Here is a 57,290-nt window from a genome sequence, read left to right as displayed (position 1 = left end):
GCAGATGGTCGATCTGCTGCTGGTAGATGCGCTGCACCTGGGCCAGCGCCTCGGTCTCGGTCGCGTGGAAGGTGGGATCGGGAAGTGCGGGGATCTGAGCCATGGTGCCTATTGTCCACGCCGCCTATTGTCCGCGCCGCATGTGTCAGCGTGGGCACGGCGCCGGGCCGGGCCGGCTGCTCACTCGGCCTGGGCGCGCAGCCACTCGCGGGCGCGCTGCGCATCCATGGGCGGTGCGATGCCAAAGCCCTGCGCCAGTTCGCAGCCCAGGCGCTGCAGCAGCGCGAGCTGCTCCGCGGTCTCCACGCCTTCGGCCACGGGCTGCAGCTGCAGGCTGTGCGCGAGCTGGATGATGGCGGTGACGATGGCCACGTCTTCGCTGTCGGCAGGCGTGTCGGTGACGAAGGAGCGGTCCACCTTGATCTTGTCCAGCGGGTAGCGTTTGAGGTAGGCCAGCGACGAGTAGCCCGTGCCGAAGTCGTCCACCGTTACGGCAACGCCCAGGGCCTGCAGGGCCTGCAGGGTGGTGCGCGTGTGGTCGGCCTGCTGCATGAGGGCGGATTCGGTGATCTCCACCTCCAGGTACTGCGGTGCGAGCCCCGCGGACTGCAGCACCTGGGCGATCTCGCCCACCACGTCGCGCTGGCGGAACTCGATGGCCGAGAGGTTCACCGCCACGGGCACCCGGGGCAGCCCTTCGTCGTGCCATGCCTTGAGCTGGCGACAGGCTTCGTGCAGCACCCAGCGGCCAATGGGCGTGATGAGCCCGCGCGATTCGGCGAGCGGAATGAACTCATCCGGCCCCACGAGGCCGCGCACCGGGTGTCGCCAACGCACCAGCGCCTCAAAGCCCACCAGCCGGCCGTCGGCCACCCGCACCTGGGGCTGGTAGTGCAGTGCGAAGGCCCCCTGGAACACGGCCTCGCGCAGCAGGTGCTCTTGCTGCAGCAGCTCCGTGGGTTGGCCTTCCATGCCCGGTTCATAGAACATGCGCGTGCCCCGCCCGCTTTCCTTGGTGTGGTGCATGGCCGCGTCGGCGCGCCGCAGCAGCTCGTCGGGGCTGTAGCCGTCGTCCGGAAAGACGCTGATGCCGATGGAAGGCGACAGCGACAGCGGCGTGCCACCGATGGCGAACTCGGCGCGCACGCGCGCCAGCAGCGCATCGGCCACTTCGGCCGCTGCGGCGCGGTTGGCCAGGTCGGGCAGCAGCACGATGAATTGGTCGCCGCCCACGCGCGCGACGAAGTCGGTGGCCTTCACTCCGTCCTGCAGGCGCCGCGCAATCTCGATCAGCAGCTGGTCGCCGGCCTGGTTTCCCAGCGACTCGTTGACCGTCTTGAAGTGGTCCAGGTCGATGAACAGCACGGCGGCGCGGGTCTGCCGCTCCTGCGCGGCACTCGCCATGCGTGCCAGCTGCATCATGAGGTGGCGCCGGTTGGGCAGTTGGGTCAGCGTGTCATGCAGCACCAGGAAGCGCGCCTGCTCCTGCGCCTGCTTGCGCGCCGTGATGTCGCGCACCACCACCACGCGGTAGTCACCCTCCTGCTGGGGCATGGTCTTGCCCACCACCTCGATCGGGATCACGCGACCGTCCTTGTGGCGCATGGCGAGCTCGTAGGGCTTCTCGCTGCCGCGGCGCGTGTATTCCACGGCCAGCGCGCGGTACTCGGGCAGCGCGAAATCGAAGATGGATTGGCCTACGAGCTCGGCCAGCGAATAGCCGACCATGCGCTGCAGCGCTTCGTTGGCATCCAGAATGCGCCCGTCGCGGTGAAAGGCAAGTCCCTCCTCGGTAGCGATGGCGAACTTGCGCATGCGCTCCTCGCTCTGGCGCACGGCGCGCTCGGCCTCCCAGTGGTGGGTGATGTCGTTGATGAGCACGAATGCACCCACCATCGCGTTGCGTCCTTCGCGCACCCCGAAGTGCGGCTGCAGGCTGATCTCCAGCATATGCGCGCGCCCCTGCGGGCCGGCGTATTCGCGGGTGTACTGAACGCTCTCCCCAGCCAGCGCGCGCTGCACGTAGGGCAGGATCTCCTGCCAGGCCTTTTCGCCGATTGCCTCGCGCACCGTCTTGCCGATGATGCTCTGCACCGTTTGCCCGCTGAAAGCGGCATAGCGCTGGTTGGCGAACACGCAGCGCAGGCTGGTTGATTCGTAATAGGCCAGCATGACGGGCACCGAGTCGGCGATGAGCCGCAGCAGCGCATCACTGGCGCGGGGGCCCAGGTCGGGCAGGGAGGGGGAGGCAGCGGGGCGAGGGGAGGGCATATCCAGTGGGCGGTCGGTCCCGGAGCTTATATCTCAACGCCTGGCCTTTGGCGAGCAGGCGAGTCCGGCGGCGCGCCGGGCGCTTGTGTGCCAGCAGGGCGGCACGGCGGCGGGATAATCGCTGTATGCCTTCCGCACCCTCCGGCCCCTTGAGCGTTCCCGCGTGGATGACGCCCCACAACCTGCTGCGCGCCTCGGTGGGCGTAGCCCTGCTCACCATCGTGCTCAAGACGCTGGCCTGGTGGGTCAGCGGCTCAGTAGGCCTGCTGTCGGATGCGCTGGAGTCGTTCGTCAATCTGGCGGGCGCGATGTTCGCGCTGGCCATGGTGACCATTGCGCGCCGCCCGGCGGACGAGGACCACCCCTACGGACACCACAAGGCGGAATATTTCTCGTCCGGCTTCGAGGGCATTCTCATCGTGGGGGCCAGCATCGCCATCCTCTGGGCGGCCGTGCTGCGGCTGATGCACCCGCAACCGCTGGAGCAACTGGGCTGGGGCATGGGCCTGTCGCTGTTGAGCACGGCCTGCAACGGCCTGCTGGCCTGGGGCATGCTGCGCGCGGCGCAGGTGCACCGGTCGCTGGCGCTGGAAGGCGATGCGCGGCACCTGATGACCGATGTGTGGACCTCCATCGGCGTGGTGGGCGGGCTACTGGCCGCTGGCGCCACCGGTTGGCTGTGGCTGGACCCGCTGGTGGCGATCGCGGTGGCGTTGAACATCCTGCGCGAAGGGGGCGCACTGATCTGGCGCGCCTCGCAGGGCCTCATGGACGAGGCCATGGAGCCCAGCCTGCTGGCGCGCGTGTTCACGGTGTTGGGCGAGCACAACCACGCCAGCGCAGGGGTGGTGTATTTCGACAGCCTCACCTCGCGCCGCGCCGGCGCGCGCAACTACGTGGATCTGCACATGCATGTGCCCGCGCACTGGACGCTGGGGCACGCCGCCGAGCAGCGCACCGCCGTCGAGCAGGCCCTGATGCAGGCCGTGCCCGGCCTGCGCGCCACCATCGAACTGCTGCCCGAGGGGCAGGCTACGGTGTTCGAGACTGCCGAGGCGGCCGCGCCGGGAGGAGCCGGCACATGATCGGCCTGCTGCAGCGCGTGCGCGAGGCGCGCGTGGAAGTGGCCGGCGAGATCGTGGGCCGCATCGGCCCGGGGCTGCTGGCGCTGGTGTGCGCCGAGCAGGGCGACAGCGAGGCGCAGGCCGACAAGCTGCTGGCCAAAATGCTCAAGCTGCGCATCTTCAGCGACGAGGCCGGCAAGATGAACCGCAGCGTGCAGGACCTGGACGGGCAGGGCACCTGCGGCGGCCTGCTCATCGTCAGCCAGTTCACCCTGGCCGCCGACACGCGCGGCGGCAACCGGCCCAGCTTCACGCAGGCGGCACCGCCGGCGCAGGGGGAGCGGCTGTACGACTACTTCGTCGCCCAGGCGCGCGCCGTGCACCCCATGGTGGCCACGGGCCGCTTTGCCGCCGACATGCAGGTGCACCTGGTCAACGACGGGCCGGTGACCCTTCCGCTGCGGATAGCGCCGCCGGGATAATTGGCGACCATGACCATCTCTTCAGGCGCGTCGCCTGCCCCGTCCGCCACCGCCTTCTCATCGCTGCCTCTGTCCCCTGAAATGCTGGCCAACCTGCAGCAGCTGGGCTATGCGCAGATGACGCCCATCCAGGCCGCCAGCCTGCCCTTCAGCCTGCAGGGCCGGGATCTGATCGCCCAGGCCAGCACCGGCAGCGGCAAGACAGCGGCCTTTGGCTTGGCCATGGTCGATCGGCTGAACCCGCGCTGGTTCGCCGTCCAGGGCCTGGTGCTGTGCCCCACGCGCGAGCTGGCCGATCAGGTGGCCACCGAGATCCGCCGCTTGGCGCGTGCGCAAGACAACATCAAGGTCGTCACTGTGTACGGGGGCGTGCCATCGCGCGGCCAGATTGCTTCGCTGGAGAACGGTGCCCACATCGTGGTCGGCACGCCGGGCCGCGTGATGGACCTGATGGAGCGCGGCAAGCTCGACATCGCCAACCTCAAGACCTTGGTGCTTGACGAGGCCGACCGCATGCTGGACATGGGCTTCCTGGCCGATATTGAGACCGTGGTGCGCCAGTGTCCGGCCGAGCGCCAGACCCTGCTGTTCTCCGCCACCTATCCCGACGGCATTGCGGGACTGGCACAGCGTTTCATGCGCGCGCCCCAGATGGTGAAGGTGGCCGCGCAGCACGGTGCAGGCAAGATCGCGCAGCGCTGGTATGAAGTGGATGCACGCGAGAAGGTCGACGTGGTGGCGCGCATGCTCTCGCACTTTCGCCCTGCGTCGAGCATTGCCTTCTGCAATACCAAGCAGCATTGCCGTAACGTGGTGACTGCGCTGCAGAGCCAGGGATTCAGTGCCCTCGCCCTGTTTGGCGAGTTGGAGCAGCGCGAGCGTGACGAGGTGCTGGTGCAGTTTGCCAACAAGAGCTGCAGCGTGCTCGTGGCCACCGACGTGGCGGCGCGCGGCATCGATATTGCCGACCTCTCGGCCGTGATCAACGTCGATGTGACGCCCGATCCCGAGGTACACATCCACCGCATCGGCCGCACGGGCCGTGGCGATGCCGAGGGGCTGGCGCTGAACCTGGTCAGCATGGATGAGATGGGCAGCGTGGGCAGGATCGAATTGCTGCAAGGCCGTGCGTGCGAGTTCTTTCCGGTGGATGAACTCACCCCCACGGCAGGGGGCGAACTGCAGCCACCCATGTGCACCATCCAAATCATCGGCGGGCGCAGGGAGAAGATCCGCGCCGGCGACGTGATGGGCGCCATGTGCGCCGACTTCGGCTATGCGCGCGAGCAGATCGGCAAGATCAGCGTCAACGATTTTTCCACCTACGTGGCCGTGGACCGCGCCATCGCGGCCCAGGCCTGCGCCAAGCTGAATGCGGGCCGCGTCAAAGGCAAGATGGTGAAGGCGCGCTTGCTGTAGCGCGCCTGGGGCCTTGGGGGCGGGGTTCAGCCCTTCAGGAAGAACAGCCCCGCCATCACCAGCCCCGTGGCCACAATGCCCCAGCGCAGCACCGGCGCAGGCAGTTGGCGTGCCACGCGCGCGCCGCCATAGCCGCCCAACGTGGCGGCCACCATCATCACCAGGGCCTGCGGCCACAGCACGATGCCGCCCGCGGCATAGATGGCCACGGCAATCGCCGTGAGCAGGGCCGACACGAGGTTCTTCATGCCGTTCATGGCGTTGAGCTGCGTCTGCCCCAGCAGCCCGAACAGCGCCAGCAGCAGGATGCCCAGGCCGCCGTTGAAATAGCCCCCGTAGGCCGCCACCGCCAGCATGCCTGCGCCGGCTTTCAGAGCCGAGGGCGTGCCATGGCCGGCTTTGCCGGCCCATTGCCGCAGCTGCGGGCCAAAGGCGAAGAGTGCCGTGGCCGCCAGCAGCAGCCAGGGCACGACCTTGCGGAAGGTGGCGTCGGGCGTGAACAGCAGTAGCGCCGCACCGGCCGAGCCGCCGATGAGCGACAGCACGACCACGGCGCGCATCGACAGGCCCGGCGGCGGCTGCATGTCTTCCCGAAAGCCCCAGGCACCGGCCATGTAGCCGGGCAGCAAGGCCACAGTGCCGGTGGCGTTGGCGACCACGGGCGGCACGCCGGTGAACACCAGCGCGGGCAGGGTGAGGAAGCTGCCGCCGCCGGCTACCGCGTTGAGCGCACCGGCGATGAATGCGGCGGTGAGCAGAAGTGCCAAGTGGCCGATGGAGGTCGTCCAGCCCAGGATGTCCATGCGTGGGTTCTTCCCTTAAGAGATGGTCGCCGCGTGAGAGGCGGACCTGCAGGACGCAGGTCGCGCGGCATCTTAGGCCGCACCGGCGGGCGCGTTTGTGACCTGGGCGCAAAACAGCTTTCCGCACCCCGGCGCCCGCGGTGGTGAGCGCCTGCCAGTTATGCCGCGTAGGGGTCCGCGAAGCCCAACTCCTGCAGGATGGCGGTCTCGTACGCCTCCATTTCCTGCGCGTCCTGTTCGCTGGTTTCGTGGTCCCAGCCCTGGGCGTGCAGCGTGCCGTGCACCAGCAGGTGGGCGTAGTGCTCCTCTAGCGTCTTGTTCTGCTCGCGGGCCTCGCGCTCGACCACGGGGGCGCAGAGCACCAGATCGGCCACGGCCACGGGCTCTTGCTGGTAGTCGAAGGTGAGCACGTTGGTGGCGTAGTCCTTGTGGCGGAACTCGCGGTTCAAGCGCTGGCCTTCCTCGGCGCCCACGATGCGCACCGTGATCTCGGCATCCACGGCCAGGGCGTGGCGGATCCAGCGCGCAACCGCGTGGCGGGGCAGAGTGGCGCGGTGCGCGGTGGCCTCCGCGTCGCGTGCGAATTGGAGGGACAGGGACAATTGGTTCAGAGCCATATTGGCCTCCAGCGCTTATCAGTCAAGCGCGAGCAGCTATGAATTTGTGAGCTTTTGGCCGGCGACTACTCGCCTGCGCCGCGGCGGCTGCGCTGCGCGTCGTAGGCATCCACGATGCGCGCCACCAGCGGGTGGCGCACCACGTCGGCGCTGGTGAAGCGCGTGACGGCGATGCCCTTGACGCGCTTCAAAACCCGCTCGGCGTCGATCAGGCCGCTCATCGCGCCCTTGGGTAAGTCGATCTGGCTCACGTCGCCTGTGACCACCGCGCGCGCGCCGAAGCCGATGCGCGTGAGGAACATCTTCATCTGCTCGGGCGTGGTGTTCTGCGCCTCGTCGAGGATGACGAAGGCATTGTTCAGCGTGCGCCCGCGCATGAAGGCCAGCGGCGCGATCTCGAGCGCATTGCGCTCGAAGGCCTTCTGCACGCGGTCAAAGCCCATCAGGTCGTACAGCGCGTCATACAGTGGGCGCAGGTACGGGTCCACCTTCTGCGTCAGGTCGCCCGGCAGGAAGCCCAGGCGCTCGCCAGCTTCCACGGCCGGGCGGGTGAGCACGATGCGCTGCACGCTGCTGCGCTCCAGCGCATCCACCGCGCAGGCCACGGCCAGGTACGTCTTGCCGGTGCCCGCCGGGCCGATGCCGAAGGTGATGTCGTGCGTGGCGATGTTTTCCAGGTAGGTGGCCTGCGTGGGCGTGCGCGCGCGCAGGTCGGCGCGGCGCGTGGTGAGCTGGATGGCGCTGGCTTCGTCATCGCCCTGCATGCTGGCGTCGCCGGCCAGCATGAGCTGCAGGTGTTCTTCCTTGATGGGGCGATCCGCCATCTCGTACAGCGCCTGCAGCAACTCCATGGCTTGCGTGGCCTTGGCCTTGGGGCCGTCCACTTTGAACTGCTCGTGCCGGTGGGCGATGGAGACCTGCAGCGCCGCCTCGATGGTGCGCAGGTGCACATCGGCGGGGCCGCACAGATGGGTCAGGCGCGTGTTGTTATGGGGGGTGAAGGTGTGGCGCAGGATCACGCTGATAATTCCGGTCGAAGTTCCGCGGCGGGTGTCCGGCGCGGCAAAGGACATCCATGATAGGCAAATTGACCGGCACGCTGCTGGAAAAGAACCCCCCCGAGGTGCTGGTGGACTGCCACGGCGTGGGCTACGAGGTGCAGGTCAGCATGAGCACCTTCTACAACCTGCCCGCCGTGGGTGAGCGGGTGAGCCTGCTCACGCAGTTCATCGTGCGCGAGGATGCGCAGTTGCTGTACGGCTTTGGTACGGCGCAGGAGCGCCAGGCGTTTCGCGAACTCATCAAGATCAGCGGCGTGGGGCCACGCACAGCGCTGTCCATCCTCTCGGGCATGGGCGTGGCGGACCTGGCGCAGGCCGTTTCGCTGCAGGAAGCAGGGCGCCTGGTCAAAGTGCCGGGCATCGGCAAGAAAACCGCCGAGCGGCTGCTGCTGGAGCTGAAAGGCAAGCTGGGCGCGGACGTCGGCGTGCGTGCGCATGCGGCCAACGACAACCAGGCCGACATCCTGCAGGCGCTGCTGGCCCTGGGCTATAACGACAAGGAGGCCGCCGCGGCGCTCAAGGCGCTGCCGGCGGATGTGGGAGTGAGCGAGGGGATCAAGCTGGCGCTGAAGTCCCTGTCCAAGTAACCCCGCGGCCTGGTGGTCGCGCTCTGGAGATCTTCACCATGAATCCATCCCGACTCGGCTGGGCGACGCTGCCCCTCGTATTGGCACTGGCTGCCTGTGGCGGCGGCGGCAACGACACGCCCTCTCCTGCGCCTCCGGTGGCGGGCGACCGTATCGAGCCCTACGACCCCAGCGGCACGGCCAAGGTGGCCACCTCGCAGCAGCCGGTGAGCCCGGTCGTCAGTGCGCAGGCAACCCGCACCATCGCCCTCGGCGCGCTCACGGCCGTGAAGGGCGTGGTCTCCGCCACTCCCGGAACGCCCTTGCAGATCGGCGAGGCGCGCAGCGTGGCGGACACCGCTACCGTCGCGGCCACTGCGGCCCTGCTGCGCTGGCAACCGACGGCGCGGGGCACGCAGGCCGCTGCGCTGCGCTTCACGGCCGACGGAGCGTATGGCGTGCGTCTGGGCGTGCTCGTGCAGTCGCTGCCCGAGGGCGCGGTGCTGCGCTTCTACGGCGAGCAGGGAGCGGGGGCCATGGAGGTGCGCGCGTCCGAGCTGCGGGACATGGCCGCGCGCAATGCGCGTGGCGGTGCGGATGACACCACCGCGCGCACCTATTGGAGCCCGGACTTCAGCGGCCCGCAGACCACACTGGAAGTGGAGATTCCCGCTGCGGCCTCGCCAGCGGCCGTCCGGCTGTCCGTGCCGCGGCTGTCGCATTTCACGCTGGCGCCCGCACAGGCCGAGCAGGCCTTTGCCCAGAAGGTGGGCGAGTCGGGCAGTTGCAACGTGGACGCGACCTGCCGGCCGGAGTTCAACGACCAGAGCCGCTCGGTGGCGCTTATGTTCTATGTGAACGACGATGGCAAGAGCTACCTGTGCACCGGCACGCTGCTCAACGATGCCGCGTCCAGCGGTACGCCCTACTTCCTGAGCGCCAACCATTGCATTTCCACGCAGTCCGTGGCGTCCACGCTCACCACGGACTGGTTCTACCGTTCCAGCAGCTGCGGCACCACCACTGTGAACCCTGCCGCCATGCGCGTCACCGGCGGTGCGGCGCTGCTGTACGCGTCGGCCACCACGGACACGGCCTTCATGCAGCTCAACAGCCAGGCGCCTGCCGGCATCGTCTATGCAGGCTCGTACTTTGGCGGGGTGGGCGTTGGCACGGCGCTGGCGGGTGTGCACCACCCCCAGGGCGATCTGCAGAAGGTCAGCCTGGGCTCCGTGCAGCGCTACAGCACGTGCGTGGACAACAGTTGCCGTTCCAGTAATGTGGACGACGGCACCTTCCTTACGCTGGGCTGGCAGGAGGGCACAACGGAGCGCGGCAGCAGCGGCTCGGCCGCGTTCGTGACGTTTGGCGAGCGCCGCTATGTGGTGGGCCAGCTTCTGGGCGGAACCGCCAGCTGTACTGCGCGCGGCGGTGTGGACTATTACGGCCGTTTCGACACCAGCTACCGCACGGCGCTGTGGCGCTGGCTGAATCCCGCAGCGGGGCTCTGACCGTGGCTTGATTGCCGCAGCGGTGATGGCTTTGGGGCAGTTGCGTCTTTGGGGTAAGCGCCGCTGCCGACTCTAGAATGTGGCGCCACTACATTGGGAGAGGGTATGCCACTCAAAAAATTTCGAGGCGCCATCGCGGGGGCCGCTGTCGTCTGTCTTAGCGCGGCGTTGAGCTTCGGTGTCTACGCGCAATCAGTCCATCTCGATCCCTTGCGCGTGCAGGCTTATACCCAGCCTGGGGACACCCCCGAGGAATTCGTGCCCACCAAGCGCATGGCCGCTGCCGTGATTCCCGCCGCTCAAGTGAATTTGGGCGCCTGGGTCGCCGAGAAGGCTGCCGTACCGCTAGGGGGCGCTCTGCAAGTGGGCGCGCAGCGGACAAGCTCCACGACTGCGACACCCCAGGCACTGGGCGAAATGTTGCCCTGGCAGAGGTCTGCCAACGGTGGCTGGGTGGCTGCGGTGAGTGTGACGTCAGAAAACGCATATGGACTGCGCCTGGGCGTCGTGGTGGACCAGCTTCCGGGCAGCGCTTTGCTGCGCGTCTATACGCAGCGCAACCGCGATGCCGTATTTGAAATTGCAGGCCAGCGTGTCCTGCAGATCCTGCATGCCAACGCCGCGGCGGGGGATGTCAGCGCCGAGGGTCGTACCTGGTGGACACCTGACAGTGGCGGTGATGAGGTGACACTGGAGATCGAACTGCCGCCCGGCACCTCCACGGACACCCTGCGCTTGTCCATTCCCCAGGTGATGCATGTCTACGAAAACCTCTCGCTGCCGCTGGAGGATGAGCAGGCCATCACAGCCAAGATCAATGAATCCGGCTATTGCAACCTGGACGCCACCTGCTATGACAACTACAGCACACAGCGCAATGCGGTAGCGCGCATGCTGTTCGTCAAGGACGGATACGGCTACCTCTGCACGGGCACGCTGCTCAATGATCGCAACAGTACGGCGACGCCTTATTTCATTACCGCGAATCATTGCATCAGCAGCCAGACCGTGGCGTCCACATTGCAAACCTCGTGGTTCTATCGCTCGCCCAGCTGCGATGCGCGCACGCTTTCTGCGTCCTATCGTGTGCTACGCAACGGCGCGACGCTGCTGTATACGTCGGACAACCCGGACTCTACCCTGTTGCGCTTGAACGACACGCCGCCCGCAGGCGCCGTCTTTGCGGGATGGGACGCCGGCACACGCTCTGCAGGCCAGAGCGTGGTGGGGGTTCACCACCCGCGCGGCGATTTGCAAAAGATCAGCTTTGGTGCGGTACGTGGCCTGAACAACTGCATTCCCGCCGATGCAGGCTCGTACCTGTGCGGTGCTTCATCCAGCGGCTACTACTACAACGTGGGCTGGAGCCAGGGAACGACCGAGCCCGGCAGCAGCGGTTCGGGGCTCTTCTTCGACGGACGTTTGACGGGTACGCTCTCCAATGGCAGTGCCACCTGCTCCACCACCGCAGGCTCCGACAACTACGCACGCTTCGACATCGTGTATCCGGCCCTCAAGCAATGGCTGGAGGCAGGTTCCGCGGGGACGCCCGGAGGCGGTACGGGTGGCTCGCGCACAGCGGTCTACCGTTTTTACAATGTACAAACCGGCGCACATTTCTACACCAACAGCGCTGCAGAGCGTGATTACGTCATCGCCACACTGCCTGCATTCCAGTACGAGAACGTGGCGTTCTATGCTTACCCCGTGCAGCAAGCGGGCTTGAGCGCGGTGTACCGCTTCTACAACACGGGCACCGGCGCGCACTTCTACACGATCAGCACGGCCGAACGCGACTATGTGAATGTCACCCTGCCGGCGTTCCAGTACGAAGGCCCCACCTGGTATGCACAAAGTGCAGCGGGTGGCAGTGCCATGCCCGTCTACCGTTTCTATAACTCCCAGACGGGCGCGCATTTCTACACCGTGAGTGCAGCAGAGCGTGACTTCGTCATCTCAACCCTCCCGGCGTTCATGTACGAAAACGTCGCCTATTACGTCTGGACGTCGCAGTAATCAGCGTCTTTCGGGGTGGGCGTCTGCGAGGCCTCATCCCACCAGCACCAGCCCGGGCGGCAGGCTGTCGCCCAGGCTGCGCTGCTGGTCCTCGGCCTCCATGGCCGTGGGCTGTTCCACCAGCGCGATCCAGCGTGCGGGCGCGTGGGTGGCGCGCATCTTTACCAGCACTTCGGTGCGCAGAGCGTCGGGCAGGTCGCGGGCGCGGTCGCCGGTCATGCGGGCGATCTGCACGGCGGCGAAAAGGGCATGCTCGTTGTGGCGCCAGTCCTCGCGCAGCGTGGCATGCAGAAACTCGGCCGCGGCCTCGGGCGGCATCACGCGGTGGGCGTTGGCTGCCAGCGGCTGGCGCGCGGCCAGGCGGCCGATGGCCCACCAGGTCTGTGCGGACTCATCGGGCCGCAGCAGGCGCTGCAGCATCCACTGGCCCATTTCCTGGCGGTACTGCCAGGGCACGGCCTCCATGGCGGCGAACAGGCGCAGCATGTCGTCGTAGCTGCCCCACGCGGCCTTGCCCTGGCTGCGTTGCACGGTCTTTTGCATGCAGCCGGCCACCGCCTCCAGCACCTGCATCTGCTGCGCCTCGTCCAGACCCGCGGCCACACGGCGCCAGAACACCCACCATTCGGTCCAGTTGGCGGCGTCCTGGCCGTGGCCCAGGCCCTGGGGGTAGAGCTGCCAGACCTGCGCGATGCGCCACGCGTCCAGCTCGGCGCCCACCCCGGGGCGCAAGCACCAGCCTGCCAGGTTGAGCCACGTGCGTTCGTGCTCGGGCGTGCGCCGGCGGCGGCGCGCACGCGCCAGCAATGCATCGAACAGCGCGCGCAGCAAGGCCACGTCCCAGCCGGCGCGGGGGCCCAGGAGTTTTTCCAGCGACTGGCGCAGCTGGCGCACCTCCCTGGGCGCCACGTCCTGTGCCTGGGTGCCAAAGATGCGGTCGATCAGCGCCAGCGCCTGGGGCAGGCGTGAGGCTTTACCCTCCGAGCCTTTTTGGCCGTTGACGCTTTCCGATTCTGCGCTGGCAGCTATCGATTTTGAAGCGCCATCGGTGCCCGCCGCGCCGCGCACGGCAAAGGGCAGCAGCCAGGATTGGTCCGCCTCCTGCGTTGCCACGCAGCGCACCTCCAGCGTGCCCACCTCGGTCATGCAGGCCTGCAGCTGCACCTCCACCTGGGCGGTGGCGCGGCCTTCGGGTGCGGGCAGCGCCGAGGCCAGCGGCGGCAGTTCCGCCCAGCCATCACCCTCCAGCGGCGCAATCTGCCCGGCCTGCGCCTGGCCCTGGCTGCGCGCCACCAGCGCGAAGCGCACGGCCTGGCCCAGCCGCAGCGCGAAGCGCCGGCTCGTCAGGACCAGGCGCACGCCTTCTTCGGTGCCGCGGGGCAGCAGGCAGATGCCCTGCGGCGCAGTGCCCGCCTTGCCCGGCAGTACCAGCCAGTAACTGCGCGCCGAGCCGCCGCCGATGCGTGGGACTATGGTTTTAGGAGCTGCTGGCGCTTGTCCTGACTGGGCTGTGTGCGTATTTGATGATGAATGCTGCGCCAACCCGTACGCCGCGGCACCGCGTGCTACGGCCCAGTCGGGGTGCGGGTTGTGCAGCACGCGGGGCGGTGCGCCGCGCCAGTGCGCAAGCACCTCCGTGAGCCGCTGCACCAGCGCCGGTGCATGGAATACCCCGCCGTTGAGCAGCAGGGTGTCGGGCAAATCGCCCCCGGCGTGCTGCGCCAGGAACTGCGCCAGATGGCGCGTGATGGCTGCGTCGGCGGGGTAGGGCAGGCCCAGCCCGCGCAGCGCACCCTGGCGGCGCGCCGGGCGATCGCCGATCGGCACCTGCGGCAGAAAGCCTTCCACCACGCATTGCAGCACCTGCGCGCGTGTGAGCGCGGCCCTGTGCGTCTGCGCCAGCATGCGGCTGCCCGCGCCCAGCAGCGTGACTGCGGCGCTGTCGGGGGCGCCGTCGGCCAGCAGCAACTCCTTGGCCTGCCGGCAGCGCTGCACCAGTTGGGCGAAGCGCGCGGCGGGCAAACGCGCGGCGGGCAGGTGGCCACCGTCGCCGGCGAACTGCGGCTCCAGCAGGTGCGCCAGCGCCAGATCCATGTTGTCGCCGCCCAGCATCAGGTGCTCTCCCACGGCGATGCGCGTCAGCCGGGGCGTGCCGCCGGCCTGCGTGTCCACGCGGATCAGCGTGAGGTCCGTGGTGCCGCCGCCCACGTCCACCACCAGCACCAGGCGGCAGCCCGCCAATTGCGCGGCCAGTTGTTCGCCTTGCAGCGCCAGCCAGTCGTGGAATGCGGCCTTGGGCTCTTCCAAGAGCTGCAGCGCTGGCAAGCCGGCCAAGCGTGCGGCTTCCAGCGTGAGCGCGCGCGCGCCCTCGTCGAACGAAGCCGGCACGGTGAGCACCAGGTCTTGTGCATGCAGCGGTGCGTCGGGGTGGGCAGCGTCCCATGCCGCGCGCACATGTGCCAGGTACGAAGCGCTGGCCTGCACCGGCGAGATCCGGGCCACGTCCTGCGGTGCACCCCAGGGCAGGATGGGCGCCGTGCGGTCCACGCCAGGGTGGGACAACCAGCTTTTGGCGCTTTCCACCAGCCGCCCTGGCACGGCTGCACCCAGGTCGCGCGCCCAGCGGCCGAGGGTGGCCGGGGTGTCGTCCGTGGCCTCCAGGGGCGGCCACGGCTGTCGCCACGCCTCGCCCAACTCGCCGGGTGCCGCCTGGTAGCGCACCGAGGGCAGCAGCGGCTGCGCCTGCACCTCGCCCGCCGAGAGCCGCTGCGGGATGGGCAGCAGTGCGATGACCGCCGCGCGGCCTTCCAGCGGCGCATAGGCGCAGGCGGTGTGGCTGGTGCCCAGGTCGATGCCGACGGTGTAGCGCTTCACCCGGCTAAGCCCACGAAGACAGCGCGCGTGCGATGCGCGCGTTGAACCGCTGCACCTGGGCGGCGGACAGGCGCTCGGCGCCGTAGAGCGAGAGCATGTCGAAGGCACTGCGTGGCGCGCAGGTGCCCAGCAGCGCTGTCTTGAGCACGCGCCGCACAGGCCGGCGCAGCACCAGCCGGTCCACCCACCAGGGCGACCCCAGCGTGGTGATGGCCAGTGTCCTGCGCAGCCGGTGCAGGCGGGGGCGGATGGGCCCCAGGTCGGTCGCATGGTCGTAAGCCACGCCGGGCGCCCATACGCGGTCGAACCAGCCCTTGAGCACCGCCGGAAAGCCGAACCACCAGGTCGGAAAGACCAGCACCAGCGCCTCAGCCAGCAGCAGCCGGTCGATCTGCGCTTGCACGGCGCCGCCGTCGAAGGCCGTGCCGTAGTAGCTGCGACGCTCCGCCGCCGTGAGCGCGGGCGCGAAGCCCGTGCGGCACAGGTCCTCCACCTGCACCGTGTGCCCTGCGGCGGTGAGGGTGCGGATGGCTTCCTGCGCCAGCGACTGGCACAGGCTGTCCTCCAGCGGATGCGCGATGACGACCAGACAGTGCATGGCGCCGGCGTCAGGCCTGTGTCTGGGCGCGCACGTCGAACTCCACCTTCCAGCGCTCGTGGCCTCCCACGGGCACGGCGCTCAGCTCCAGCGTGCCGATATCGGTCACGCGGGCGTGCAGGGTGACGGGTACGACCTCGCCGGGCGTGCGGCCCTCGGGGGGCAGGTGGGCCTCGATCTCCTGCAGTTCCACCAGCTCTTCGGGTCCCCAGAAGTCCAGCAGCGTGCCCACGGTGTCGCCGCGGCGCACGCTGGAGCCGAAGAAGCGCAGCCGCACCGGCTCGCCCACCACCAGGCCGAACTCCTGGGCATGAAGCGCGACCTCGGTGCCTTCCTCCATGCCGAACGGCGCCAGGCACAGGGCGCTCAGGGGCGGCTCCATGCCGGGAATGGCGGGCATGTTGCTCTCCACGCCCACGTAGTAGCTTTGCGCCGCGCCGCCGCGGATGCGCACGCCGCGCCCCGCCGCAGTGACATGGCCGAAGTACGCCGCGCCGCGTGCCACGGCCAGGTCCAGCTGGGCGCCTTCCAGCAGCCGGGCGGGGGCGGCGCCCTCGGCAGCCAGCCAGCCGTTGATGACGCCGACGATGCGCTCAGCGATCTGGGGGGCCTTCAGCACGCCCCCGTTGAACAGAAGGGCCGTGGGGTGCAGGAAGCTGGCGCCCCCCGCTTGCCTGCCGGCCAGGCCAGGGATCTGTGCCGTGGCATCCAGCTGGCGCGACAGGAAGGCCGCCAGGTGGCGCGTGACGGCCGCGTCCTGCGCGTAGGGCAGGCCCAGTTGCGTGAGCGCGCCGCGCGCGCGGGTCAGCGGCTTGTCGCCCACGGCCACCTGAGGGAAGAACCCATCGACCAGCAGCGCCTGTACTTCGGCGCGCGTCACCTCGGTGCGGATGCTGCCGCCGATCAGCTTGCTACCGCGGCTGGGGACAACCACAGGCACGGATGGCAGCGCCTCGTCGGCCAGCAGCTGCTCCTTGGCTGCGCGGCAGCCATGGGCCAGGGCGCGGGTCTGCCAGGCGTCCAGCGGCTTGCCCTCCTGGGCCAGCTTGCGCGCCACGCCATAGGCCAGCGCCAGGTCCATGTTGTCGCCGCCCAGCAGGATGTGCTCGCCCACCGCCACGCGCTGCAGTTCCAGGGCGCCGTCCTTCTCCAGCACCGCGATCAGCGACAGGTCCGTGGTACCGCCGCCCACGTCCACCACCAGGATGACGTCGCCGCTCGCGACCTGCTTGCGCCATCCGCCGCCGCTGGCCTGGATCCAGCTGTACAGCGCGGCCTGGGGCTCTTCCAGCAGCGTCAGGCGCTCCAGGCCGGCGGCGCGGCAGGCCTCGGCCGTCAACTCGCGCGCGGCCGGGTCGAACGATGCGGGAATGGTGACGGTGATGTCCTGCTGCTCCAGCGGCGCATCGGGGTGGGCCTGGTTCCAGGCCCAGCGCAGGTGCGACAGGTAGCGCGCCGATGCGGCCAGGGGCGACACGCGCGGCACCTCCGGCGGCGCATCGGGCGGCAGGATGGGCGCACGCCGTTCCACGCCCGGGTGGCACAGCCAGCTCTTGGCGCTGGACACCAGGCGGATCGGCGTGGCCGCGCCGCGCGTGCGCGCCAGCTCGCCCACCACGCCGTCCTGGCCTGCGTCGCCACCGGGCAGCGCCGTGTCGGCGGCGCTCAACTCGCTCTCATGCGGCAGGTACAGGAAGGAGGGCAGCAGCGGCCGCGCCTCCACGCTGGCCGGTCCGGTGAGTTGCGGAATATCCAGCACCTGCTGCACGACGGCGTCGCCGTCGCTGGCGTGCCGGTCCACGTACGACAGCGCGCAGTGGGTGGTGCCCAGATCGATGCCGATGCTGTACTGGGCGTTGTTTTTGCCTGAAGCGCTTGCGGGGTAAGCGCTGGCAGCTATGGTTTCAGGAGTGTTGGGCATATCCGTGTTCACAGCTCCACCTCGGCCTGGGCCAGCACGGCGGCGGCCCGCGGGTCGGTGAGCTGCGGCAGGCGCACGGCGGTCGCCTTCCAGCCGCGGTGGGTCAGTTGCCCCGTGAACGGCGCCTGGCCCAGCACATTGCCCGTGAGGCGCACGGCCGTGGCGTCAAAGCCGACCGGCAGGGTGACGTGGCTGCCCTCGCCCTCCGGGCGCACGGCCTCGATGGTGAAATGCTCGCGCAGCACCTTGCGGCAGCCCTCGTGGACCACGCGCGCGGCGGCGCCGATCTCGGCATCGGAGTAGGGCGCCACGTCTTCCTGCAGAAAGTCCACCAGGCGCGCCTCGCGCTGCAGCAGGCCCAGCAGCTGCAGCGCGGCGGTGTCGGTGGCGACGTCGACGCGCTTTTCCACCACTTTCTCGACGGGCACCTCCACGCGGACCTCGACGATCTTCTCCACGATTTTCTCCACGGGCACTTCCACCCGCACTGCCTGGGGAGCCGGCGGCGCCACGTCGGCGGCCAGCGCTTCACCCGCGCGCAGGCGCTGGATGTCGGCGGCCAGGCGGCCGTTGCCCAGGATGGCGAAAAAGCTGCCGATGGCGATGGCCATTCGGCTCAGGAAGGAGGGGGGTGCTGGAGTGTTCATGGGCTGTCGCTGCAAGGGGGCGCCGGGCCGAGGCGGCGCGGCGCACAGGGGCGGGTGCGGCGTTCGAGTGGTCCGGGAGGGGGACGGGGCTCGCCCGCGCGCGGCGCGCGAAGGCGGCGATGTTACCGAAAGGCGGCTATCCCTGGCCCGCGCGGGGTGGCGGGGCGGCACGGCAGCGCGGGGGAATGGGGGACAATGCACGCGCCCTTCCTGGTCCGCTTCGCATGACGATCCATACCGACGACTTTGCCCCCTCTCCCCCTCCGGCGCGCGAGCGCGTGGTGTCGGCCGCGCCGGCCTCCTCGCAGGAGGAAGCGCTGGAGCGTGCGCTGCGCCCCAAGCTGCTGCAGGAGTACGTGGGCCAGGCCAAGGCGCGCGAACAGCTCGAGATCTTCATCGGCGCGGCCAAGAAGCGCGGCGAGGCGCTGGACCATGTGCTGCTGTTCGGCCCGCCGGGCTTAGGGAAGACCACGCTCAGCCACATCATCGCCACCGAACTGGGCGTGAACCTGCGCCAGACCAGCGGCCCCGTGCTGGAAAAGCCCAAGGACCTGGCAGCGCTGCTCACCAACCTGGAACGCAACGACGTTCTCTTCATCGACGAGATCCACCGCCTTTCGCCCGTGGTCGAGGAAATCCTCTACCCCGCGCTGGAGGACTACCAGATCGACATCATGATCGGCGAGGGGCCGGCCGCGCGCAGCATCAAGCTGGACCTGCAGCCCTTCACGCTGGTGGGCGCCACCACGCGCGCGGGCATGCTCACCAACCCGCTGCGCGACCGCTTCGGCATCGTTGCGCGGCTGGAGTTCTACACGCCCGATGAATTGGCGCGCATCGTCATGCGATCGGCCGGCCTGCTGGGCGCGCCCATCGATGCCGAGGGCGGCATGGAAATCGCGCGTCGCTCGCGCGGCACGCCGCGCATCGCCAACCGCCTGCTGCGCCGCGTGCGCGACTATGCAGAGGTGAAGGGTTCGGGCCACATCACCCTGGACATTTCCAACCGCGCGCTGACCATGCTGGACGTGGATCCGCAGGGCTTCGACGTGATGGACCGCAAGCTGCTGGAGGCCGTGGTGCACCGCTTTGACGGCGGCCCCGTGGGACTGGACAACATTGCCGCCAGCATCGGCGAGGAGAGCGGCACCATCGAGGACGTCATCGAGCCCTACCTGATTCAGCAGGGCTATCTGCAGCGCACACCGCGCGGGCGCGTGGCCACGCTGGCCGCCTACCGCCACCTGGGCGTGGCGCCGCCGCGCGCGGCGGGCGGGCTGTTCGAGTCCGCCTGATCGCTCAGGCCGCGTGGGGGGTGAGCGGCTGCGTCCGCGCGTCGGCTTGGTGCGCTGCGCCGCGGGTCAGCGCTGTGACCATCCCACTCACGATGAGCACCTGGGCCGCATAGTAGGTGGCCAGCACCCACAGCTGCGACAAGGGCAGCGGCTGCACGAAGCGGTTGGTGGCCAGCAGCGAATCGCTGAGCATGAAGCAGCACGCGCCCAGCGCCACCGCAAGCGACGAGCGCTCGCGCAGCGCCGCGTGGCGCCCCCAGGCCTGCGCCGCCATCAGCGCGATCACCACCACATACACGGCCACCGGCACCCGCAGCGCGGCCGGCAATCCGCCGTGCCAGAGGAAGGCGTACATGCAGATGCCCAGCGCCAGCGTACCCCCGAGTGCCCCGCGGTGGCCGAACCAACCCGCGCCCTGCTTGAACAGCGCGATGTAGCACAGGTGCGCCAGCAGGAAACTCACCAGCCCGGGAATGAACAGGTGCTCTGACAGCATCAGGAACACGTCGCCCGCCAGCGAACCCAGCAGCGCGCCCAGCAGCAGCCAGCATGACCGGTTCAAGCCAAAACGGCCTGTAGCGCTCATTGGATAAGCGTGATTAGCTACATAAACAATAGCAATCGCCATGGTCAGCGGCTTGAACAGCAGGTGCCACGCCGTGAACCCCAGCGCGCTGGTCGCCGTGGCCAGCGCCCCGGCTTCGATCATCAGCGCCAACCCCATGCCAATGCGCCCCTGCATGGCCGCGCCCAGCGCCCACTGGCAGGCCAGCAGCGTAGCGAACCACACGGCGTTGGTCGCCAGCGGTGCGCCGTCGGCCTGCCACAGGAATGCCGCCACGCCCGCCAGCAGCAGCACGAACTGCACGCCGGCAAACCAGCGCAGCGGCGCGGACAGGGGCGGGTCGAACAGGGGCATGTCGTGGAGGTTGAAGGCCGGCTTGGGAAAGCGCTGCGCCACATCGGTGGGGCGCCAACCGGGGGCTTTCAGCCACACGCGCAGCTTGTCCGCCCAGCGGCGGGCGTGCCAGCTGTCGTGCAGCAGGCCCGCATACACCTGGGCGTTGGCCCAGAGCGGGTCCCAGCTGTTGAGCAGGACGCGCGTGCCGTACACGCATTTCTCCCGCGGGTCCTCGTCCTTGAAGGTACCGAACAGCCGGTCCCACACGATCAGGATGCCGCCGTAGTTTTTGTCGAGGTAGCTGTCGTTCACGGCGTGGTGCACGCGGTGGTTGCTGGGGCTGCAGAACCAGCGGTCGAACCAGCCCAGCCGCCCCACCTGCTCGGTATGCACCCAGAACTGGTACAGCAGGTCGACCAGCCCCACCACCACGAACACCAGCGGCGGCACGCCCGCCAGCGCCATCGGCAGGTAGAACACCCAGCCCAGGACCGCGCCGGAACTGGTCTGGCGCAGCGCGGTGGACAGGTTGTAGTCCTGGCTCTGGTGGTGCACCGCATGCGCGGCCCACAGCACGGCCACTTCGTGCCCCATGCGGTGCAGCCAGTAGTAGCAGAAGTCGTAGAACACCAGCGCGATGAGCCAGCCGTACCAGGTGGTCCAGAACGCCTCGCTGCGCCACAGCGCCAGGTGTTCATAGGCCAGCGTGTACAGCCCCACGCGCAGCAGCACGGTGAACACCGCGCTGGTCTGGCTGAGCATGCCCAGGCTGACGCTGCTCACCGCATCGGCCAGCCGCAGCGCGGGCCGCCCGCGCCAACGGCCGATGGCCCATTCCAGCGCCATGAGGGCGAGGAACACCGGGGTGACGAGGACGATGATCTGGCTGCCGGACATGGGAACGATTGTGGGCTGCAGCCAAGCCCGCCGCGAGGAGGGCAACCCTTAAGCGCCTGCGCCTGAAAATCGGGTAGGTGGGCCTGGCTGCGCTGAAGGGGGGCGCGCGCTTCGATGCCGCCGCAAGGCGACCCGCGTCGCCGTCATCGCTGTCCGTCCCGGCCGCCGGGGCCCGCGTCCGCTCAGAACCGCTCCCACGGCTGCAGGTAGCGCCACTGCCCCTGGGGCACCTTGGCCAGGGGCACGCGGCCGATGCGGATGCGCTTGATGGCCCGCACGGACAGGCCCACGGCTTCGCACATGGCCGGGATCTGGCCGGGGCGGATGCCCTTGAGCGCGAAGCGCAAGCGTGTCTCGCTTTGCCAGCTGACCTTGATGGGCGGCAGCGGTCGGCCATTGAAGCTCAGGCCGTGGCAGAGCTTTTGCAGTCCGCCGTCCGTGATCTGGCCTGCCACCTCCACGATGCATTCCTGTTCCAGCGTTTCGATGTCTTCCTGCAGCTTGCGGGCCACGCGCCGGTCCTGCGTGTAGACCACCAGGCCGCTGGCCTCGGTGGGCAGCGGCGTGAAGCATTCGAGCTGTTTGAAATGGCGCAGCAGCACGCGCGTGCCGGCGGCGTCTTCGGGCAGGTGCGACTGCGCGTTGAGCAGCGCGACGGCTTGCGGCGCGCCCTGGCTGCGGCTGCCGTGCGCGCCCGGTGCGCGGTGCGTCGCGCCAGTGACCAGACCCAGCCCCGCCTCGTAGCCCGGCGGCTTGTGCAGCAGCAGGGTGACGGGCGTGAGCTCCATCGGGTTGGCGTCCGGCGCCAGCACCACGCTTTGTGCGGGCGCCACGCGCGCGCCGGGCAGCTCGACCACCTGGCCGTCCACCGACACCCATCCGCCCTCGATGTACTGCTCTGCCGTGGTGCGCGAGCACTGGAACTGCTGCGCCACGCGCTTGGACAGGCGCACCGCGTCCGTTGGATGGCTGGACTCAGTCATTGCCGGGCTCCAGCATGCGGATGCGCTCCACATGCGCGAGCAGCGAGCGCTGCGCGATGGGCCACATGCGCGCCGGCACGTCGTCGTAGGCCAGGCGCACCCAGTCGTCCATGCTGCCTTCGGGCTGGGCCTGCATGGCGGCCAGCACCTTGGCCTCGCGCGCCAGGCGGTGGGCCTTCAGGCGCGCGATGGCGGTGCGCGCCCCATCTTCCGGGCCTCCCAGCACGTAGCCGTGCGCGGGCAGGATGAAGTCGGCGCCGTGTTCGGCGCACAGCGCGTCCAGCCGGTCCAGCGAATCCAGGTAGTCCGCCATGTTGCCGTCGGGCGGGTCGATGACCGTGGTGCTGCCGTTCAGGATGTGGTCGCCCGAGAACAGCAGCCCGTCCTCGCGCAGCAGCAGGCACAGATGGTTGGCCGCATGGCCGGGCGTGTGGATGACCTGCAGGGTATGGGTGATTTCGCCGTCCGGCCCTTGTCCAGCAAGCGTGAGCAGCTCATTATCTTGTAGCGAGCGATCGGGCGTGAATTGGCTGGCCGCACGTGCCGTGGGTGCCGAGGGCAGGCCCAGGATGGGCGGCGCGGCGCGCCCGGCGCGCACGCACATCGCCTGCAGCGGCGCGGCGCCGGGGGAATGGTCGGCGTGCGAATGGGTGCACACGATCATGCGGATGTCCCCCCCCGCGGCGCGCCAGAGCTTGTCCAGGTGCTCGGTGTCGGCCGGACCGGGGTCGATGGCGATGTAGCCCGTGGCCGGGTCGCCCACCAGGTAGCTGTTGGTGCCGGGGCCGGTCATCACGCCGGGGTTGGGGGCGGTGAGGCGCTGCACGTTCTTCAGCAGCGGCACGGGCGTCTCGCTCTGCCAGTCCAGCGCATGCTCGCCGCGGCCCGTGGGCGTGACCAGCGCCAGCTCGCCGAAGGGCGCCTCATCCTCCATGAAGCGCGCCTCCTTGCCGCCCAGCAGGCCCGAGCGCGGGCTGCTGACCCACAGAGGCTGCTCGTGCGCGACGGCGGCGAGCACGGCGTCCACGTCCGCAAACTGCGCCAGGCGCTGCAGCGTGCGGATGGTGGGGAAGATCATGAAGAACTGCCCCGCCTCGTGGCGCGCCAGCGCGTCAGCCGGGCTCACCCACACGGGCTCGAACTGCTCGGACTCGTCGGCCACGGGCTCCTGCCCCTCGGGCATGCGCGCGACGAGAAAGGGCACGGCGAAGCGCTTCGGTAAATTGCGGTCGGCCGTCCAGTGGGCCAGCCAGTACACGCGGTCGGCCGCCAGGCGCAGGCCGCGCGCGGCGCATTGCGCGGCGAACGTGGTGCCGGCCGGTGCTTGGCGTGCGATGGCGGCGATGTCGTCGGCCCCGGCCCAGCGGCCGTCGCCGTGGCGCGCCAGCAGCACGCCCAGCTCCTCGAAGCTTTCGCGGATGGCGGCCAGCGCGTCGGTCAGGCGCGCGGCGGTCTGCGCCGGGCGGTGGTCGGCCAGGGCGTGGGTGGCGGGGTCGGCGTCCTGCGTCTCGATGCCGCCGCCGGGGAACACGTAGGCGCCGGGCACGAAGCTGGCCTTGTCCGAGCGGCGCGTCATCAGCACCTGCAGCGTGCTGCCGCCGCCGGGCCGAGGCGCATCGCGCAGCAGCAGCACGGTGGCTGCATGAAGGGGGGTGACCGGCTCGCGGTGGGGGTGTAGTTGTTGGCTCAGGCGTGGCATCGGCGCATTATCGGCAGGCGCACGCCGCCCGCCATCAGCCCTGCAGCGGGCGCAGCTGGGACAGGCGCTCCAGCACCGGGCCGATCAGCGGCTTGGCGCGCGGGATGCCCACGCTCCAGAGCATCTCCAGCAGCTCGATCAGCGCGGCGCCGTCGGCGCTGCGCTGCACGAGATGGGTGGCGGTGGCAACGTCTTCGGCGTGCAGCCGGTCAAGTACGTCAACGGTCAGAGTCATGGTGGCCTCGCTCTCTCTTTTCTGGGGGCGATCAAAGGGACAACCTGCCCATGCCGGCCGAACCGCACCCGCGGCGGACGTGTTCAATCCGTGGGACGCAGCTGCAGCAGCCGCTGGAGCACGGGCTCCAGCAACTGCGGCGCGCGCGGAATGCCACAGTTCCACAGCATCTCCAGCAGTTCGATGAGCGCCACGGCGTCGGCGCTGTCTTGCACCAGTTCCGTCGCGGCATTCGGGTCGGCGGCATGCAGCCGGTCGAGTACATCCATCGTCAGGGTCATCGCACCTCCGTTGTCGTTATCGTGGCCCGCCGCGGCCGGCAGGGCGGCACGGCGGGAACCCCGGATGCTCCCCATGCAGCCCAGGGGCGGGCTGATCGAAATCAATAGCCGAGCAAAAAACTCGGATGTCAGCCGTGCGGGGTTTCCCCGTGGTTGCACCCAGGCGACGCGCGCATGCGGCGGATAATCGCGCCATGCACATCCGCTTCACCAAGATGCAGGGCGCGGGCAACGACTTCGTGGTACTCGACGAGACGCAGGGACGCCTGGGGCTCACGCCCGCGCAGTACCGCTTTCTGGCCGACCGCCACTTCGGCGTGGGCGCCGACCAGATCCTCACCGTGCGCCCCTCGCCCGGCGCGGGCATCGACTTCGAATACGTGATCCACAACGCCGACGGCGGCCAGGTGGAGCAGTGCGGCAACGGCGCGCGCTGTTTCGCGCGCTATGTGCGCGACAAGGGCCTCACCGCGCAGGACACGATCCGCGTGCAGACCATGGCCGGCGTGATCGCCCCGCACCTGACCGCCGACGGCCGTGTGACGGTGGACATGGGCCGCCCCGAGCTGGAGCCGGCGCGCGTGCCGTTCGACACCACGGGTCTCGCGCCCGTGTCGCAAGGTTCAGGCCAAAAATGGCCTCTGGCGCTTGATGGACAAGCGTCAGCAGCTACGTTATTAGTAGCAGTGGTGTCCATGGGCAACCCGCACGCCGTCCAGTTGGTCGACGATGTGGACACTGCCCCCGTGGCGCAGACCGGTCCCTTGATCGAAAGCCACCCGCGCTTTCCCCAGCGCGTGAACGCGGGCTACCTGCAGATCGTGAGCCGTGGTGAAGTGCGCCTGCGCGTGTACGAGCGCGGCGCGGGCGAGACGCTGGCCTGCGGCACGGGCGCCTGCGCCGCCGTGGTGGCCGGCATCCGCCTGGGGCTGCTGGATGCGCGCGTGCAGGTGCACACGCGGGGCGGCCTGCTCACCATCGACTGGGCCGGCGGCTTGCAAGACCCCGTATTCATGACCGGCCCCGCTACCACCGTCTTCGAAGGCGAGATCGACATTCCGGACGCTTTATGACCTCTTCCTCTCCCGTATCCCCCATCACCGAAGACGACATCGCGCACTTCCTGGCGAACACGCCGGGCTTCTTCGAGCGCCATGCCGAGTTGCTGGCGAGTGTCACCATCGCCAGCCCCCACGGCCAGCGCGCCGTGAGCCTGCACGAGCGCCAGGCCGAAATGCTGCGCGAGAAGATCAAGGGCCTGGAACACCGCGTGATGGAGATGGTGCGCCACGGCACCGAGAACGCCGCCATCACCCAGAAGATCCACCAGTGGACGCGCGAGGTAGCCGCGGTGCGCGATGCGGCCCGCCTGCCGCGCGCCGTGGAGAACGGCCTGCGCACGCTGTTCGACGTGCCACAGGTCGCGCTGCGGGTGTGGAACGTCGCGCCCGAGCACGCGGGCCTCGTCGCCACCCAGCCGGTGAGCGAGGACCTGCGCCTGTTCGCCTCGTCGCTGACCATGCCGTTCTGCGGGCCCAACCTGGGTTTCGAGGCCACGGCCTGGCTGCCCCAGGCGGGCGAGGTGCAGTCGCTGGCGCTGCTGCCGCTGCGCGAAGGCGCGATCGACAGCGCCGACCAGCCGGCCTTCGGCCTGATCGTGCTGGGCTCGCACGACCCGCACCGCTTCGAGGCCACCATGGGCACCGAATTCCTCTCGCGCATGGCCGAGCTGGCCAGCTCGGCACTGTCGCGCATGCGATGAAAAAGTGAGCGGCTTGCGCTGAATATATAAGGGTTTGCGTAGGTTTTTTGCCTGAGAACACCACGCATCAAGCGCAAGAAGCTCCTTATTCAGTAGCAAATGAACGATACGCCAGTTGCCCTGCACCTGCCGCCTGAGGCGTTGCAGTACCTGGAGCATGTGCGCGTGGAAAAGCGCCTGGCCGCGCGCACCCTCACGCTCTACACACTGGACCTGCAGCGCCTGGCCGCCATGGCCGCGGGCGTGGATCTGCCGCTGCTGCGCCTGACCAGCGCGCACATCCGCCGCTTCGTCGCGCAGATGCATGCCGGCGGGCGCAGCGGGCGCGGCATCGCGCTCATCCTCTCGGGCTGGCGGGGTTTTTACACCTGGGCTGCGCGCCAGGGGCTGGTGCCGCACAACCCCGTGCAGGACGTGCGCGCGCCCAAGGCGCCCAAGCCCCTGCCCAAGGCCCTGCCCGTGGACGAAGCGGTGCGCCTGGCCGAGCACCAAGAGACGGGCGCCGACCCCTGGCTGGAGGCGCGCGACGCGGCCATCGTCGAGCTGCTCTACGGCTGCGGCCTGCGCGTGGGCGAACTGGTGGGCCTGGACGTGGCGCCCAGCCCCGCCGCGCACCAGCAGGGGCGCGGCTGGTTGGACCTGCAAGCGGGCGAGGCGCATGTCTTCGGCAAGGGCTCCAAGCGCCGCAGCGTGCCCGTGGGCCGTGCCGCCACCGCGGCCCTGCAGGCCTGGCTGGCGCAGCGCGCGCTGCCGTTTGGTGCCGCGGGCGCGGCGCGGCTGGAGCCGGCGCTGTTCATCGGCCGGCGCGGCGCGCGGCTGACGGCGCAGTCCGTCTGGTCGCGCCTGCGCCAGCGCAGCCAGGTGGCGGGCCTGACCACGCCCGTGCACCCGCACATGCTGCGCCACTCGTTCGCCAGCCACCTGCTGCAGTCCAGCGGCGACCTGCGCGCCGTGCAGGAGCTGCTGGGCCACGCCAACATCACCACCACCCAGGTCTACACGCGGCTGGATTTCCAGCACCTGGCGCGGGTGTACGACGCGGCGCACCCGCGCGCGCGGCGCAAGCCCTAGGTGGGGGGCGGCGGGCGGGAGCGTGCCGCACGCTCTGCGTCCGGCCGGGTGCGACAAAAGCGCTCACCCGCGCGCGCACAATCCGGGGATGAAAACCATTCGACTGAAACCCGGCAAGGAGCGTTCGCTGCAGCGCCGCCATCCCTGGATTTTTGAAGGTGCCATCGCCAAGGGCGGCGGCGACAGCGGCGAGACGGTGCGGGTGGAGTCGGCGGAGGGCCAGTTTCTTGCCTGGGCGGCGTTCAGCCCCCAGTCGCGCATCCGTGCCCGGGTGTGGAGCTTTGACGAGAAGCAGCGCATCGACGCTTCTTTTTTTATAGCTGCTTGCGCCCGATCCATAAGCGCTAGAGACCGTTTTCCTATTGAAAGCAATGGCGTGCGGCTGGTCCATGGCGAATCCGATGGGCTGCCAGGGCTGATCGTGGACCGCTACGAGGACACGCTGGTGGCCCAGTTCACCAGCGCGGGCACGGAGCGTTGGAAGGCCGTCATCGCCGATGCGCTGCTTCAGGCGACAGGCCTGTCGCGCCTGTACGAGCGCTCCGACGCCAGCGTGCGCCAGTTGGAAGGCCTGGCGCCCGCCACCGGCTGGCTGCGCGGGCAGGGGCCGCAAGAGCTGACGATCCGCGAGCATGGCTGGCGGCTCACGCTCGACATTGCCGAAGGGCACAAGACGGGCTTCTACCTGGACCAGCGCGACAGCCGGCACCATTTCTTTGGCACGGTGCAGCGCCTGGGCCTGCAGCGTGTACTCAACTGCTATTGCTATACGGGCGGCTTCACGGTGGCGGCGCTGGCCGGCGGCGCGGGGCAGGTCACGTCCATCGATTCTTCCGGTCCCGCGCTGGAGCGTGCGCGGGCGCACGTGCAATTGAACGGGTTCGACGCGGCGCGGGCCGAATTTCTGGATGCCGACGTGAATGGATCCCTGCGCCGCTTCCTGGCCGAAGGGCGGCGCTTTGACGCCATCGTGCTCGACCCGCCGAAGTTCGCCCCCACGGCGGCGCATGCCGAGCGTGCGGCGCGCGCGTACAAGGACATCAACCGCCTCGCGCTGCAACTGCTGGAGCCGGGCGGCGTGCTGTATACCTTTTCCTGCTCGGGCGGCATCAGCGCCGACCTGTTTCATAAGATCGTGGCCTCGGCGGGTGCGGATGCGGGCGTGGACGGCTACGTGCTGGGGCGCCTGGCCGGCGCGCCCGACCACCCGATGACGCTGGAGTTCCCCGAGGGCGAGTACCTCAAGGGTCTGGCCATCATGCGCAAGCCGGCATGACGCTGCGGGCGCGAAGGTCTTGACAGGCTCTGTACACTGAAATTCGATTCCCATGCGGCGGTCGTCCAGGCCGCCGTTTTGCGTTTGCACTCCACGGAAAGCGACCCATGGCCCTGATTCCCGTCACCATCCTCACCGGCTTCCTCGGCTCCGGCAAGACCACGCTGCTCAAGCGCGTGCTGTCCGAAATGCACGGCCAGAAGATCGCCGTGATCGAAAACGAGTTCGGCGAGGAAAACATCGACACCGACATCCTCAAGACCGAATCCAAAGAGCAGATTCTGCAGATGAGCAACGGCTGCATCTGCTGCACCATCCGCGAGGATCTGCGCGAAACCCTGCAGCTGTTGGCCGCCAAGCGCCGCAAGGGGCTGGTGGCGTTCGACCGCGTGGTGATCGAGACCACGGGGCTTGCCGACCCCGGCCCCGTGGCGCAGACTTTCTTCATGGACGATGAGATCGCCGAAACCTATCTCATCGATTCCATCATTACTTTGGTGGACGCCAAGCACGCCCAGCAGCAGCTGGACGACCGCCAGGAGGCACGCCGACAGGTGGGCTTTGCCGACCAGATCTTCCTGTCCAAGACCGACCTGGTGAGCGAGGAGGAGAAGAACGACCTGATCCACCGCCTCAAGCACATGAACCCGCGCGCGCCCATCCGCGCGGTGCATTTTGGCGATGTGCCGCTGGCCGAGGTGCTGGACCTGCGTGGCTTCAATCTCAATGCCAAGCTGGACATCGACCCGGACTTCCTGAAGGAAGAAGACGCGCACGACCACAGCCATTGCGACCATGACCACGGGCACTGCGAACACGAGCACGACCATGGTCATGGCCATGCGCACGGCGAGCACGGCGGCCACGACCATGGCCATGAGCACAAGCATGACGAGCACTGCAAGCACCCGCATCACCACCACCATGACGACGACGTCAAGAGCTTCGTCTACCGCGCCGACCGTGCCTTCGATCCGGCCAAGCTGGAGGACTTCCTGGGCGCCATCGTCAATATCTACGGCCCGCGCATGCTGCGCTACAAGGGCGTGCTGAATATGAAAGGCACCGATCGCAAGGTGATCTTCCAGGGCGTGCACCAGCTCATGGGCAGCGACCTGGGTCCCCAGTGGGCCGAAGGCGAGGCGCGCCAGAGCAAGATGGTGTTCATCGGCATCGACCTGCCGCAGGACATCCTGCAACAGGGGCTGGAGCAGTGCCTGGTGTGAGACCCGTGGTGGCTGGCGGTAAAGTGCACTACGCCTGTGTGGTATCCACAACGTTTTGCGCTCGGCCAGCGCAGGTCTATACAATCGCGCCCCGGCAAAAACGCCCCCTGGGGCGCGTGCCATTCGCACCGTGCTGCACGAGGGGCCCTGGGCCCCGCACGCAGGCGGAAAAAGCCCGAACTGCGAGGAGACAGGAAGTGAAAGCCCAGTCCAGCAAAGCCCAGGCTGCGGCCCAGGCCAAGCGCGCGGGCGACGAACCCGCGCCGGTAACCGCGCGGCGCCTCCGGCCTTCTCCTTCCGGTTCCGGGCAATTGACCGTACCATCCAAGGCCACCGCGGCGGCGCCCGGCGCCCCCGAAGCCAGCTTTACCCAAACTATGCCTACGACCCTGCAAACCCCTGTGGCGGCCGCCAAGAAAGATCCCAAGCTGGCCAACAACTGGAAGACCAAGTCTGCCGAAGACCTGACGGATGCCGAAGTGCTGGCCATGCCCGAGAGCGAGTACATGAATGAGAAGCAGCTGGCGTTCTTCCGCCACAAGCTGGCTCAGCTCAAGCAGGACATGCACAACAACGCGGGCGAAACCACCGAGCACCTGCGCGAGGACACCGTGGTGGTCCCTGATCCGGCCGACCGCGCGACGATCGAGGAAGAGCACGCGCTGGAACTGCGCACGCGCGACCGCGAGCGCAAGCTGCTCAAGAAGATCGAGCAGTCCATCGCGCGCATCGACGCCGGCGACTACGGTTATTGCGACGAGACGGGCGAGCCCATCGGCGTAGGCCGCCTGCTGGCGCGCCCCACGGCCACGCTGTCGCTGGAGGCGCAGCAGCGCCGCGAACTCAAGCAGAAAATGTTTGGCGACTGATCCAGCGGTCGATTGCCGCGAGACGCCCGCACTGCGCACGCCCATTTGCATCTATGAGCAAGGAAGACACCACCACATCCGGCGGCCTGCTGTCCAAGATGGTGCGGTTCGTGCGCAATCCCACCGTCAACTGGTCCGATCTCGATGCGGTCGAGGCGGACCGCGAGAGCCAGTACAGCAAGCAGATGCTCAAGGAGATGATCGAGCGCAAGCGGCGCAACGATTTCGTGCGCCGCCGCGAGTTCGATCAGCTACGCAAGCTGCGCCAGCGCGAGGCCCTGCACGGCCAGCGCCCTGAAGACATCACTGCGCGCACGTCGTTCTTCCAGACCAGCATGACCTCGCCCGATGAGCGGGCCGTCACGCTCAAGAAGATCGACGAGATCGAGGCGCAGATGTCGCAGCAATGGTGGAAGGGCAAAGGGTCGGGAGAAACCCCAGCCCCAACCCCTGCGGCGCCCGCGCCTGACGGTGCGGCGCTGCCCGCAGCGTCCGCAGCCCCCGCGCCGCGACCCGCACCTGTGGCTGCCGCGGCTTTTGCCGCTGCACCCATCGCAGGACAACCGTCGCCTGCGGCCGCGGCCATGGCGGCGGCGCTGGCCTCCAGCGGGCTGGCCGGCGACCCCGCGCGCGCCTTTGCGCCGACGGCGCCGCTGAGCCTGCCGCCGACGCTCGACAAGGCGCCCGCCGTCGAGCCGATGTTCCACGACGCGAGCCCGGTGGTCGTACCCCCGCCGCTCGCGGAGGACGCGCCGCAACCCGCGCCGTCCCAACCGGAGAAGTTCGTGCACGAACCCGACCTGGAAGAGGCCGCGATCCGCTTTGCCAATGGCGACTATGCCGGCGCGGAATCGGGCCTGAAGGAAGTGCTGGTCCAACACCAGCACAGTGACCCCCAGCAGCAGCATGACATCTGGATGACCCTGTTTGACCTGTACCGGGCCACGGGCCAGCAGGAGCCTTTCGACGCGCTGGCCATTGACTATGCCGCTCGTTTCGGTCGCTCGGCGCCGCTGTGGTTCTCGTTGCCCGAACAGCTGGGTTTGAAGGCCATGACGCCTGACGTGGGTGCACCCGCCATCCCGCAGAGGGAACTGAGCTGGAGTGCGCAATCCACCCTCACGCAGCAATCGATTGCGGCGCTGCAGGCCTCGCTGGCGCGTTCCGCGCCGCCCTGGACCCTGAACTGGACGCGGATGACCGCGATCGATCTGCCGGCGGTCACCGCGCTGGCCGAGCTGTTCGAGGCCTGCGCGGAGCGGGATGTGCAGATCCACTTCGTCGGCACCGCCGCGCTGCAGGGGGTCCTGCAGGCTCACACCCAGTCGGGGGACCGCGGCGCCGATCCACAGTGGTGGCGGCTGCGCATGGCGGCGCTGCGGCTCATGGGGCTGCCCGATGAGTTCGAACTCGTCGCGCTGGACTACTGCGTCACCTACGAGGTCTCGCCGCCATCGTGGGTGCCTCCGCGCTGCGGCTACAGCGGCGACGACGGTGCGCAGCCACCGGCCACGCCAGAGGCGGCCGACAGCGCGCTGTACGCGTCGGGGTTCGCGCTGTCGCAGCCGGGCGGCGTGGATGAGGGGCCTGCCGCCACGCTCGAAGGCCACATCGAGGGGGATGCGGCCTCCGTCCTGGAGCCGCTGGAGCCTCTCGTGCGCCCCGGCGTGCCGCTGAACGTGGCCTGCGACCGGCTGATCCGCATCGATTTCGCTGCCGTGGGCTCGGTGCTGAACTGGGCGGCCACCCAGCAGGCGCAAGGGCATGTGGTGCAGTTCACCAACCTGCACCGGTTGGTCGCCGTGTTCTTCAACGTGATAGGCGTGAACGAGCACGCCTGGGTGGTGCCCCGCAAGAACTGAGGCCGCACCGGCTATTTGCCACTCCGGGGCCGTTGCCGAGAAGGTGCTCTGCCGTGCTTGCAAGGCGGCGTGGCGCCCCCATATGCACGAGCTATGGAACAGTACCACGGCACCACCATCCTCAGCGTCCGACGCCAGACGGCAGACGGCATCCAGGTCGCCCTTGGCGGCGACGGACAGGTCACCCTGGGCAACATCGTTGTCAAGGGCACGGCGCGCAAGGTGCGCAAGCTCTACCAGGGGCGGGTCCTGGCAGGCTTTGCCGGCGCCACGGCCGATGCGTTCACGCTGTTTGAGCGTTTCGAGGCCAAGCTGGAAAAGCACCAGGGCCAACTGACGCGCGCGGCCATCGAACTCACCAAGGATTGGCGTACCGACCGCGTGCTGCGCCGCCTGGAGGCCATGCTGGCCGTGGCGGACCATTCCGCGTCCCTCATCATCACCGGCAACGGCGACGTGCTGGAGCCCGAGCAGGGCATCATCGCCATCGGCTCGGGCGGCGCCTACGCCCACTCGGCCGCCAAGGCGCTCTTGAGCAACACCGACCTGCCCGCGGCCGAGATCGTCAAGAAGTCGCTGGAGATCGCGGGCGAGCTGTGCATCTACACCAACATGCACCACACCATCGAGACGTTGTAGGCGTTGTGTGGTTTGCTATATTTTTTGCAGCTTTTTGCGCTTGTCTATCAAGCGCTAGCGGCTCATTTGACTCATAAAGACAGGCAGGCTGCAGCATGTCCTCCATGACTCCCCAGGAAATCGTTTCCGAACTCGACCGTCACATCGTCGGCCAGAACGGCGCCAAGCGCGCCGTGGCCATTGCACTGCGCAACCGCTGGCGCCGCCAGCAGGTGGACGCCAGCCTGCGGCACGAGATCACGCCCAAGAACATCCTCATGATCGGCCCCACGGGCGTGGGCAAGACCGAGATCGCGCGGCGCCTGGCGCGCCTGGCGGACGCGCCGTTCATCAAGGTCGAGGCCACCAAGTTCACCGAGGTGGGCTACGTGGGCAAGGACGTGGATTCCATCGTCCGCGATCTGGTGGAAGTGGCCGTGAAACAGACGCGCGAAGCCGACATGAAGAAGGTGCGCGTGCGTGCCGAAGACGCCGCCGAGGACCGCATCCTGGACGTGCTCATTCCTCCGGCGCGCGGTGCCAGCGTCGATACCGCTCGCACCGGCGAGCTCGCGGGTGACAGCACGGCCCGCCAGGTGTTCCGCAAGAAGCTGCGCGAGGGCCAGCTGGATGACAAGGAGATCGAAATCGACCTGGCCGATGCGCGGCCGCAGTTCGAAATCATGAGCCCGGCCGGCATGGAGGAGATGACCGAGCAGTTGCGTGGCATGTTCAGCCAGATGGGCCAGGAGCGGCGTCGCGCCCGCAAGCTCAAGATCGCCGAGGCCATGAAGCTGCTGGTCGAGGAAGAGGCCGCCAAGCTGGTCAATGAGGAAGAGGTCAAGACGCGGGCGCTGGCCAACGCCGAGCAGAACGGTATTGTTTTCATCGACGAGATCGACAAGGTCGCGTCGCGCCAGGAGGCCGGCGGCGCCGACGTCTCGCGCCAGGGCGTGCAGCGCGACCTGCTGCCGCTGGTGGAGGGCACCACGGTGTCCACCAAGTACGGCATGGTCAAGACCGACCACATCCTGTTCATCGCCTCGGGGGCGTTCCACCTGGCCAAGCCGAGCGACCTGATCCCCGAGCTGCAGGGGCGCTTCCCCATTCGCGTGGAACTCACCTCCCTGTCGGTACAGGACTTCGAAGCCATCCTCACGCAGACCCATGCGTCGCTGGTCAAGCAGTACCAGGCGCTGCTGGAGACGGAAGGCGTCACCTTGGATTTCACGCCCGAGGGCATCACCCGCCTGGCCCACATTGCCTTCGAGGTGAACGAGCGCACCGAAAACATCGGCGCGCGCCGCCTGTCCACGGTGATGGAGCGGCTGCTGGACGAGGTGAGTTATGACGCCACGCGCCTGTCGGGGCAGACCGTGGTGGTGGATGCCGGCTACGTGAATGCGCGGCTGCAGTCGCTGAGCCAGGACGAAGACTTGTCCCGATACATCCTGTGATGCCTGGTTGCGCGGGGCGTCAAGCCTTCATAAACCACTTGCATACCTGCAGCTAAGTGCTTAATCAATAAGGACATTTGCCCGATTTTCACCTTGGAAATCGGCGCTAAGTCCTTGATTTCATTGCAAAATTTTGTTGCGGCGCCTCTTGCCTGGTGTTCTTTTCCTGCTACAGTGCAAAAAAGTGCAATTAAGTGGTGAAAAGTGCCCTTTGCACCCTCTCTCGGGGTGGAAAGCGGCAGTAGCGGGCAAGGGGTTCCATCGGTGTTTCAAGGGGCGTCATCGCTGAGTCTGGATGCAAAGGGGCGGCTGTCCGTGCCGACCCGGCATCGTGACGCCCTCACGGCGCAGGCGGGCGGCCAGCTCACCCTCACCAAGCACCCCGATGGCTGCCTGATGGTCTTCCCCCGTCCCGAGTGGGAGAAGTTCCGCGAGCGCATTGCCCAGCTGCCCATGTCCGCGCAATGGTGGAAGCGCATCTTCCTCGGCAACGCGATGGACGTGGAGATGGACGGCACCGGCCGGGTGCTGGTCTCGCCCGAATTGCGCGAGGCGGCCGGCCTGTCCAAGGACGCCATCCTGCTGGGCATGGGCAACCACTTCGAGCTGTGGGACAAGGCCACCTACGAGGCCAAGGAAGCCGCGGCCATGCAGGCCGAGATGCCCGATGTCTTCAAGGATTTCTCTTTCTAGGGGCCGCGTGTGAACCAGCCCCTGCAACACACCACGGTCCTGCTCGACGAGGCGGTGCACGCCTTGCTGGGCGATGGCGATGCGCCTGCGGGCACCTTCGTGGACGGCACCTTTGGCAGGGGAGGGCATTCGCGGCTCATCCTGCAGCGGTTGGGGCCGCAAGGCCGGCTGGTGGCGTTCGACAAGGACACCGAAGCCATTCAAGCAGCGGCGCGCATCACGGATGCGCGCTTTTCCATTCGGCACCAGGGGTTCAGCCATCTCGGGGAACTGCCCGCCGCCAGCGTGTCCGGTGTGCTGCTGGACCTGGGCGTGAGCTCCCCGCAGATCGACGACCCCCAGCGCGGGTTCAGTTTTCGTTTCGATGGTCCGCTGGACATGCGCATGGACACCACGCGTGGCCAGAGCGTGGCCGAGTGGCTGGCAGATGCCGAAGCGGCACAGATTGCGGAGGTGATACGTGACTACGGTGAAGAACGGTTTGCTGGCCCCATTGCAAAGGCGATTGTTGCTCGGCGCACGGAACGCGGCCCCATTGCAAGCACCGCCGAACTGGCCGACATCGTGGCTGGCGCGGTCAAGACCCGCGAGCCGGGCCAGAACCCTGCAACGCGCACATTTCAGGCTCTTCGGATTTTCATCAACGCCGAGCTTGAGGAGCTGCAGCAGGCGCTAGAAGGCAGTCTGCGCGTGCTGCGGCCCGGTGGTCGGCTGGTGGTCATCAGCTTCCACTCGCTGGAAGACCGCATCGTCAAGCAGTTCATCGCACAGCACTCCAAGGAGGTCTACGACCGCCGTGCACCGTTCGCGCCGCCCCAGCCGATGCGGCTCAAGGCGCTGGAGCGCATCAAGCCAAGCACGGACGAGGTGGCCGCCAACGCGCGTGCGCGCAGCGCCGTGATGCGCGTGGCAGAACGCACGGAGGTGCCCGCATGAGCGACGCGCGGATGTGCCATGTCGCCACGCCGCTGCACGCGCATGCGCGGGGCGCGCTCGCTTCGCGGCACAGTCCTTCGAGCGTTGCAGGGCACACGGGAGGCGGGCGATGACGCGCATCAGCCTTGTGCTGCTGCTGGCGGTGATGGCCAGCGCGCTATACCTCGTGCATACGCAATACCAGTCGCGAAGGCTGTTCACCGAACTCGATCGCGCGGTGGCTGAGTCGCGCCGCCTGGAGACCGAGCACCAGCGCCTGCAGGTGGACAAGCGCGCGCAGGCCACGCCGCTGCGCGTGGAGCGCCTGGCGCGCGACCGGCTGCAGATGCGTACCGCCACGCCGGCCATTACCGAATACGTGACCGACGGCGGTAACGTCGTCGTGCCAGCTGGCGAGGGGCGCGCGCCGTGAGCAGCCGCAGCGTCAACTACACCTCCAGCCCTCTGCTGGCCAGCAAGACACCTGTCTGGCGCAGCAAGTTCATCGTCGCCCTGGTGGCGCTGGGTTTCGTGGGCCTGGCGGGGCGCGCCGCCTACGTGCAGGTGATCGGTAACGACTTCTTTCAGCGCCAGGGCGAGGTGCGCTTTGCGCGCACGCTGGAGCTGCCGGCCAACCGGGGCCGCATCCTCGACCGCAATGGCCTGATCCTCGCTTCCAGCGTTCCGGCGGCCAGCATCTGGGCCATCCCTGAAGATGTGGAAATGGCCAAACCCGAGGTGCGCGCCAAGCTCAAGGACCTGGCGCGACTCATGGACATGCCGCTGTCCACGCTGCAGGGCAAGCTGGCCGACGAGGACAAGACCTTCGTCTGGATCAAGCGCCAGCTCGACTGGGACGTGGGCCAGCAGATCACCGCCCTGGGGCTGAAGGGCATCTACCTGCGCAAGGAATACAAGCGCCAGTATCCCGAGGGCGAAGCCGCCGCGCACGTGGTGGGCTTCACGAACGTGGAAGACCATGGTCAGGAAGGCATGGAGCTGGCCTTCGACAAGGATCTGGCGGGCAAGCCAGGGTCGCGCCGCGTCATCAAGGATCGCCTGGGCCGCGTGGTGGAGGGCGTAGGCGCCGAAGTGCCGCCCGTGGATGGCAAGGACATGCAGCTGTCCATCGACAGCAAGGTGCAGTTCTTCGCCTACCAGAAGCTGCGCGACACCGTGCAGGCGCACAAGGCCAAGGCCGGCAGCGTGGTGGTGCTGGATGCGCGCACGGGCGAGGTGCTGGCCTTGGCCAACTACCCCAGCTATGTGCCCGACAAGCGCCAGAACCTGACGGGCGAGCAACTGCGCAACCGCGCGCTCACCGACGTGTTCGAACCCGGCTCCACCATCAAGCCCATCACGGTAGGGCTGGCGCTGGAGAGCGGCCGCTTCAAGCCCGAAACCAGCGTGGACACCACGCCAGGCCGCCTGACCATCACCGGCTCGACGATCAGCGACACGCACAACTACGGGCTGTTGACCGTGGAGGGCGTGATCCAGAAGTCCAGCAACGTGGGTACCACGAAGATCGCGATGCAGCTGCCGGCGCAGGAAATGTGGGAAACCTTCTCCGCCGTCGGCTTTGGGCAAAAGCCGCAGATCGCCTTTCCGGGGGTGGCGAGCGGGCGGCTGCGCCCCTACAAGAGCTGGCGTCCTATCGAGCAAGCCACCATGTCCTACGGCTACGGGCTGTCGGCCAGCCTGTTCCAGATGGCGCGCTCCTATACCGTGTTTTCCAACGGCGGCAAGGTGATTCCCGCCACCATGCTGAAGACCCACGAAGCGCCCGTGGGCGTGCCCGTGTTCTCCGAACGCACCGCCAACCAGGTGCGCAAGATGCTGCAGATGGCCGCGGGGCCCGGCGGCACGGGCCAGAAGGCGCAGACGGTGGGCTATTCCGTGGGCGGCAAGTCCGGCACGGCGCGCAAGCAGGTGGGCAAGAGCTACGCCTCGGGCAAGTACCGCGCCTGGTTCACCGGGCTTGCGCCCATCGACCACCCGCGCATCATCGTGGCCGTGATGGTCGACGAGCCCAGCAACGGCGTGATCTACGGCGGTGCGGTTGCGGCGCCGGTGTTCAGTGAAGTGGTGCAGCAGACCCTGCGCATGATGGGCGTGGCGCCCGACATGGCCGTCAAGCCGCTCATCGTCTCCAACGGTGTGGAGGAATCACTGTGAACGCACTGCACACGCTCACCACCCTGCAGGAGGCCGTGGACTGGTTGCGCCAGCGCGTCACGGGTACGCTGCAGACGGACAGCCGCCTGATCCAGCCGGGCGATGGGTTCATCGCGTGGCCCGGCGCGGCCACGGACGGGCGCGCCCACGTGGGCGACGCCGTGGCGCGCGGCGCTGCCGCCTGCCTGGTGGAGTGCGAGGGCGTGGAGCCCTTCGCCCTCGCGGGAGACCACATCGCGGCCCTGCGCGGCCTCAAGGCCGCGACCGGCATGATTGCCTCCGAATGGTTCGGCCACCCCACCCAGCGCCTGCAGGTGTTGGCCGTGACCGGCACCAACGGCAAGACCAGCACGGCCTGGTGGCTGGCGGATGCGCTCAATCAGCTATCAAAAGAAGAGCTGCCAGCGCTTGCTGGATGTGCGCTGGTGGGCACTTTGGGTATGGGCGTTCCGCCAGCGTTGCAGACCACGGGCATGACGACCCCCGACCCGGTGCGCCTGCAGCGCGCCTTCGCGCAGTTTGCGGACGCGGGGCGCCGTGCCTGCGCCATCGAGGCATCGTCTATCGGCCTGGCCGAGCACCGCCTGGACGGCACACGCATTCACGTGGCGCTGTTCACCAACTTCACGCAGGACCACCTGGACTACCACTCTGGCATGGCCGCCTACTGGCAAGCCAAGCGCGCACTGTTCGACTGGCCGGGGCTGCGCGCATCTGTGGTGAATGTGGACGACCCTCAGGGCGCCGCTCTGCACGCCGAGCTGCAGGGCAGCGACCTGGATCTGTGGAGCGTCTCCCTGCAGGGCCCCGCCCGCCTGCAGGCCAAGCACATCGTGCACACGGGTGCCGGCCTGGCCTTCACGGTGGCCGAAGGCGCGCATACCGAGGTGCTGCAAACGCAGGTCATCGGCCTGTACAACGTGTCCAACCTGTTGGGCGTGATTGCAGGCATGCGTGCGCTGGGGGTGCCCCTGGCGCAGGCGCTCCAGGCCTGTGCGCGCCTGCGGCCCGTGCCCGGGCGTATGGAGCAGTTGGCGGCCGCTGGCCAGCCGCTGGTGGCTGTGGACTATGCCCACACGCCCGATGCGCTGCACCAGGCGCTGGCCGCGCTCAAGCCCGTGGCGGCGCAGCGCGGAGGGCGGCTGTGGTGCGTGTTCGGCTGCGGTGGCAACCGCGACGCCGGCAAGCGTCCGCTGATGGGAGCCGTGGCACAGCGCGAGGCCGACGAGGTCATCGTCACCAGCGATAACCCGCGGGGTGAGGAGCCGCAATCCATCATCCATCAGATCCTGCTGGGCACGATTGCAGGCACCAGCGTGCGTGCCGAGGTCGACCGCGCCGCGGCCATCGCGCGAGCGCTGGCCGAGGCCGGCGCCAACGACGTGGTGCTGATTGCCGGCAAGGGCCATGAGGACTATCAGGAGGCGGCGGGCCAGCGTGTGCCGTTCTCCGACATGGCGCACGCGCGTGCAGCGCTCGCGCGCCGAGGAGGCGTGGCATGAGCCACCACCAGAACAACTCCCCCATGATGACGCTGCACCAGGCGTTTGATCTGCTGCGCGCCCGCATTCCTGGTGCGCGACTGATTGGCGAAGGTGCCACGCCGCTCGCGCGCGTGCACACCGATACCCGCACGCTGGCCGCAGGTGACCTGTTCGTGGCGCTCAAGGGTGAGCGTTTCGATGCGCACCAGTTCCTATCCCAGGCGCGAGCGGCCGGCGCCGCGGCGGCCATTGCGCATGCGGGCCTGGCCGACGCCGGTCTGCCCGGCATCGAGGTCCCCGACACCCTGGCCGCCCTGGGTGCGCTGGCCGCTGGCTGGCGCGCGCAGCGGGATCTGCCGCTGATCGCCGTGACCGGCAGCAACGGCAAGACCACGGTCACGCAAATGATCGCGGCGGTGCTGCGGGCCTGGAAAGGCGACGCCGCGCTGGCCACGCAGGGCAACTTCAATAACGATGTGGGCGTACCCCTCACGCTGCTGCGCCTGCGGCCGGGCCACGAGGCTGCGGTGGTCGAGTTGGGCATGAACCATCCCGGCGAGATCGCGAATCTGGCGGACATTGCCCGGCCCACCGTGGCCCTGGTCAACAACGCCCAGCGCGAGCACCTGGAATTCATGCACACGGTCGAGGCCGTGGCGCGCGAGAACGGCAGCGTGCTGTCTGCCCTGCCGGCCGATGGCACGGCTGTGTTCCCGGCGGCAGATGCCTTTACGCCCTTGTGGCGCGAGCTGGCCGGCACGCGGCACTGCCTGACCTTTGGCGAGGCCGCGGGCGAGGTGCGCTGCGCCGCAGCGCAATGGGGCGACGGCGCATGGCAGGTGCGCATTGACACCCCCAACGGCGCATTCGATACGCGGCTGGCCATCGCAGGGCGCCACAACGTCACCAATGCCCTGGCCGCCACGGCCTGCGCGCTGGCGGCCGGGGTGCCTCTGGCGAGCATTGCGCAAGGGTTGGCGGCTTTCGTGCCGGTCAACGGGCGCTCGCGCGCCCTGGCCGTGCGTTGCGGGGGACGTTCCATCACGGTGGTGGACGACAGCTACAACGCCAACCCCGACTCGGTGCACGCGGCCATCGAGGTGTTGGCCGCACTGCCTGGCCCGCGCCTACTGGTGCTGGGAGACATGGGCGAGGTGGGCGACCAGGGGCCGCAGTTCCACGCCGAGGCCGGTGCGCACGCCCGTGCGCGCGGCATCGAGCAGCTGTTTGCGGTGGGCGACCTGAGCGCCCACGCCGTGCAGGCCTGTGGGACGGCCGCACGGCATTTCAAGGACATGGCCACGCTGCAGGCCGCAGTGGGGCAGGCCCTGCCCACGGTGGGCAGCGTGCTGGTGAAGGGATCGCGATTCATGAAGATGGAACAGGTCGTGCAGGCGCTGCAGGCACTGCATGAGGACGGCGCCGCAGGCGCTGCCGCGCAAGGGGGAGCCGCATGCTGCTGATGCTGACCCAATGGCTGCAAGGCCTGTCGCCCGAGCTGAGCTTTCTGCGGGTGTTCCAGTACCTCACGCTGCGGGCGGTGATGGCGGCGCTGACGGCGCTGCTCATCGGCCTGATCGCGGGGCCGAAGGTCATCCGCATGCTGACCTCGCTCAAGATCGGCCAGCCGATCCGCGGCTACGCCATGCAGACGCACCTGTCCAAGAGCGGCACGCCCACCATGGGCGGCGTGTTGATTCTGGGCTCCATTGCCATCTCCACGCTGCTGTGGTTCGACCTGTCCAACCGTTTCGTGTGGATCGTGCTGGCCGTGACGCTGGGGTTTGGCGCCATCGGCTGGGTGGACGACTGGCGCAAGGTGGTCAACAAGGACCCCGAGGGCATGCGTTCGCGCGAGAAGTATTTCTGGCAATCGGTGATCGGGCTGCTGGCCGCGTTGTACCTCGTATTCAGCATTTCCGAGAACTCCAACACGCGGGTGTTCGAGCTGTTCATCACCTGGGTGCAGTCCGGCTTTTTGATGGACCTGCCGCCCAAGGCAGGCCTGCTGGTGCCGTTCTTCAAGGAAGTGAGCTACCCGCTGGGGGTGCTGGGCTTCGTGATCCTGACCTACCTGGTGATCGTGGGCTCCAGCAACGCCGTGAACCTGACCGACGGCCTGGACGGCCTGGCCATCATGCCCGTGATCATGGTGGGTGCCTCGCTGGGCATCTTCGCCTACGTGACCGGTAACGCGGGCTATGCGAAATACCTGCTGTTCCCTTATATCGCCGGCTCGGGCGAGTTGTTGATCTTCTGCGCCGCCATGGCGGGCGCGGGCCTCGCCTTCCTGTGGTTCAACACCCACCCCGCCCAGGTTTTCATGGGCGACGTCGGCGCGCTGGCTTTGGGCGCTGCGCTGGGCACGATCGCGGTCATCGTGCGCCAGGAGATCGTGCTGGCCATCATGGGCGGCATCTTCGTGGTGGAAGCGCTGTCGGTGATGCTGCAGGTGACCTGGTTCAAGTACACCAAGCGCAAGTATGGCGAGGGCCGGCGCCTCCTCAAGATGGCGCCACTGCACCACCACTTTGAGAAGAGCGGCTGGAAGGAGACGCAGGTCGTCGTGCGCTTCTGGATCATCACCATGCTGTTGTGCCTCGTGGGTCTGACCACGCTGAAGCTGCGATGAACACCGGCCACCACGATCCCCTGCACCCCGACGCATTCGGCGCCGCAGCGACGACTGTGCCGCCGGCGCCCGCGTCCGCGCCCGGGGAGCGGGACGACGCGTTGCCGCAGGATGCGGCGCACGACAGTCCGCCGCAGGATCTATCGCCCTTGCCAGCGCCCGCGCAAGATGCAGCGGCGCGCTATGACTACACCGCACCCGCGGTGTCAGCCGCGGCCGCCGCTGCCGAGTTCGTGGCGCGCATCTTTGCCGACGCGGCTCCGGCGGAGGGTGGCGCTGGCACGTCTGCTGAAGACCCCCCCGGTTCTCCGGCTGCGGACCACGCCGTTGAGGAGCCTGCCGTCGCGTCCGAGGAGGCCCCGCAGGCGCCGCCCGCGCTTGCCGGCAAGCAGGTGCTGGTGCTGGGTCTGGGCGCCTCGGGCCTGGCCATGGCGCGCTGGTGTGTGCGCTGTGGTGCGCAGGTCACCGTGGCCGACACGCGCAGCAGTCCGCCGCAGCTGGCGGTGCTGCGCGCAGAACTGCCGCAGGTGGAGTTCATCGCCGGCGCCTTCGATGAGACCCTGGTGCAGGGGCGCGCGCTGCACGCGGTATACCGCTCGCCAGGTCTGAGTCCGAATGAGATTGCTCCTGTTGTTATAGCTGCTCGCGCCCGCCAGATAAGCGTGGAAGGCGAATTGGGTTTGTATGCGCAGGCGCTGCGCGAGCTGCGCGCCGGTCAGGGCTACGCGCCCGCGGTGCTGGCCATCACCGGCACCAATGGCAAAACCACCGTGACCTCGCTCACGGGGCTGCTGGTGGAGTGCGCGGACAAGCGCGTGGCGGTGGCCGGCAACATCGGCCCCACGCTGCTGGATACGCTGGCGCAGCACATCGACGCGGGCACGCTGCCCGAGGTGTGGGTGCTGGAGCTGTCGAGCTTTCAGCTCGATGGCGTGCAGGGCTTCGAGCCCACGGCCGCGGCCGTGCTCAACATCACGCAGGACCACCTGGACTGGCACGGCAGCCTGCAGGCCTACGCACAGGCCAAGGGGCGCATCTTCGGCGAAACCGGCCTCATGGTGCTCAACCGCGAGGACGCGGAAGTCATGGCCCTGCTGCCGCCGCCAGTGCGCGTGAAGCTGCAGAAGCCCCAGTTGCGCGCACACGTGACCTTCGGTGGCGACATGCCGCAGCGCCCGGGGGACTTCGGCATCGAGGTGGTCAGCGGCATGGCCTGGCTGGTGCGTGCACACGAAGCGGACGAAACGGCCAAGCGCGGCAAGGCGCAGGACGCCGAGCTGCACATCCAGCGCCTGATGCCCGCCGACGCGCTGCGCATCCGCGGGCGGCACAACGCCATCAATGCCCTGGCTGCGCTGGCGCTGGCCCAGGCTGCGGGCTGCCCGCTCGCGCCCATGCTCTACGGCCTGCGCGAATACCGCGGTGAGCCGCACCGCGTGGAGCCCGTGGGCATCGTGCGCGAGGTGGAGTACTTCGACGACAGCAAGGGCACCAACGTGGGCGCCACGGTGGCTGCGCTGACCGGGCTGGGCGCCGACCGGCGCTTGGTGGTGATCCTGGGTGGCGACGGCAAGGGTCAGGACTTCTCGCCGCTGGCCGCGCCCGTGGCGCGCTATGCGCGCGCGGTGGTGTTGATCGGGCGCGACGCGCCGCAGATCCGCGCCGCGCTGCAGGGCTGCGGCGTGCCGCTGCAGGACGCCGCCACGCTGCCCGAGGCCGTGCAGTTGGCCACACAGCGCGCCCATGTGGGCGACGCCGTGCTGCTGTCGCCCGCCTGCGCCAGCCTGGACATGTTCGACAACTACGCGCACCGCGCTCGCGTTTTCTGCGAAGCCGTGCAGGCGCTGGCCGAAGACGCCGGCCAGACGCTGGAAGGAGGGACGGCATGACCGCCGCGACCGCCGCTTCCCGTCCCTCGTTGTGGCAGCGCATGCGGGCCTGGGCGGGTGCCGCGCCGGCCGCAAACGCCGACGTCCTGCCCGTGCGCGTGGGCGGCACCGAATACCGGCGCACGGCCGCCACGCCCGCGCGCGTGCTGGGCTTCGACCAGGCGCTGCTGTGGGTGGTGGTCCTGCTGCTGGCCTTCAGCGTGGTGATGGTGTATTCAGCCTCGATCGCCATGCCGGACAACCCACGCTTTGGCAACATCGCGCCCACGCACTTCCTGCTGCGCCACGCGATTGCCATCGGCGTGGGGTTCGTCGCGGCACTGATCGCGTTCCAGGTATCGATGGACACCTGGGAGCGCATGGCGCCGTGGTTGTTCGTGGCCTCCATCGTGCTGTTGATCGCGGTGCTGATCCCGCACGTGGGCACCATGGTGAACGGCGCGCGGCGCTGGCTCAGCCTGGGGTTCATGAACTTCCAGCCGTCCGAGCTGGCGAAGTTCGCGGTGCTGATCTACGCATCGGACTACATGGTGCGCAAGATGGAGGTCAAGGAGCGGTTCTTTCGCGCCGTGCTGCCCATGGCCGCCGCCGTGGCGGTGGTGGGTGCGCTGCTGCTGGCAGAGCCCGACATGGGCGCCTTCATGGTGATCGCGGTGATCGCCATGGGCATCCTGTTCCTGGGGGGCGTGAACGCGCGCATGTTCTTCCTGATTGCGGGTGTGCTGGTGGCGGCCTTCGCCATCATGATCGCCAGCTCACCCTGGCGGCGCGAGCGCGTGTTTGCCTACCTCGATCCGTTCAGCGAGCAACATGCCCTGGGCAAGGGCTACCAGCTCTCGCATGCGCTGATCGCCATCGGCCGCGGCGAGATCTTCGGTGTGGGGCTGGGTGGCAGCGTCGAGAAGCTGCACTGGCTGCCCGAGGCGCATACCGACTTCCTGCTGGCGGTGATCGGCGAAGAATTTGGCCTGGTGGGTGTGCTCACGCTGATCGTCGCCTTCCTGTGGATGACGCGGCGCATCATGCACATCGGCCGCCAGGCCATCGCGCTAGACCGCGTGTTTTCGGGCCTCGTGGCCCAGGGCGTGGCGATATGGATGGGCTTTCAGGCCTTCATCAACATGGGAGTGAACCTGGGGGCGCTGCCCACCAAGGGGCTGACGCTGCCGCTGATGAGCTTTGGCGGATCGGCCATCCTGATGAACCTGGTCGCCATCGCGGTGGTCCTGCGTGTGGATTACGAAAACAAGCTGCTCATGCGCGGAGGCCGTGCATGAGGAACCTTATTCACCGCCTCGGGCTTGTGGCAGTGCGTCGGTACTGCCGGCTTGCCATGCCCCTGCGCGCGCGCCGCGCACCAGGAGCGCCGACATGACGTCACGTTTCGGCCACAGCCAGCACCCCCGCCGTGGGCGATCCGCGCGCGCGCGGGCCGGACGGCGCGAGGGCGTTCAGTCCAACTTTCCCGCGACGCAGGTCCTGGAGCGCTCTGCGCACTCCCTTCCCGCGCGCCAACGCACGGCGCTGGTCATGGCCGGTGGCACGGGTGGACATATCTTTCCTGGCCTGGCACTGGCTGAGGCGCTGCGCGAACGTGGCTGGCAGGTGCATTGGCTGGGCACGCCCGGCAGCATGGAAGAGCGCCTGGTGCCGCCGCGCGGTTTCGCGTTCGAGCCCATCGACTTCTCCGGCGTGCGCGGCAAGGGTCTGAAGACGCTGCTGGCCTTGCCGCTGCGGCTGGCACGCGCATGCCTGCAGGCGCGCGCGGTCGTGCGCCGGCTGCAGCCGGACGTGGTGATCGGCCTGGGCGGGTACGTCACCTTCCCTGGCGGCATTGCCGCGCGCCTGGCGCGCAAGCCGCTGCTGCTGCACGAGCAGAACTCCGTGCCCGGCATGGCCAACAAGCTGCTGTCGCGGCTGGCCACGCGGGTCTACACGGCCTTTCCCAATGTGCTGCCCGATGCGCAGTGGGTGGGCAACCCCATGCGGCGCGCCTTCACGCGCCAGCCCCGTCCCGAGCGGCGCCTTGCCGGGCGCGAAGGTCCGCTGCGCCTGCTGGTGGTGGGCGGCAGCCTGGGCGCCAAGGCGCTCAACGACATCGTGCCCCAGGCGCTGGCATGGATCCATGAGCAGGACCGCCCCATCGTCACTCACCAGAGCGGAGAGTCCCAGATCGAGGCCTTGCGCCGCAGCTACGCGGCGGCGGGCGTCGAGGCCACGCTCACGCCGTTCATCGAGGACACCGCGGCCGCGTTCGCCGAAGCGGACCTGGTGCTGTGCCGCGCGGGCGCCAGCACGGTGACGGAGATTGCGGCCGTGGGGGCTGCGGCGGTGTTCGTGCCGTTCCCGCACGCGGTGGACGACCACCAGACCACCAACGCGCAGTACCTGGTGAAGGTGGGCGGGGGCTGGCTGGTGCAGCAGGCCGACCTGACCGCCCACGGCCTGGCCGAGATGCTGCAGAACATGAAGCGCCAGGACCTGCTGGCCAAGGCGCAAAAGGCACGCACGATGCGAAAGATCAACGCAACCCGCGACATCGTCGCGGCATGTGAAAGGCTGGCACGATGAAGCAGGCCATTCGCCACATCCACTTCGTCGGCATCGGCGGCTCCGGCATGTGCGGCATTGCCGAGGTGTTGCACAACCTGGGCTATGTGGTTTCCGGCTCCGACCTGGCCGACAGCCCCACGCTGCGCCGCCTGCAGTCACTGGGCGTGGCCACCCATGTGGGCCACGCGGCGGCGCACATCGCTGGTGCGGACGCCGTGGTGACCTCCACCGCTGTGCAGGCCGACAACCCCGAGGTGCTGGCCGCGCGTGAGCGCAAGATTCCCGTGGTGCCGCGCGCGTTGATGCTGACCGAGCTGATGCGCCTGCGCAAGGGCATCGCCATTGCCGGCGCACACGGCAAGACCACCACCACCAGCCTGGTGGCCAGCGTGCTGGGGGAGGCGGGGCTGGACCCGACCTTCGTGATCGGCGGGCGGCTGAACAGCGCGGGTACCAATGCCAAGCTGGGCCAGGGCGAGTACATCGTGGTCGAGGCCGACGAGTCGGATGGCTCGTTCCTCAACCTGCTGCCCGTGATGGCCGTGGTCACCAACATCGATGCCGATCACATGGAGACCTACGGCCACGACTTCGGCCGGCTCAAGCAGGCATTCGTGGACTTCCTGCACCGCATGCCGTTTTACGGCACGGCCATCCTGTGCATCGACAACCCGGCGGTGCGCGACATCCTGCCGCTGGTGACCTGCCCGGTGACGAGCTACGGCCTGTCCGAGGATGCCGAGGTGCGCGCCGTGGATGTGCGTGCCGTGGGCACGCAGATGCATTTCACCGTGCAGCGGCGCAACGGCGTGACGCTGCCGGACCTGCAGGTCGTGCTCAACCTGGCCGGCGAGCACAACGTGCTCAACGCCCTGGCGGTGATCGCCGTGGCGGCCGAGCTGAACGTGCCCGACGAGGCCCTGCTGCGCGCACTCGCCGGTTTCACCGGGGTGGGGCGGCGCTTCCAGCGCCACGGCGACCTGCCCGCGCAGGGTGGGGGGCACTTCACGCTCATCGAGGACTACGGGCACCACCCGGTGGAGATGGCGGCCACGCTTGCGGCCGCGCGCGGGGCGTATCCGGGGCGGCGCTTGGTGCTGGCCTTCCAGCCGCACCGTTACAGCCGCACGCGCGACTGCTTCGAGGACTTCGTCAAGGTGCTGGGCACAGCCGATGCGGTGCTGCTGACCGAGGTCTATGCCGCGGGCGAGGCGCCCATCGTGGCGGCCGACGGCCGGTCGCTGGCACGCGCACTGCGCGTGGCCGGGACGGTGGAGCCGGTGTTCATCGACAACGTGGCCGACATGCCGCAGCGCATTGCCGCGGGCGTCCGGGATGGCGATGTGGTGCTGTGCATGGGGGCGGGCTCGATCGGTGGCGTACCCGCCAAGGTGGTTGATTTGCTACAAAAAAATGAGCTGTTAGCGCAGGAAGGACGGGCGCAATGAGCCAAAATGACCCCAAGATTGATGTGAAGGCGCTGGGCAAAGTGGCTGTGCTCATGGGGGGCACGTCGGCCGAGCGTGAGGTGTCGCTGATGTCGGGCGGCGGCGTGCTGCAGGCGCTGCGCTCGCGCGGCGTGGACGCGCATGCGTTCGACCCCGCGCACAGTGATCTGTCGGAGCTCAAGGCCCACGGCTACAGCCGCTGCTTCATCGCGCTGCACGGCCGCCATGGCGAGGACGGTACGGTGCAGGGCGCGCTGGAGCTGCTGGGCATTCCGTACACCGGTCCCGGCGTGATGGCGTCCAGCATCGCCATGGACAAGATCATGACCAAGCGCATCTGGCGCGCGGACGGCCTGCCCACGCCAGACTGGCGCCTGGTGTCCAGCAGTGCGGAGACGGCCCAGGCCTTCCAGGAGCTGGGCGCGCCGATGATCGTCAAGCCCTCGCGCGAGGGCTCCACCATCGGCCTGACCAAGGTCACTTCGCTGGGGCAGTGCGAACAGGCGTATCGACTGGCCGCGCAGCATGACCCCGAGGTGCTGTGCGAGCAGTTCATTGATGGTGACGAGACCACCTGTCCCATACTGGGCCAAGGCGCCGAGGCGCGCGCGCTGCCGGTGATCCGCATCGAGGCGCCGCAAGGCAACTACGACTACCAGAACAAGTACTTCACCGACGTCACGCAGTACCACTGCCCGAGCGGCCTGCCCGAGGCCGAGGAGCGCGAGATCCAGCGCATCGTCGTGCAGGCTTACCGTACGCTGGGTTGCCGCGGCTGGGCGCGCGCCGACATCATGATCCGCGCGAGCGACCGCAAGCCCTTCCTGCTGGAAATCAACACCTCGCCCGGCATGACCGGCCACTCGCTGGTGCCGATGTCGGCCAATGCCAGCGGCATCAGCTACCCCGACCTGTGCCTGCGCATCCTGGCGAGCGCGTCGCTGGACGCGCTGCAGGGCCGGGCCGGTGCGGCAGGAGGACGGGAGCCGGTATGAACAACACGCTGCCCGCACCGCTGGACGTTCGCCTCATGAACATGACCGCTACGGTCCTGTTCCTGGGCTGCGCCCTGGCCGTGCTGGCGGTGGGCGGGGGCTGGCTGCTGCGCCACCCTGCGTTTTCGATCGGGCGCATCGTGGTGGAGGGCGACCTCGTGCACACCAGCGCGTTGAGCCTGCGTGCCAACGTTGCGCCGCAACTCGTGGGCAACTTCTTCACCATCGACTTGCAGGCCGCGCGCCGCGCCTTCGAGCAGGTGCCCTGGGTGCGGCAGGCTTATGTGCGCCGCGAGTTCCCCAGTGGATTGCGCGTGCAGCTGCAGGAGCACGACGTGGTCGCCTACTGGGGCGCCGAAGGCAGCGACACCCTGGTCAATAGCCGGGGCGAGGTCTTTGAAGCCGACGCGGGCGACCTGGAGCAAGACAACCTGCCGCGCCTGATGGGCACGCCCGAGCGCTCCGCGGAGTTGCTGCAGATGTACCGCCAGCTGGCCCCCGCGTTGGCGCCGCTGGGTTCCGGCATCGACTCGTTGCAGCTCACGGGGAATGGAGGCTGGCGGGTCACGCTGGACAGCGGTGCGGTGCTGGAGCTGGGGAGTGGCTCGACGCAATTGCTGATGCAGCGCGTGTCGCGCTTGGTGCACACGTTGCCGGACGTGGCGCAGCGGCAGGGGCGTCGTGTGGATGCGCTGGAGTACGCCGACTTGCGGCATGAAAGCGGCTATGCGCTGCGCCTGCGCGGCGTCACCACCGTGAGTACGGATGCACAGAAGGCGGCTGCGCTGCGCGCGGCGTCGCGTGCGCGCAGGGCGGGGCAGAACAACTGAGGGCAGGACAGAGAACTATGGCAAGAGAATACAAAGACGTGGTCGTGGGGCTGGACATCGGCACCGCCAAGGTCATGGCAGTCGTCGCTGAAGTGCTGCCCGGGGGCGAGCTGAAGCTGGCCGGCCTGGGCGTAGCCCCCAGCAATGGCTTGAAGCGCGGCGTGGTGGTGAACATCGACGCCACGGTGCAGAGCATCCAGCAGGCGCTGAAGGAGGCCGAGTTGATGGCCGACTGCAAGATCCAGCGCGTCTATACCGGCATCACGGGCAGCCATATCCGCGGCCTCAACTCCAGCGGCATGGTGGCCGTGAAGGACAAGGAGGTCACGCCGGCGGACGTGGCGCGCGTGGTGGAGACGGCCAAGGCCATCAACATCTCCAGCGACCAGCGGCTGCTGCTGGTGGAGCCGCAGGAATTCGTGATCGACGGGCAGGATGTCAAAGAGCCCATCGGCATGAGCGGCATCCGCCTGGAGGCCAAGATCCACATCGTGACCGGCGCGCAGAGCGCGGCCGAGAACATCATCAAGTGCGTGCGCCGCTGCGGCCTGGAAGTGGAGCAGCTGATGCTGAACCCGCTGGCGAGCAGCCAGGCCGTCCTTACCGATGACGAGCGCGAACTGGGCGTGGCCGTGGTGGACATTGGCGCGGGCACCACCGATGTGGCCATCTTCACCGGGGGGGCGATCCGCCACACGGCGGTGATCCCGATTGCGGGCGACCTGATCACCAGCGATATCGCGATGGCGCTGCGCACACCCACCAAGGACGCCGAGGACATCAAGGTGGAGAGCGGCTACGCCAAGCAGTTGCTCGCCGACCCTGAGGCGCAGGTCGAGGTGCCAGGCCTGGGCGACCGCAGCCCGCGCATGCTGTCCAAGCAGGCGCTGGCGGGTGTGATCGAACCGCGCGTGGAGGAGATCTTCTCGCTGGTGCAGCAGGTGATCCGCGAGTCCGGGTATGAGGAGGTGCTGTCCTCGGGCATCGTGATCACGGGCGGCAGCTCCGTCATGCCGGGCATGGTGGAGCTGGGCGAGGACATCTTCCTCAAGCCCGTGCGCCGCGGCATCCCGAAGTACTCCAGCGCGCTGGCCGACATGATTGCCCAGCCGCGCGCCGCCACGGTCATGGGCCTGCTGGAAGAGGCGCGCCTGGCGCGCCTGCGCGGCTTCAAGGTGGCAGCCAAGAGCGGCTCGGTGAAGACCGCGTTCGGCCGGTTCAAGGACTTCATCGTGGGGAACTTCTGACATGACCTTCCCCCCGCTCTGGATGGCACGCGCCAGTCCGCCGCCGCGGCGCCGCGGGCGATGGCGAAGTACCGCGCCTCCGCCCGACGGCAATGACCGTCCCCTAACAAACACCAACCTACGGCAATTGCAAATCACAACCCAAGTTTCAGGAGCACCATCATGACCATCGAAATGATCGAGTCCGAAGAGTTCAACCAGGGCACGCAGATCAAGGTGATCGGTGTCGGCGGGGGCGGCGGCAACGCCGTCGAGCACATGATCTCGCGCAACGTGCAGGGCGTGGAGTTCGTCACGGCCAACACCGACGCGCAGGCGCTCACCCGCAGCACGGCGCATCGCACCATCCAACTGGGCGCAAGCGGCTTGGGCGCGGGCAGCAAGCCTGACAAGGGCCGCGAGGCCGCCGAGGCTGCGCAGGAGGACATCCGCCAGGCCATCCAGGGCTCGCACATGCTGTTTATTACCGCCGGCATGGGCGGCGGCACGGGCACGGGCGCTGCGCCCGTGATCGCGCGCGTGGCCAAGGAGATGGGCATCCTCACGGTGGGCGTGGTCACCAAGCCCTTCGACTGGGAGGGCGGGCGCCGCATGAAGAACGCCGACGATGGGCTGGCCGAGCTCGAAGCCAACGTCGACTCGCTGATCGTCGTGCTCAACGAGAAGCTGCTGGAGGTGCTGGGCGATGACATCACCCAGGAAGAAGCCTTCGCGCACGCCAACGATGTGCTCAAGAACGCGGTCGGCGGTATCGCCGAGATCATCAACGAGTACGGCCAGGTGAACGTGGACTTCGAGGACGTGCGCACCGTGATGGGCGAGCCCGGCAAGGCGATGATGGGCACGGCCACGGCCAGCGGCCCGGATCGCGCGCGCATTGCAGCCGAGCAGGCCATCGCCTGCCCGCTGCTCGAAGGCATCGACCTGTCGGGCGCCAAGGGCGTGCTGGTGCTGGTCACGGCAAGCAAGGGCAGCCTCAAGCTGGCCGAATCGCGGCTGGCAATGAACACCATCAACGCCTACGCCTCGCCGGACGCGCATGTGATCTTCGGCGCGGCATACGACGACACGCTGGGCGACGAGATCCGCGTGACCGTGGTGGCCACGGGCCTGTCGCGCCAGAACGCGCGCCGCCAGCCCATGCAGGTGGTGCAGGGCAGCCTGCGCACCGGCACGGACAACGTGGCGTACCAGATGCCGATGGCCGGCGCAGCGGTCGGAGTTTCCGCCGGCATGGTGGGCGGTGCGGCCCAGGCCGACTACGGCAGCATGGCCGTGCCGAGCGTCTGGCGCACCAACCGTTCCGTGGCCACGGCGCGCGTGGATGCGCTGTCTTCGGGCGGCATGGATGAACTGGAGATTCCGGCCTTCCTGCGCAAGCAGGCGGACTGAAGCTCCACCGGCGCCACGACCAAGGTGCCTGAATGAAAAAGCCGCTGGCGTGCCAGCGGCTTTTTCATGTGCGGTCGCGCATCCGCATGACGTGCGCTACACGGCGCGCGCTGGCGCCTGCGGGCGCCGCACGGACCGGCGTCAGAACGATTCCCAGTCGCCGTCGTCCGGGCCGGCGCCGGGCGCTTTGGCGGGCTTGGCCTGTAGCGCGGGTGCCGCGGGAGTGGACAGAGCGCGAGGTGCGCTTGCGGCCGGGCGCGCCGCGGGGGCTGCCGCACGCGTGGTTGTCGTGGCGGGGCGGGGCCGCTGTACCTCGCCCGCCTGCACGCGGAACAGCGCCACCACGTCCGTCAGCTTCATGGCCTGCTCGCGCAGGCTGGCTGCCGCGGCGGTGGATTCCTCCACCAGCGCGGAGTTCTGCTGCGTCATCTGGTCAAGCTGGTGCATGGCGGTGCTGACCTGGGCAATGCCCTGGCTTTGCTCGGAGGTGGCGGCGCGCACTTCGCCAATGATGTCCGTCACCCGCTGAACGCTGCTGACGATCTCGGTCATGGTGCTGCCGGCGCTGTCCACCAGTGTCGTGCCGGAGCGGACCTTTTCCACCGAATCGTTGATCAACGCCTTGATCTCCTTGGCGGCTTGCGCACTGCGCTGCGCGAGCGTGCGGACTTCTCCGGCCACCACGGCAAAGCCCCGGCCTTGTTCGCCGGCGCGCGCGGCCTCTACGGCAGCGTTGAGCGCCAGGATGTTGGTCTGGAAGGCGATACCGTCGATCACGCCGATGATGTCGCTGATCTTGCCGCTGCTGGCGTTGATGCCTTCCATGGTGCTCACCACCTGGGATACCACGTCCCCGCCGCGTGCCGCCACCTGTGCGGCCGATGCGGCCAGTTGGTTGGCGGTCTGGGTGGCGTCGGAGGTCTGGCGCACCGTGCTGGAGAGCTCTTCCATGCTGCTGGCCGTGGCCTGCAGGTTGCTGGCCGTGTCCTCGGTGCGATGGGCCAGGTCGTTGTTGCCCTGCGCGATCTCGCTGGCCGCGGTGGCAATGCTGTCTGAGGCGCTGCGCACCTCGACCACGAGGCGGCGCAGCGAGGCCACCATCTGCGACAGTCCATCCATCAGCGATCCTGCGGGCGCGGGAGGGATGGCGGTGTCCAGATGGCCCTGCGCGACTTCCGACATGACGCTCATGGCGTGGGCGGGTTCGCCGCCGATCTGGCGCACCACCGAGCGGAACACCGCAAACCCGACCACTCCCACGGCAAGGGTGACGAGCGCGACCACCAGCAGGTCGGTCAGCAGCGCCTGGCGCACTGCGGCATCGATATCGTCGGTGTACAGGCCGGAGCCCACCATCCAGTTCCATCCATCGATGCGCACGGCGTATTGCAGCTTGGGTGCGAGCGTCTGCTCGCCAGGGCGCATGAACCTGGCAGAGACATACGCTTTGCCATCCTTGCTGCGCTGCAGTGCGTCCGTGATCTGCTTGAGCAGGTCGTTGCCATCGCCGTCCTTGAGCTTGCCGGCCATGTCCTGGCCTTCCCACTCGGGCTTGATGGGGTGCATCACGCCGCGGCTGTCCATGGTCCAGATGTAGAAATACTCGGTCTTGCCTTCCGCGCCGCCGTAGCGCGACAGGCGCAGGGATTCCTTGGCGGCCTTCTGCGCGTCCTCTACGCTCATCGCGCCCTTGTCGGCCGCTTCCTTGTAAGCGGCGACGATGCTGTGCGCCGTCTGCACGGCGGTGGTCAGGGTTTCCTTGCGGGCGTCGATGATGAGCTTGCGCTCCTGCAGCAACGACAGGGTAGACATCACGATCAGCGCGAGCAGCGCCGTTCCCAGCATGGCAAGAATCTTCATCTTGAGGCTGAGCTTGGTCATGGGGGGCTTTCTCCGAAATTCGCCAAGATGGCGAGTTTTGTGAACATTTATTAACATAATTATCGCATTTGTTCCAATTTTGTTCGGCGACGCGCTCGTTGTCCGTATGTCAGCGCTTCTGCAGATCGACGCGCAGCGCAGGCGGCAAAACGTTTCGCTGCTATCAACGTCATAGAAAAGGGGTACTGCCGGCCCGTGTCTGGCGGCCTAAAATCGGCGGATGCTTCAGCAACGCACCATCAAGACCCTGACCCGCGCCGTTGGCGTAGGCCTGCACAGCGGCCAGCGGGTCGAGTTGACGTTGCGTCCGGCACAGCCGGATACGGGGATCGTGTTCCGCCGCGTAGATCTGCCGGAGCCCGTGGACATTCCCATTACCGCCACGGCTGTCGTGGATACGCGCATGGCCTCGACCATTGGCGCCGGCGGGGCGAAGGTGCATACTGTGGAGCACCTCATGTCGGCCTGCGCAGGGCTGGGGCTGGACAACCTCTACATCGACATCACGGCGGAGGAGGTGCCGATCCTCGACGGATCGTCCGCTTCCTTCGTGTTCCTGCTGCAAAGCGCGGGGGTGGAGTTGCAGAACGCGCCCAAGCGCTTCATACGCGTCAAACGCCCCGTGGAAGTGCGTGAAGGCACGGGCCAGCAGCTCAAGTGGGCGCGGCTGGAGCCCTACCATGGCTTCAAGCTGCGCTTCGACATCGACTTCGCCCACCCCGCCGTGGACTCCACGGGACAGAGCGTGGAGTTCGATCTGGGCGAAGGCAACTACGCGCGCGACATTGCGCGCGCCCGCACCTTCGGCTTCACGAAGGACGTAGAGATGCTGCGCTCCAGTGGCCTGGCGCTGGGTGGCGGGCTGGACAACGCCATCGTCATGGACGACTACAAGGTGCTCAACGCCGATGGCCTGCGCTACGACGCCGAGTTCGCCCGCCACAAGATCCTCGATGCCATGGGCGACCTGTACCTTGTTGGCAAGCCGCTGCTGGCGGCCTATAGCGCCTTCCGCTCGGGCCACGCCATGAACAATCTGCTGTTGCGCGAACTGCTGGCCCATGAGGATGCGTGGGAGATCGTGACCTTCGAGAATGAGCGCCAGGCGCCCGCAGGTTTCACACAGCCGGTGCGTGCCTGGTAACGGACGGGGGACGCGCGCATGTTGATCTTCCGATGGGCTGTCCTTCTGCTGCTGCTGGCTGCCGGCGTGTCGTTTGCCTTTTTTGCCGCTACGGGGCAGCAGCGCTACAAGCGTTTTGGACTGGTCATCGTCAAATGGACCGTCATCGCGGCGTCCATGTTCTTCCTAGTGCTGATCCTCGAGCGTCTGCTGTAAGGCGCCTTGCTGGCGGTCAAGTCGCCTATACTCGGCCCCGCTCCGGGGTGCACGTAACGGCGTGCTGAGATGGCGGACCTGACCGCCGGAACCGCGAACTTGATCTGGTTCATACCAGCGTAAGAAGAGCTGCAGTCGGATAGGGGGAAACGGGTACACCCGCAAGAAGGGTCGTGCTCCGTCCGTCCATCCGATCGATAGCGGAGCACTTCCATCCATCCCGCCGATGAAGGAGCTGCCCGCCATGAATGCCCCCGACAAGTTCGCCAGCCTGCTTGCGCTCACGCGCGAACCCTTTCCCGCTTCCACCAAGTCCTACCTCGCCGGCAGCCAGCCCGGGCTGCGCGTGCCGGTGCGCGACATTCAGCTCACCAACGGCGAAGTGGTGAGCGTGTACGACACGTCCGGCCCCTATACCGATCCTGCCGTGCAGATCGACGTGCGCAAGGGCCTTGCGAGCGTGCGGGGCGAATGGATTGCCGCGCGCGGTGACACCGAGGGCTATGAGGGTCGCGTGCGCAAGGCGCTGGACGACGGCCAGAAGGCCGAGGATGGCGACCGCCTGGCCCAGCTGCGCGCCGAGGCTGCGGCGCTGCAGCGCCAGCCGCTGCGCGCCAGGAGCGGCGCCAACGTCACGCAGATGCACTACGCGAAGAAGGGCATCGTCACTCCCGAGATGGAATACGTGGCCTTGCGCGAGAACGGTCGCCGCGAGTGGATGCAGCAATACATGCAGGACGCCGCGCGCGAGCAGCGCCTGGCCGGCAACCCACTGGGTGCGAGCATTCCGAAAATCATCACGCCCGAGTTCGTGCGCGACGAGGTCGCCCGTGGCCGCGCCATCATTCCCGCCAACATCAACCACCCCGAAGTGGAGCCCATGGCCATCGGGCGCAACTTCAAGGTGAAGATCAACGCCAACATCGGCAACTCCGCCGTCACGTCGAGCATCGAGGAAGAGGTGGAGAAGCTCGTCTGGGCCATCCGCTGGGGCGCCGACAACGTGATGGACCTGTCCACCGGCAAGAACATCCACACCACGCGCGACTGGATCGTGCGCAACTCGCCCGTGCCCATCGGCACGGTGCCTATCTACCAGGCGCTGGAAAAGGTCGGCGGCATTGCCGAGGACCTGACCTGGGAGATCTTCCGCGACACGCTGATCGAGCAGGCCGAGCAGGGCGTGGACTATTTCACCATCCACGCGGGCGTGCGCCTGGCCTACATCCAGCTCACCGCCGCGCGCCGCACGGGCATCGTGTCCCGTGGCGGCTCCATCATGGCCAAGTGGTGCATGGCGCACCACAAGGAGAGCTTCCTCTACACACACTTCGAGGACATTTGCGACATCATGAAGGCGTACGACGTGTCGTTCAGCCTGGGTGATGGCCTGCGTCCGGGCTGCGCCTCGGACGCCAACGACGAGGCTCAGTTCGCCGAGCTGCATACGCTGGGCGAGCTGACGCAGATTGCCTGGAAGCACGACGTGCAGACCATGATCGAAGGCCCCGGCCACGTGCCCATGCACATGA

General features: G+C 68.2%; 49 protein-coding genes and 1 riboswitch (2 of these 50 cut by a window edge). Of the genes, 34 read left to right on the top strand and 15 right to left on the bottom strand.

The window, feature by feature from the left end:
* On the bottom strand, positions 1-103 hold the beginning of the coding sequence (locus AC1PPL_RS13350) for an AMP nucleosidase (protein ID WP_012655520.1). Its footprint begins 1,379 nt before the window's first position; only the first 103 of its 1,482 coding nucleotides appear in the window; the start codon lies at positions 101-103; its stop codon lies off the left edge, out of view.
* Between the two features lie 77 nt (positions 104-180).
* Positions 181-2,271 carry a putative bifunctional diguanylate cyclase/phosphodiesterase gene (locus tag AC1PPL_RS13345; protein ID WP_479973489.1) on the bottom strand — a complete coding sequence of 697 codons (2,091 nt, stop codon included), beginning with the start codon at positions 2,269-2,271 and terminating at the stop codon, positions 181-183.
* A 125-nt stretch (positions 2,272-2,396) separates the two neighbouring features.
* On the opposite strand from AC1PPL_RS13345, the gene AC1PPL_RS13340 reads away from it, so the two are divergent.
* From AC1PPL_RS13340 to dbpA, 3 genes are read left to right on the top strand one after another with little or no spacing between them, the layout of a single operon-like run.
* Positions 2,397-3,356, top strand: a complete 960-nt coding sequence (locus tag AC1PPL_RS13340) for a cation diffusion facilitator family transporter (RefSeq protein WP_011806800.1) — start codon at positions 2,397-2,399, stop codon at positions 3,354-3,356.
* Complete coding sequence (gene dtd / locus AC1PPL_RS13335; protein ID WP_011806799.1) at positions 3,353-3,817, top strand: D-aminoacyl-tRNA deacylase; 465 nt, start codon at positions 3,353-3,355, stop codon at positions 3,815-3,817. Before AC1PPL_RS13340 ends, dtd begins: the two co-directional genes overlap by 4 nt.
* Before the next feature lie 9 nt (positions 3,818-3,826).
* Positions 3,827-5,236 carry an ATP-dependent RNA helicase DbpA gene (dbpA, locus tag AC1PPL_RS13330; protein ID WP_479973488.1) on the top strand — a complete coding sequence of 470 codons (1,410 nt, stop codon included), beginning with the start codon at positions 3,827-3,829 and terminating at the stop codon, positions 5,234-5,236.
* Positions 5,237-5,262: 26 nt separating this feature from the next.
* Here the strand turns inward: dbpA and AC1PPL_RS13325 are convergent, their stop codons facing one another.
* From AC1PPL_RS13325 to AC1PPL_RS13315, 3 genes are all read right to left on the bottom strand, one after another.
* Positions 5,263-6,039, bottom strand: coding sequence for a sulfite exporter TauE/SafE family protein (locus AC1PPL_RS13325; RefSeq protein ID WP_011806797.1), 777 nt, complete (start codon positions 6,037-6,039; stop codon positions 5,263-5,265).
* 158 nt (positions 6,040-6,197) lie between these two features.
* Complete coding sequence (gene ybeY / locus AC1PPL_RS13320) at positions 6,198-6,656, bottom strand: rRNA maturation RNase YbeY (protein ID WP_011806796.1); 459 nt, start codon at positions 6,654-6,656, stop codon at positions 6,198-6,200.
* 65 nt (positions 6,657-6,721) lie between these two features.
* Positions 6,722-7,675, bottom strand: coding sequence for a PhoH family protein (locus AC1PPL_RS13315; RefSeq protein WP_041838940.1), 954 nt, complete (start codon positions 7,673-7,675; stop codon positions 6,722-6,724).
* A gap of 56 nt (positions 7,676-7,731) precedes the next feature.
* On the opposite strand from AC1PPL_RS13315, the gene ruvA reads away from it, so the two are divergent.
* From ruvA to AC1PPL_RS13300, 3 genes are all read left to right on the top strand, one after another.
* On the top strand, positions 7,732-8,304 hold the full coding sequence (gene ruvA / locus AC1PPL_RS13310; RefSeq protein WP_011806794.1) for a Holliday junction branch migration protein RuvA: 573 nt from the start codon (positions 7,732-7,734) through the stop codon (positions 8,302-8,304).
* A gap of 38 nt (positions 8,305-8,342) precedes the next feature.
* Positions 8,343-9,794, top strand: a complete 1,452-nt coding sequence (locus tag AC1PPL_RS13305) for a trypsin-like serine peptidase (protein WP_479973487.1) — start codon at positions 8,343-8,345, stop codon at positions 9,792-9,794.
* A 105-nt stretch (positions 9,795-9,899) separates the two neighbouring features.
* A complete protein-coding gene (locus AC1PPL_RS13300) occupies positions 9,900-11,810 on the top strand; it encodes a trypsin-like peptidase domain-containing protein (RefSeq protein WP_479973486.1) in 1,911 nt (636 codons plus the stop codon).
* 33 nt (positions 11,811-11,843) lie between these two features.
* On the opposite strand, the gene AC1PPL_RS13295 is transcribed toward AC1PPL_RS13300, so the two are convergent.
* Genes AC1PPL_RS13295 through AC1PPL_RS13280 form a run of 4 tightly spaced genes read right to left on the bottom strand, consistent with a single transcriptional unit; the run spans position 11,844 to position 17,850 of the window.
* Positions 11,844-14,684, bottom strand: a complete 2,841-nt coding sequence (locus AC1PPL_RS13295; protein ID WP_479973485.1) for an Hsp70 family protein — start codon at positions 14,682-14,684, stop codon at positions 11,844-11,846.
* Positions 14,685-14,688: 4 nt separating this feature from the next.
* The gene (locus tag AC1PPL_RS13290; RefSeq protein WP_312566776.1) at positions 14,689-15,282 is read right to left on the bottom strand and encodes an NAD(P)H-dependent oxidoreductase; all 594 of its coding nucleotides are present in this window, start codon (positions 15,280-15,282) and stop codon (positions 14,689-14,691) included.
* 10 nt (positions 15,283-15,292) lie between these two features.
* Positions 15,293-17,203 carry an Hsp70 family protein gene (locus AC1PPL_RS13285; protein WP_479973484.1) on the bottom strand — a complete coding sequence of 637 codons (1,911 nt, stop codon included), beginning with the start codon at positions 17,201-17,203 and terminating at the stop codon, positions 15,293-15,295.
* An 8-nt stretch (positions 17,204-17,211) separates the two neighbouring features.
* The gene (locus tag AC1PPL_RS13280) at positions 17,212-17,850 is read right to left on the bottom strand and encodes a DUF2760 domain-containing protein (RefSeq protein WP_479973483.1); all 639 of its coding nucleotides are present in this window, start codon (positions 17,848-17,850) and stop codon (positions 17,212-17,214) included.
* 224 nt (positions 17,851-18,074) lie between these two features.
* Here AC1PPL_RS13280 and ruvB point away from each other — a divergent pair, with 224 nt between their 5' ends.
* Positions 18,075-19,145, top strand: coding sequence for a Holliday junction branch migration DNA helicase RuvB (gene ruvB / locus AC1PPL_RS13275; RefSeq protein ID WP_047350631.1), 1,071 nt, complete (start codon positions 18,075-18,077; stop codon positions 19,143-19,145).
* Between the two features lie 4 nt (positions 19,146-19,149).
* Here the strand turns inward: ruvB and AC1PPL_RS13270 are convergent, their stop codons facing one another.
* The 5 genes from AC1PPL_RS13270 to AC1PPL_RS13250 all read right to left on the bottom strand — a co-directional run bounded on the left by AC1PPL_RS13270 (position 19,150) and on the right by AC1PPL_RS13250 (position 24,141).
* Entirely contained in the window at positions 19,150-20,943 is a 1,794-nt protein-coding gene (locus tag AC1PPL_RS13270) for a lysoplasmalogenase family protein (protein WP_479973482.1), read from the bottom strand.
* A gap of 182 nt (positions 20,944-21,125) precedes the next feature.
* On the bottom strand, positions 21,126-21,926 hold the full coding sequence (locus AC1PPL_RS13265; RefSeq protein WP_479973481.1) for an rRNA pseudouridine synthase: 801 nt from the start codon (positions 21,924-21,926) through the stop codon (positions 21,126-21,128).
* On the bottom strand, positions 21,919-23,625 hold the full coding sequence (locus tag AC1PPL_RS13260) for an MBL fold metallo-hydrolase (RefSeq protein WP_479973480.1): 1,707 nt from the start codon (positions 23,623-23,625) through the stop codon (positions 21,919-21,921). The genes AC1PPL_RS13265 and AC1PPL_RS13260 overlap by 8 nt, the downstream gene beginning before the upstream one ends.
* A gap of 34 nt (positions 23,626-23,659) precedes the next feature.
* Positions 23,660-23,860 carry a hypothetical protein gene (locus AC1PPL_RS13255; RefSeq protein ID WP_011806784.1) on the bottom strand — a complete coding sequence of 67 codons (201 nt, stop codon included), beginning with the start codon at positions 23,858-23,860 and terminating at the stop codon, positions 23,660-23,662.
* Between the two features lie 83 nt (positions 23,861-23,943).
* Positions 23,944-24,141, bottom strand: a complete 198-nt coding sequence (locus tag AC1PPL_RS13250; protein WP_015914278.1) for a hypothetical protein — start codon at positions 24,139-24,141, stop codon at positions 23,944-23,946.
* 194 nt (positions 24,142-24,335) lie between these two features.
* Between AC1PPL_RS13250 and dapF the strand changes: the two genes are divergently transcribed.
* The 24 genes from dapF to ftsZ all read left to right on the top strand — a co-directional run bounded on the left by dapF (position 24,336) and on the right by ftsZ (position 52,538).
* The gene (gene dapF, locus AC1PPL_RS13245; RefSeq protein ID WP_312302247.1) at positions 24,336-25,214 is read left to right on the top strand and encodes a diaminopimelate epimerase; all 879 of its coding nucleotides are present in this window, start codon (positions 24,336-24,338) and stop codon (positions 25,212-25,214) included.
* Entirely contained in the window at positions 25,211-25,903 is a 693-nt protein-coding gene (locus AC1PPL_RS13240; RefSeq protein WP_088888329.1) for a DUF484 family protein, read from the top strand. Before dapF ends, AC1PPL_RS13240 begins: the two co-directional genes overlap by 4 nt.
* 99 nt (positions 25,904-26,002) lie before the next feature.
* Positions 26,003-26,974: a tyrosine recombinase XerC gene (locus AC1PPL_RS13235; protein WP_479973479.1), complete on the top strand. Its 972-nt coding sequence runs from the start codon at positions 26,003-26,005 to the stop codon at positions 26,972-26,974.
* Between the two features lie 88 nt (positions 26,975-27,062).
* Positions 27,063-28,250: a class I SAM-dependent rRNA methyltransferase gene (locus AC1PPL_RS13230; protein ID WP_479973478.1), complete on the top strand. Its 1,188-nt coding sequence runs from the start codon at positions 27,063-27,065 to the stop codon at positions 28,248-28,250.
* 107 nt (positions 28,251-28,357) lie between these two features.
* The gene (locus tag AC1PPL_RS13225) at positions 28,358-29,476 is read left to right on the top strand and encodes a CobW family GTP-binding protein (protein WP_015914274.1); all 1,119 of its coding nucleotides are present in this window, start codon (positions 28,358-28,360) and stop codon (positions 29,474-29,476) included.
* Positions 29,477-29,499: 23 nt separating this feature from the next.
* A complete protein-coding gene (dksA, locus tag AC1PPL_RS13220; protein WP_228403853.1) occupies positions 29,500-30,345 on the top strand; it encodes an RNA polymerase-binding protein DksA in 846 nt (281 codons plus the stop codon).
* Between the two features lie 53 nt (positions 30,346-30,398).
* Positions 30,399-32,207, top strand: a complete 1,809-nt coding sequence (locus AC1PPL_RS13215) for an STAS domain-containing protein (RefSeq protein ID WP_479973477.1) — start codon at positions 30,399-30,401, stop codon at positions 32,205-32,207.
* Between the two features lie 93 nt (positions 32,208-32,300).
* Entirely contained in the window at positions 32,301-32,846 is a 546-nt protein-coding gene (gene hslV, locus AC1PPL_RS13210) for an ATP-dependent protease subunit HslV (RefSeq protein ID WP_041836099.1), read from the top strand.
* Positions 32,847-32,941: 95 nt separating this feature from the next.
* Positions 32,942-34,282 (top strand): ATP-dependent protease ATPase subunit HslU, encoded by a 1,341-nt coding sequence (gene hslU, locus AC1PPL_RS13205; protein WP_479973476.1) that lies wholly within the window; start codon positions 32,942-32,944, stop codon positions 34,280-34,282.
* A gap of 264 nt (positions 34,283-34,546) precedes the next feature.
* Complete coding sequence (gene mraZ / locus AC1PPL_RS13200) at positions 34,547-34,975, top strand: division/cell wall cluster transcriptional repressor MraZ (RefSeq protein ID WP_011806773.1); 429 nt, start codon at positions 34,547-34,549, stop codon at positions 34,973-34,975.
* A gap of 9 nt (positions 34,976-34,984) precedes the next feature.
* Complete coding sequence (rsmH, locus tag AC1PPL_RS13195) at positions 34,985-35,911, top strand: 16S rRNA (cytosine(1402)-N(4))-methyltransferase RsmH (RefSeq protein WP_312302250.1); 927 nt, start codon at positions 34,985-34,987, stop codon at positions 35,909-35,911.
* A gap of 109 nt (positions 35,912-36,020) precedes the next feature.
* Complete coding sequence (gene ftsL / locus AC1PPL_RS13190; RefSeq protein ID WP_015914268.1) at positions 36,021-36,323, top strand: cell division protein FtsL; 303 nt, start codon at positions 36,021-36,023, stop codon at positions 36,321-36,323.
* Positions 36,320-38,068: a peptidoglycan D,D-transpeptidase FtsI family protein gene (locus AC1PPL_RS13185; protein ID WP_088888338.1), complete on the top strand. Its 1,749-nt coding sequence runs from the start codon at positions 36,320-36,322 to the stop codon at positions 38,066-38,068. The genes ftsL and AC1PPL_RS13185 overlap by 4 nt, the downstream gene beginning before the upstream one ends.
* Positions 38,065-39,570, top strand: coding sequence for a UDP-N-acetylmuramoyl-L-alanyl-D-glutamate--2,6-diaminopimelate ligase (locus AC1PPL_RS13180; protein WP_479973475.1), 1,506 nt, complete (start codon positions 38,065-38,067; stop codon positions 39,568-39,570). Before AC1PPL_RS13185 ends, AC1PPL_RS13180 begins: the two co-directional genes overlap by 4 nt.
* Positions 39,567-41,015: a UDP-N-acetylmuramoyl-tripeptide--D-alanyl-D-alanine ligase gene (locus AC1PPL_RS13175; protein WP_479973474.1), complete on the top strand. Its 1,449-nt coding sequence runs from the start codon at positions 39,567-39,569 to the stop codon at positions 41,013-41,015. The genes AC1PPL_RS13180 and AC1PPL_RS13175 overlap by 4 nt, the downstream gene beginning before the upstream one ends.
* The gene (gene mraY, locus AC1PPL_RS13170) at positions 41,006-42,184 is read left to right on the top strand and encodes a phospho-N-acetylmuramoyl-pentapeptide-transferase (protein ID WP_011806767.1); all 1,179 of its coding nucleotides are present in this window, start codon (positions 41,006-41,008) and stop codon (positions 42,182-42,184) included. Before AC1PPL_RS13175 ends, mraY begins: the two co-directional genes overlap by 10 nt.
* Positions 42,181-44,073 (top strand): UDP-N-acetylmuramoyl-L-alanine--D-glutamate ligase, encoded by a 1,893-nt coding sequence (gene murD, locus AC1PPL_RS13165; RefSeq protein WP_479973473.1) that lies wholly within the window; start codon positions 42,181-42,183, stop codon positions 44,071-44,073. Before mraY ends, murD begins: the two co-directional genes overlap by 4 nt.
* Positions 44,070-45,350 carry a putative lipid II flippase FtsW gene (gene ftsW, locus AC1PPL_RS13160; RefSeq protein ID WP_011806765.1) on the top strand — a complete coding sequence of 427 codons (1,281 nt, stop codon included), beginning with the start codon at positions 44,070-44,072 and terminating at the stop codon, positions 45,348-45,350. The genes murD and ftsW overlap by 4 nt, the downstream gene beginning before the upstream one ends.
* A 94-nt stretch (positions 45,351-45,444) precedes the next feature.
* Positions 45,445-46,644, top strand: a complete 1,200-nt coding sequence (murG, locus tag AC1PPL_RS13155; protein ID WP_011806764.1) for an undecaprenyldiphospho-muramoylpentapeptide beta-N-acetylglucosaminyltransferase — start codon at positions 45,445-45,447, stop codon at positions 46,642-46,644.
* Positions 46,641-48,074, top strand: coding sequence for a UDP-N-acetylmuramate--L-alanine ligase (murC, locus tag AC1PPL_RS13150; RefSeq protein WP_479973472.1), 1,434 nt, complete (start codon positions 46,641-46,643; stop codon positions 48,072-48,074). The genes murG and murC overlap by 4 nt, the downstream gene beginning before the upstream one ends.
* A complete protein-coding gene (locus tag AC1PPL_RS13145; protein ID WP_015914261.1) occupies positions 48,071-49,069 on the top strand; it encodes a D-alanine--D-alanine ligase in 999 nt (332 codons plus the stop codon). Before murC ends, AC1PPL_RS13145 begins: the two co-directional genes overlap by 4 nt.
* Positions 49,066-49,899 (top strand): cell division protein FtsQ/DivIB, encoded by an 834-nt coding sequence (locus tag AC1PPL_RS13140; protein ID WP_015914260.1) that lies wholly within the window; start codon positions 49,066-49,068, stop codon positions 49,897-49,899. The genes AC1PPL_RS13145 and AC1PPL_RS13140 overlap by 4 nt, the downstream gene beginning before the upstream one ends.
* A gap of 17 nt (positions 49,900-49,916) precedes the next feature.
* Positions 49,917-51,146: a cell division protein FtsA gene (gene ftsA / locus AC1PPL_RS13135; protein ID WP_015914259.1), complete on the top strand. Its 1,230-nt coding sequence runs from the start codon at positions 49,917-49,919 to the stop codon at positions 51,144-51,146.
* A 162-nt stretch (positions 51,147-51,308) separates the two neighbouring features.
* Positions 51,309-52,538: a cell division protein FtsZ gene (gene ftsZ, locus AC1PPL_RS13130; RefSeq protein ID WP_011806759.1), complete on the top strand. Its 1,230-nt coding sequence runs from the start codon at positions 51,309-51,311 to the stop codon at positions 52,536-52,538.
* Positions 52,539-52,679: 141 nt separating this feature from the next.
* Here the strand turns inward: ftsZ and AC1PPL_RS13125 are convergent, their stop codons facing one another.
* Entirely contained in the window at positions 52,680-54,419 is a 1,740-nt protein-coding gene (locus AC1PPL_RS13125; RefSeq protein WP_479973471.1) for a methyl-accepting chemotaxis protein, read from the bottom strand.
* Positions 54,420-54,639: 220 nt separating this feature from the next.
* Here AC1PPL_RS13125 and lpxC point away from each other — a divergent pair, with 220 nt between their 5' ends.
* From lpxC to thiC, 3 genes are all read left to right on the top strand, one after another.
* Complete coding sequence (gene lpxC / locus AC1PPL_RS13120; RefSeq protein WP_088888345.1) at positions 54,640-55,563, top strand: UDP-3-O-acyl-N-acetylglucosamine deacetylase; 924 nt, start codon at positions 54,640-54,642, stop codon at positions 55,561-55,563.
* 18 nt (positions 55,564-55,581) lie between these two features.
* A complete protein-coding gene (locus tag AC1PPL_RS13115) occupies positions 55,582-55,758 on the top strand; it encodes a hypothetical protein (protein WP_011806756.1) in 177 nt (58 codons plus the stop codon).
* 33 nt (positions 55,759-55,791) lie between these two features.
* Positions 55,792-55,901: riboswitch (TPP riboswitch) on the top strand.
* A 101-nt stretch (positions 55,902-56,002) separates the two neighbouring features.
* Positions 56,003-57,290 carry the 5' portion of a phosphomethylpyrimidine synthase ThiC gene (gene thiC, locus AC1PPL_RS13110; protein WP_252101990.1) on the top strand. The gene runs 557 nt beyond the window's last position, so 1,288 of the gene's 1,845 nt are visible here — the first part of the coding sequence; its start codon is at positions 56,003-56,005; its stop codon lies off the right edge, out of view.

Source organism: Diaphorobacter sp. B2A2W2, from assembly GCF_056730635.1.
The sequence above is the reverse complement of the archived record's forward strand: the minus strand, read 5'-3'. Positions and strand labels throughout refer to the sequence as shown.

Bases quoted from the DNA above. Each gene is read 5' to 3' on its own strand.
- AC1PPL_RS13345 (WP_479973489.1), bottom strand. From the start codon at position 2,271: ATGCCCTCCCCTCGCCCCGCTGCCTCCCCCTCCCTGCCCGACCTGGGC.
- AC1PPL_RS13340 (WP_011806800.1), top strand. From the start codon at position 2,397: ATGCCTTCCGCACCCTCCGGCCCCTTGAGCGTTCCCGCGTGGATGACG.
- dtd (WP_011806799.1), top strand. From the start codon at position 3,353: ATGATCGGCCTGCTGCAGCGCGTGCGCGAGGCGCGCGTGGAAGTGGCC.
- dbpA (WP_479973488.1), top strand. From the start codon at position 3,827: ATGACCATCTCTTCAGGCGCGTCGCCTGCCCCGTCCGCCACCGCCTTC.
- AC1PPL_RS13325 (WP_011806797.1), bottom strand. From the start codon at position 6,039: ATGGACATCCTGGGCTGGACGACCTCCATCGGCCACTTGGCACTTCTG.
- ybeY (WP_011806796.1), bottom strand. From the start codon at position 6,656: ATGGCTCTGAACCAATTGTCCCTGTCCCTCCAATTCGCACGCGACGCG.
- ruvA (WP_011806794.1), top strand. From the start codon at position 7,732: ATGATAGGCAAATTGACCGGCACGCTGCTGGAAAAGAACCCCCCCGAG.
- AC1PPL_RS13305 (WP_479973487.1), top strand. From the start codon at position 8,343: ATGAATCCATCCCGACTCGGCTGGGCGACGCTGCCCCTCGTATTGGCA.
- AC1PPL_RS13300 (WP_479973486.1), top strand. From the start codon at position 9,900: ATGCCACTCAAAAAATTTCGAGGCGCCATCGCGGGGGCCGCTGTCGTC.
- AC1PPL_RS13290 (WP_312566776.1), bottom strand. From the start codon at position 15,282: ATGCACTGTCTGGTCGTCATCGCGCATCCGCTGGAGGACAGCCTGTGC.
- AC1PPL_RS13285 (WP_479973484.1), bottom strand. From the start codon at position 17,203: ATGCCCAACACTCCTGAAACCATAGCTGCCAGCGCTTACCCCGCAAGC.
- AC1PPL_RS13280 (WP_479973483.1), bottom strand. From the start codon at position 17,850: ATGAACACTCCAGCACCCCCCTCCTTCCTGAGCCGAATGGCCATCGCC.
- ruvB (WP_047350631.1), top strand. From the start codon at position 18,075: ATGACGATCCATACCGACGACTTTGCCCCCTCTCCCCCTCCGGCGCGC.
- AC1PPL_RS13270 (WP_479973482.1), bottom strand. From the start codon at position 20,943: ATGTCCGGCAGCCAGATCATCGTCCTCGTCACCCCGGTGTTCCTCGCC.
- AC1PPL_RS13265 (WP_479973481.1), bottom strand. From the start codon at position 21,926: ATGACTGAGTCCAGCCATCCAACGGACGCGGTGCGCCTGTCCAAGCGC.
- AC1PPL_RS13260 (WP_479973480.1), bottom strand. From the start codon at position 23,625: ATGCCACGCCTGAGCCAACAACTACACCCCCACCGCGAGCCGGTCACC.
- AC1PPL_RS13255 (WP_011806784.1), bottom strand. From the start codon at position 23,860: ATGACTCTGACCGTTGACGTACTTGACCGGCTGCACGCCGAAGACGTT.
- AC1PPL_RS13250 (WP_015914278.1), bottom strand. From the start codon at position 24,141: ATGACCCTGACGATGGATGTACTCGACCGGCTGCATGCCGCCGACCCG.
- dapF (WP_312302247.1), top strand. From the start codon at position 24,336: ATGCACATCCGCTTCACCAAGATGCAGGGCGCGGGCAACGACTTCGTG.
- AC1PPL_RS13240 (WP_088888329.1), top strand. From the start codon at position 25,211: ATGACCTCTTCCTCTCCCGTATCCCCCATCACCGAAGACGACATCGCG.
- AC1PPL_RS13235 (WP_479973479.1), top strand. From the start codon at position 26,003: ATGAACGATACGCCAGTTGCCCTGCACCTGCCGCCTGAGGCGTTGCAG.
- AC1PPL_RS13230 (WP_479973478.1), top strand. From the start codon at position 27,063: ATGAAAACCATTCGACTGAAACCCGGCAAGGAGCGTTCGCTGCAGCGC.
- AC1PPL_RS13225 (WP_015914274.1), top strand. From the start codon at position 28,358: ATGGCCCTGATTCCCGTCACCATCCTCACCGGCTTCCTCGGCTCCGGC.
- AC1PPL_RS13215 (WP_479973477.1), top strand. From the start codon at position 30,399: ATGAGCAAGGAAGACACCACCACATCCGGCGGCCTGCTGTCCAAGATG.
- hslV (WP_041836099.1), top strand. From the start codon at position 32,301: ATGGAACAGTACCACGGCACCACCATCCTCAGCGTCCGACGCCAGACG.
- hslU (WP_479973476.1), top strand. From the start codon at position 32,942: ATGTCCTCCATGACTCCCCAGGAAATCGTTTCCGAACTCGACCGTCAC.
- ftsL (WP_015914268.1), top strand. From the start codon at position 36,021: ATGACGCGCATCAGCCTTGTGCTGCTGCTGGCGGTGATGGCCAGCGCG.
- AC1PPL_RS13175 (WP_479973474.1), top strand. From the start codon at position 39,567: ATGAGCCACCACCAGAACAACTCCCCCATGATGACGCTGCACCAGGCG.
- mraY (WP_011806767.1), top strand. From the start codon at position 41,006: ATGCTGCTGATGCTGACCCAATGGCTGCAAGGCCTGTCGCCCGAGCTG.
- murD (WP_479973473.1), top strand. From the start codon at position 42,181: ATGAACACCGGCCACCACGATCCCCTGCACCCCGACGCATTCGGCGCC.
- ftsW (WP_011806765.1), top strand. From the start codon at position 44,070: ATGACCGCCGCGACCGCCGCTTCCCGTCCCTCGTTGTGGCAGCGCATG.
- murG (WP_011806764.1), top strand. From the start codon at position 45,445: ATGACGTCACGTTTCGGCCACAGCCAGCACCCCCGCCGTGGGCGATCC.
- murC (WP_479973472.1), top strand. From the start codon at position 46,641: ATGAAGCAGGCCATTCGCCACATCCACTTCGTCGGCATCGGCGGCTCC.
- AC1PPL_RS13145 (WP_015914261.1), top strand. From the start codon at position 48,071: ATGAGCCAAAATGACCCCAAGATTGATGTGAAGGCGCTGGGCAAAGTG.
- AC1PPL_RS13140 (WP_015914260.1), top strand. From the start codon at position 49,066: ATGAACAACACGCTGCCCGCACCGCTGGACGTTCGCCTCATGAACATG.
- ftsA (WP_015914259.1), top strand. From the start codon at position 49,917: ATGGCAAGAGAATACAAAGACGTGGTCGTGGGGCTGGACATCGGCACC.
- ftsZ (WP_011806759.1), top strand. From the start codon at position 51,309: ATGACCATCGAAATGATCGAGTCCGAAGAGTTCAACCAGGGCACGCAG.
- AC1PPL_RS13125 (WP_479973471.1), bottom strand. From the start codon at position 54,419: ATGACCAAGCTCAGCCTCAAGATGAAGATTCTTGCCATGCTGGGAACG.
- lpxC (WP_088888345.1), top strand. From the start codon at position 54,640: ATGCTTCAGCAACGCACCATCAAGACCCTGACCCGCGCCGTTGGCGTA.
- AC1PPL_RS13115 (WP_011806756.1), top strand. From the start codon at position 55,582: ATGTTGATCTTCCGATGGGCTGTCCTTCTGCTGCTGCTGGCTGCCGGC.